The following is a 55324-nucleotide window of genomic DNA, read 5'->3' on the forward strand; positions in this document are numbered from 1 at the left end:
CTTGCCCATGCCGATACGGCCATCGCCATCACCGACCACGGTGAGCGCTGCGAAACCGAGGATCCGTCCGCCCTTCACCACCTTGGTGACGCGATTGACGGAAATCATCTTTTCACGAAGGCCGTCGTCGCGATCTTCTGTGGTTACTTTTGCTTGCATCTTTGCCATGAGGTAACTCCGTTATTCCTGTGTCTGTCGTGGGCGCCGATTAGAACTGCAGGCCGCCTTCACGAGCTGCTTCTGCCAAGGCTTTCACACGGCCGTGATACTTAAAGCCAGAGCGATCGAAAGCTACCGAGGTAATGCCTGCTGCTTTGGCCTTTTCGGCAACTCGCTTGCCCACCATTGCTGCGGCCTCGATGTTGCCGCCCTTGCCCGACAATGCTTTTCTCAACTCGGGCTCGGCCGTCGACGCTGCCACCAGGATCTTCGAGCCCGATGGATCGATGATGCTGGCGTAAATATGTGTGTTGGTGCGATGCACGGACAGACGATTGACCCGCAACTGTGCAATCTTGAGTCGGGTTTGTCTGGCGCGGCGCAGCCTGCTTTGTTTCTTGTCCATGATATTGATCCTGGTCGCTATATTCTTCGCTGATTCGGTCGATTACTTCTTCTTGGTTTCTTTCATGATCACCACTTCGTCCACATAGCGAACGCCTTTGCCTTTGTATGGCTCGGGCGGACGGTATGCGCGAACTTCTGCGGCAACCTGACCAACCTGTTGACGATCGATACCTTTGATCACAATTTCAGTCTGCGAAGGGGTTTCTGCCTTTACGCCCTTGGGCATTTTGTGAATGACCGGGTGCGAAAAGCCGAGCGATAAATTCAATGCGTCGCCCTGTACCTGGGCACGATAGCCCACGCCGACCAAGGACAGCTTGCGCTCAAAGCCCTTGGACACGCCGTGAACCATATTGGCCACAAGAGCACGCACCGTGCCGCTCATTGCTTTGGCGTGACGGGAACTGTCTGCAGCTGCAAACGTGAGTTGTCCGTTGTCGAGCTTGATCGATACATCACCCTTGAGCTCCTGGGTTAACGAGCCCAGAGGACCTTTGACGGTGATCGCACCAGCAGTAATGTTGGCTTCAGTGCCGGCAGGCAACGCAACGGGATATTTGGCAATACGTGACATCTGATTTCCCCTTTACGCGACAATGCCGATGACTTCGCCACCAACACCGGTTGCACGTGCTTTACGGTCCGTCATTAGGCCACGCGGTGTTGACACGATGGCCACGCCGAGTCCGTTCATGACGGTGGGCAATTGATGGCGGTTTTTGTAAATACGCAGGCCGGGACGGCTGACACGCTCAATCTTTTCAATGACCGGACGGCCAGCGTGATACTTCAGGCCGATTTCGAGATCAGCTTTGGCACCCGACTGATGGACATTGAAATGCTCGATGTAGCCTTCGTCTTTTAACAACGTGGCGATAGCGATTTTTAACTTGGACGCCGGCATTGCAACAGAGGGTTTCTCAACCCGCTGTGCGTTGCGAATACGCGTAAACATATCGGCGATGGGATCACTCATGCTCATGGTTTTGTCCCTTCTTACCAGCTGGCCTTGGTCACGCCAGGTACCTCGCCACGGAACGCGATCTCACGGATCTTGGCCCGGGCAAGCCCAAACATACGGAACGTGCCGCGAGGACGGCCCGTCAATTCGCAGCGATTACGCAGACGCGTGGGGCTGGCATTGCGGGGCAATTTCTGCAGTGCCAGACGCGCTTCGTAACGCTCTTCTTCAGTCTTTGACTGGTCTTTAATCACTGCCTGAAGCGCAGCGCGCTTGGCAGCATATTTCTTGACCAGCATTTCGCGTTTCTTTTCGCGATTGATAAGTGACAACTTAGCCATGAGGTTCCTCAGTGCCTGGAATTAGTTACGGAAAGGGAAGCGGAAAGCAGCCAAGAGCGCTTTTGCTTCTTCGTCGTTTTTAGCGGTCGTTGTGATGCTGATATTCAGACCACGAAGCGCATCTACCTTGTCGTACTCGATTTCAGGGAAGATGATCTGTTCTTTAACGCCGATGTTGTAGTTGCCACGGCCATCAAATGCCTTGCCCGAAATACCGCGGAAGTCACGGACACGGGGCAACGCAATGGTGATGAAACGGTCGAGGAACTCGTACATTCTGGCACCACGCAGTGTCACCATACAGCCGATGGGATAGCCCTCGCGGATCTTGAAGCCGGCGATGGCCTTGCGGGCCTTGGTCACAACAGGCTTTTGACCAGCAATCTTGGTCATGTCCCCAACCGCGTGCTCAATAACTTTCTTGTCACTGACGGCTTCAGACAGGCCCATGTTCAGGGTGATTTTTGTCAAACGGGGGACTTCCATCACGCTCTTGTAGCCAAACTTTGCCTTGAGCTCAGGAACAATCTTTTCCCGGTAATGTGCATGCAAACGCGCCATGATGCTTTTCCTTTTGCGTTATGCGAGTGTTGAGTTGGGAACGGGTTCGCCGTTGGACTTGAAGACGCGTGTCTTCTTGCCGTCTTGCTCGACCTTCACGCCAACACGATCAGCCTTCTGCGTGCTTGGGTTGAAGATGGCAACGTTCGACTGGTCGATGGGCATTGTTTTTGACTCAATGCCGCCCGTGGTGTTTTTCATTGGATTGGGGCGAACGTGCTTTTTAGCAACGTTGATGCCTTCGACCAAGAGATGGTCGGGACCCACGCGGCTGGTCACGATGCCACGCTTGCCTTTATCTTTTCCGGTGATGACGATGACCTCGTCACCTTTGCGAATTTTGTTCATTCGGTTGTTCTCCGCCGACTGTTCTGGGCTTAAATAACTTCGGGCGCCAACGACACGATTTTCATGAACTTCTCGGTACGCAATTCACGCGTAACAGGTCCGAAAATACGAGTGCCAATGGGCTCGAGTTTGGCGTTGAGCAGCACAGCTGCATTGCCATCGAACTTAATTAAAGAGCCATCAGGACGACGAACACCCTTAGCGGTACGCACCACTACGGCGTTATAAATTTCGCCTTTTTTGACTCGGCCACGTGGGGCTGCGTCTTTAATACTGACCTTGATAACGTCTCCAACGCCGGCATAGCGACGCTTGGATCCACCAAGAACCTTGATACACATGACTGAACGCGCGCCGGTATTGTCAGCGACGTCCAGACGCGATTGCATCTGAATCATGATTTTCTCTTCCCAACTTAACCGTCAACCTGCCCGCCCAACATGGCGAGCCCACAACGGTCAGTCTTGGTCCCGTATTTCGGGGTGACACACCAGGCTTTTGGGCGCCAACACAAGGCCACCACCCAAAAACCCACCTATTTTGGCCCGCAACCACAGGGCCCCTGCTTGGTTTTCCATTGCGATCAGGGCCAATTGAATTGCCCCCAACCGGCATTAATTCCGGAAAGCCTTCTATTCTAACCGCAAAACTACGATACTGCCAAGCCCTGCGACACGGTCCGCCCGGACAAGAGCCCGGGCAGCCGATATCAAATCACAACTGCTTCGGAAATCCGGCGGGTGACCGCCCAAGCCTTGGTCTTGGAGACCGGACGGGTCTCAGCAATCTCGACCACATCACCAACTTTCAGGCCGTTGTCTTCGACGTGGGCATGATATTTCTTGGAGCGGGCCACGATTTTGCCGTAAAGCGGGTGCTTGACCTTGCGCTCGACCAGCACAGTCACAGTTTTGTTCATTTTGTCGCTCACGACACGGCCCACCAGGGTCCGCTTGAGCGCTTCTTTTTCAGCGGAGGCGTTCATGCGGCCTTCCTTTCACGAATCAGAGTCTTCACCCGGGCGATGTCACGACGAACCTGGCCAAGCTGGGAAGTGTTGGCCAGCTGCTGGGTTGCGTGTTGCATACGCAGGTTGAAATGGGCACGAAGCAGGTCCTCGAGCTCTTTGCTCAGGGCTGCATCATCTTTGGTTCTTAGTTCAGAAGCTTTCATATCAATCTCCAGTGCGGCAGTCCATCAACGGCCAGGCTGGCGCGTGACAAAAGTCACGGCCAAGGGAAGCTTGGCTGCTGCAAGGCGGAAGGCTTCACGGGCCAGCGTTTCGTCCACGCCGTCCATTTCGTAAAGCACCTTGCCGGGTTGGATCTCGGCCACGTAGTACTCGGGGTTACCTTTACCGTTACCCATACGGACTTCGGCAGGCTTAATCGAGATGGGCTTGTCCGGAAAAATACGAATCCAGATACGACCACCCCGTTTGATGTGTCGGGTCATGGCGCGACGAGCTGCCTCGATCTGACGAGCCGTGATACGACCACGGGCCGTTGCCTTCAGGCCAAACTCACCAAAGGAGACAGAGCTTCCGCGTGTAGCCAGGCCAGTATTGCGGCCCTTTTGCTCTTTGCGGTATTTGCGACGTGCGGGTTGCAGCATGCTAGAGCCTCAAAATTAAGATGCAGGCTTCTCAGCTGCTGGAGCCGAGGCCTTGCGAACACGTTTAACAGGTTTTTTTACGTCTGCGGCCGGAGCATCTGCAGCAGGCGCGGCATCAGCACCCTCTTTGGCAGTAGAACGCTTTGCGGGCGCACGACGGGGGCGCCGATCTTCGCGCTCTTTTGCAATTTCTGGCTCAGCGACCACCGGGGCATCACCACGGCCAAGCGTGTCGCCTTTGTAGACCCAGACTTTAATACCAATGATGCCGTAGGTTGTCTTTGCTTCAGAGGTGGCGTAATCGATATCGGCGCGCAGGGTGTGAAGCGGCACACGGCCTTCACGGTACCACTCACGGCGGGCAATCTCAGCGCCATTCAATCGGCCAGAGCTCATGATCTTGATGCCCTGAGCACCAAGACGCATCGCGTTTTGCATGGAACGCTTCATGGCACGACGGAACATGATCCGCTTTTCAAGCTGCTGGGCAATGCCATCAGCGATCAATTGTGCATCGATCTCAGGCTTACGGATTTCTTCAATGTTGACATGAACGGGAACGCCCATCATGCCGGCAAGCTGAGACTTCAGGTTCTCGATGTCTTCGCCTTTTTTGCCGATCACCACACCAGGACGTGCGCTGAAAATTGTGATGCGGGCATTTTTTGCTGGGCGCTCAATCAGGACCCGGCCAACTGCAGCGGACTTCAGGCGGCCACGCAGAAACTCACGGACCTTGATGTCTTCGTTGAGCATGCGGCCATAATCGCGGTGGTTGGCAAACCAGCGGGAAGACCAGTTACGGGAGACCGCAAGACGGAACCCGGTGGGATGTATTTTCTGACCCATAGTTATCCTTGTTTACTCTTTCGTTGCGCGCCGGGTTAATTGCCCACGATGATCGAAATATGGCAGCTCGGCTTTTCAATCCGAACGCCACGACCCTTTGCGCGAGCATCAAAACGACGCAGCTTGGTACCACGCTCAACGGTGATGGTCTTCACCTTGAGTTCGTCGATATCTGCACCGTCGTTGTGCTCTGCGTTTGCAATCGCAGACTCCAACACTTTTTTCACGATCACAGCCGCTTTTTTGGGCGTGAAGGTGAGCGTGTTGAGCGCCTGTTCAACCGATTTGCCGCGAATCATGTCCGCCACCAAACGGCCCTTTTGGGCCGAGAGGCGAACACCGCGAAGAACTGCACGAGTTTCATTAGCCATTTCAGATGCCCCTTACTTCTTGGCTTTCTTGTCGGCTGCGTGACCCTTAAACGTACGGGTCAGCGCAAACTCGCCAAGCTTGTGGCCCACCATGTTGTCGGTCACATAGACCGGCACATGCTGTTTGCCATTGTGAACTGCAATCGTCAGACCCACGAACTCAGGAAGAATCGTGGAGCGACGGGACCAGGTTTTGATGGGCCGCTTGTCATTTGTTGAGGATGATTTCTCGACCTTTTTCAAAAGGTGATCATCAACAAAGGGGCCTTTTTTCGTTGAGCGTGACATATGTTTTCCTTACGCCTTATCTGCCTGCTTTATTTCCGCTTGTGACGGCTAGTCACGATCATGGAGGTGGTGCGCTTATTACGACGGGTCTTGTAGCCCTTGGTCGGAGTACCCCATGGGCTAACGGCAACACGGCCCTCACCGGTACGACCTTCACCACCACCGTGTGGGTGATCGATCGGGTTCATGGCAACACCACGAACGGTCGGGCGGATACCACGCCAACGGACTGCACCGGCCTTGCCGAATTGGCGCAGGTTGTGCTCTTCATTACCCACTTCACCAATCGTTGCACGGCACTCGATATGAACACGGCGAATCTCACCAGAGCGCAGACGAATCTGGGCGTAGGTGCCTTCGCGGGCCAGCAGCTGGGCGGAGCCACCTGCTGAACGGGCCAGCTGGGCGCCTTTGCCGGGCAGCATCTCGATGCAATGAATCGTCGTGCCCACCGGGATGTTACGCAAGGGCAAAGCATTACCAGGACGAATCGATGCTTCTGGACCGCTCATCAGGCTTTGGCCGACCGCAATACCCTTGGGGGCGATGATGTAGCGACGCTCGCCATCGGCATAGCACAGCAGTGCAATATGGGCGCTGCGATTGGGGTCGTATTCAACGCGCTCAACCTTTGCAGCGATACCATCTTTGTTACGACGAAAATCGATCAGACGATAGTGCTGCTTGTGACCACCACCGCGATGACGGGTGGTGATGTGGCCGTTGTTATTACGGCCAGCAGTCTTCGACTGAGGCTCTAACAGGGCGTCGAAAGGACGGCCTTTATAGAGGTCAGGGTTGGTCACGCGAACCACTGCGCGACGGCCTGGTGATGTTGGTTTCAGTTTTACGATCGGCATGATTAGACAGCCTCCCCGCCGAAGTTAATTTCTTGACCCGCGGCCAGGCAAACAAAAGCCTTGCGTACGTTGCGGCGGCGACCCTCGGATCGGCCGAAACGCTTTGCCTTGCCCTTGACGTTCAACACGCTGACCTTGTCAACCTGCACTTTGAACATCAACTCAACAGCAGCCTTGATCTCTGGCTTGGTGGCATCCTGCAGCACGCGGAACGCGATCTGATTGTTCTGCTCGGCTACGGATGTGCTCTTTTCTGAAATGATCGGTGACAACAGCACCTTCATGAGACGCTCTTGGTTCATGACAGCATCTCCTCTACTTTGGCAAGTGCCGCGCGGGTAATCAACACACGGTCGAAATACACCAGGGACACTGGATCACAATATTCGGGCTCAACAATCGCAATGCTCTGCAGATTGCGGGTGGCCAAATGCAGATTCTCATCGAACGAATCGGTAATCAGCAGAAGCGAATCAACACCCATCTGCTTGAGTTTCGAAGCAACCAATTTGGTCTTGGGGGCTTCAACTTCAAACTTTTCAACCACAGCCAGACGGTCTTCACGGGCCAACTGCGACAAAATGGAACGCACACCAGCGCGATACATCTTCTTGTTGACCTTGTGTGAGAAGTTTTCGTCAGGCGAATTTGGGAAAATCTTGCCACCACCACGCCACAAGGGGCTTGAGGCACGGCCAGCACGTGCACGGCCAGTACCCTTTTGGCGCCAAGGCTTCTTGGTCGACTTGTTGATTTCTGCGCGACCCTTTTGCGCACGGTTACCGCTACGTGCGTTGGCCTGGTAGGCCACCACCACCTGATGGATCAGGGGTTCATTAAAGTCACGATTGAAAATGGTGTCGTTGGCCTGCACAGAGCCTGCAGCCTGGCCAGCGTCGTTTAAAAGTTTCAATTCCATCTGTGCGCCCCTTATGCGTTCTTGGCGGCTTTTGCTGCCGCACGTACGGTGGGACGAACCACGACGTTGCCGCCCTTGGAACCAGGCACCGCGCCCTTCACGAGCAAGAGCTGACGATCAGCGTCAACACGGGCGATTTCCAGGTTCTGGACGGTACGCTTCAACACGCCGTCATGGCCTGACATGCGCTTACCGGGGAATACGCGGCCAGGGTCCTGGGCCATACCAATGGAACCAGGCACATTGTGCGAGCGTGAGTTACCGTGGGATGCGCGGCCAGAGTTGAAGTTGTGGCGCTTGATCGTGCCGGTAAAGCCTTTACCCTGGGTGATGCCAGTGACGTCGACTTTCTGGCCGGCCTGGAAAATGCCAGCGTTGATCGTTTCGCCGAGCTTGAGCTCGCCGACCTGATCAGCTGCAACCGAGAATTCTTTAATTGCCGAGGCGGCCTGAGCACCAGCCTTGGCCAAATGGCCAGCAACAGGCTTGGTGATCCGATTGGCACGCTTGGTGCCGAAGGCGACCTGCACTGCGGTATAGCCGTCAGTGTCAGCGGTTTTAATTTGGGCCACGCGGTTGTTCGACACGTCGATTACGGTTACGGGCACGGTATCGCCCTCTTCCGTAAAAATACGGGTCATCCCAACCTTGCGACCGAGCAGTCCAAGGCTCATTTTTTCTCCGATCCCGACTTCGATTGGCCGGGGCTAAAAGGTAACAATTGGCTTTTCCGTGTCAGGGTAACCCCCTGATCGCGGGAAAGCCTTACATTATAAACAACTTCTTAGCCCCCCGACAAGGGGCCAAGGCACAACTTTTTACTGCAGCTTAATTTCGACGTCCACGCCGGCAGGCAGATCGAGCTTCATCAGGGCATCCACGGTCTTGTCGGTGGGGTCCACAATGTCCATCAGGCGCTGATGAGTACGAATCTCGAGCTGGTCACGGGAAGTCTTGTTCACGTGGGGGCTGCGCAGAAGATCAAAACGTTTGATCGCCGTGGGCAGGGGCACTGGGCCACGAACCACTGCGCCGGTACGCTTGGCCGTGTCCACAATTTCCAATGCGGACTGGTCAATCAGCTTGTAATCAAATGCTTTTAGGCGAATACGGATTTTTTGTTGCATGGTTTACTTCTCCAAAGAACGAATAAAGAGCGAACTAAACGACTAGGCGACTAGGTTAGCGGGGGCTTACACCCCCGCTAGAACCCTTCATTACTCGATAATTTTTGCGACGACGCCGGCGCCGACGGTGCGGCCACCCTCACGGATAGCAAAACGCAGGCCCTGCTCCATCGCGATCGGGGCAATCAAGGCCACCGAAATCTTCACGTTGTCGCCAGGCATCACCATCTCGGTGCCAGCAGGCAGCTCCACCGCACCCGTTACGTCCGTCGTACGGAAGTAAAACTGGGGGCGATAGTTGTTAAAGAACGGCGTATGACGGCCACCCTCGTCTTTCGACAGAACATACACCTCGGCTTCAAACTTGGTGTGCGGGGTGATCGAACCGGGCTTGGCCAACACCTGACCACGCTCGACTTCCTCACGCTTGGTACCACGCAACAAAATACCCACGTTGTCACCCGCTTGGCCTTGATCCAAGAGCTTGCGGAACATCTCCACGCCCGTGCAGATGGTCTTGACCGTGGGCTTGATACCAACGATCTCAATCTCTTCACCCACCTTCACAATGCCACGCTCCACACGGCCAGTGACCACAGTACCGCGGCCAGAGATCGAGAACACGTCTTCGATCGGCATCAGGAATGCGCCGTCCACAGCACGCTTTGGCTCAGGAATGTAGGTATCCAGCGCCTCGGCCAGCTTCAAAATCGCGCCTTCGCCGAGCTCGCCCTTATCACCTTCCAAGGCCAGCTTGGCCGAGCCCTTGATGATCGGGGTGTCGTCACCGGGGAAGTCGTACTTCGAGAGCAGCTCACGCACTTCCATCTCAACGAGCTCTAACAACTCAGCATCGTCCACCATGTCGCACTTGTTCAAAAACACAATGATGTAAGGCACACCCACCTGGCGGGCCAACAAAATGTGCTCTCGCGTCTGGGGCATCGGGCCGTCAGCAGCCGAACACACCAAAATCGCACCGTCCATCTGCGCCGCACCCGTGATCATGTTCTTCACATAGTCAGCGTGACCCGGGCAGTCCACGTGTGCATAGTGACGGTTGGCCGTCTCGTACTCCACGTGCGCCGTGTTAATCGTGATACCACGGGCCTTCTCTTCAGGCGCCGCATCAATCTCGTCGTACTTCTTCGCCTCACCACCAAACTTGGCAGACAACACCGTTGCAATAGCAGCCGTCAACGTCGTCTTACCATGGTCCACGTGACCAATCGTCCCAACGTTTACGTGCGGTTTGGTGCGCTCAAACTTACCCTTGGCCATGATTTATTTCCTTCATCAATCAAAATTTAATTATTAACAAAGCAGAGGTTAACCCCTGCGGGCTTCGTTACAACTTATTTGCCTCGGCTGGTCACGACCGCCTCAGCAACGTTCTTAGGTGCTTCACTGTAATGCTTGAATTCCATCGTGTAGGTTGCACGGCCCTGTGTCAGAGAACGCAGCGTCGTGGCGTAACCAAACATCTCGGAGAGCGGCACTTCAGCTTTGATCGCCTTACCACCGCCCACCATATCGTCCATGCCCTGAACCATGCCGCGGCGTGAGGACAGATCGCCCATGACCGTACCAGCGTAGTCTTCCGGCGTTTCCACTTCCACCGACATCATTGGCTCGAGCAGCACGGGATTGGCTTTCCTACATCCGTCTTTAAAGCCCATGGAAGCGGCCAATTCAAAGGCGATCTGCGAGGAGTCCACGTCGTGGTAGGAGCCATCAAACAGCGTGACTTTGACATCCACCACTGGATAGCCGGCCATCACACCGCTATTCATGGTGTCTTTAACGCCTTTATCCACGGACGGAATAAATTCGCGAGGCACCACACCACCTTTGATCGCGTCAACGAACTCGTAACCCTTGCCTTCTGGCTGCGGTTCGATTTTGAGCCAGACGTGGCCGTACTGGCCCTTACCGCCCGACTGCTTGACGTATTTACCTTCGATTTCGACGGGCTTGCGAATCGTTTCACGGTAGGCCACCTGGGGTTTGCCCACTGTGGCTTCCACGCCAAATTCGCGCTTCATGCGATCGACAATGATCTCAAGGTGCAGCTCGCCCATGCCAGAAATAATGGTCTGGCCGGACTCTTCGTCGGTGCGAACACGGAACGATGGATCTTCTTTGGCCAAACGGCCAAGGGCAATACCCATTTTTTCCTGGTCTGCTTTGGTCTTGGGCTCAACAGCCTGAGAGATCACAGGCTCGGGGAAGACCATGCGCTCGAGAATAATTTCAGCATCACCGTCGCAAAGCGTTTCACCCGTGGTCACTTCTTTCAAACCAACGCAGGCAGCGATGTCACCGGCCAACACTTCGGTAATCTCTTCACGGTTATTGGCATGCATCTGCAACACACGGCCAATACGCTCTTTTTTGCCCTTGATGGGGTTGTAAACCGTATCGCCAGATTTCAACACGCCGGAATACACACGGATAAAGGTGAGCTGGCCAACGAAAGGATCCGTCATTAATTTGAATGCCAAGGCCGAGAATTTCTCGCCGTCATCTGCTTTCCGCTCGGCGGGCTGGTCGCGTGTATCCAGACCCTGCACCGGAGGAATATCCACGGGCGAGGGCAAGAAGTCGATCACGGCATCCAGCATACGCTGCACGCCCTTGTTCTTAAATGCGGTGCCGCAAAGCATGGGCTGAACTTCGGTGGCAATGGTTCGCGTGCGAAGACCCTTCTTGATATCGGCTTCATCAAGATCGCCGTTCTCAAGATACTTGTTCATCAATTCTTCACTGGCTTCGGCAGCGGCCTCGACCATCTTTTCGCGCCACTCTTTGGCGGTCTCAACCAAGTCAGCGGGAATCTCTTGGTGTTCGAACTTCATGCCCTGAGATGCCTCGTCCCAAATGATGGCCTTCATCTTGAGCAGATCCACCACACCCTTGAAGTTTTCTTCCGCGCCGATAGGAATCACCACGGGGATTGGGTTGGCTTTTAAGCGGGTGCGCATCTGGTCATAGACCTTGAAGAAGTTGGCACCAGTGCGGTCCATCTTGTTCACAAAGGCCAGGCGGGGCACTTTGTATTTGTTGGCCTGACGCCAGACTGTTTCGGACTGGGGCTGTACACCACCCACCGCGCAGTAGACCATGCAGGCGCCGTCGAGCACACGCATGGAACGCTCAACTTCAATCGTGAAGTCCACGTGACCCGGGGTGTCAATGATGTTGAACCGATGCTCGGGATAGGACATGTCCATGCCCTTCCAGAAGCAGGTCGTGGCCGCCGATGTAATCGTGATGCCACGCTCTTGCTCTTGCTCCATCCAGTCCATGGTGGCGGCACCGTCATGGACCTCACCGATCTTATGGTTCACACCGGTGTAAAACAAAATACGCTCGGTGGTCGTGGTCTTGCCAGCGTCAATGTGGGCGCTAATACCAATATTCCGGTAGCGTTCGATCGGGGTCTTACGGGCCATAAAAAATCCTGAACTATTTAAATAATTAACGACAAAGGTCGAGACAATGGGGTGTGCGGCAGATCATGCAGCGCCCCCATCACATCAGAAGCGGAAATGCGAGAAGGCCTTGTTGGCTTCTGCCATACGGTGAACTTCATCACGCTTTTTCACTGCACCGCCACGGCCTTCAGCGGCTTCGAGCAGCTCACCGGCCAAACGCAGATTCATCGACTTTTCGCCACGTTTCTTTGCAGCTTCGCGCAGCCAACGCATGGCAAGCGCAGAACGACGCGAGGGGCGAACTTCGACCGGCACCTGGTAGTTGGCACCACCCACACGGCGACTTTTGACTTCAACAGCAGGCTTGGCGTTGTTCAATGCCTGGTGGAAGATCTCGATTGGGTTCTTGCTGGCTTTCTTTTCGATGAATTCGAAAGCACCGTAAACGATGCGCTCAGCAACGGCTTTTTTGCCGTGGAGCATCACCACGTTAATGAATTTAGAGACATCTTCGCTGCCAAATTTTGGATCAGCGAGAACAATACGTTTTGGTACTTCGCGACGACGAGGCATTTAATTTTCCTTATTCAGTTGAACCGCAGTTGTCTTTGGTTCTGCCCGGCACGTGCTTCTCATGTCCGGGCCCTTACGTGATGCAACACGCAGTTGCGTGTCACACCGGTTAATGAAGGTTGCTTAGCGCAGGAAACCCTGAATTAAGCAGCCTTCGGACGCTTCGATCCGTACTTGGATCGAGACTGTTTACGATCTTTCACACCCTGCAGGTCAAGCGAGCCGCGAACGATGTGGTAACGCACACCAGGCAAGTCTTTTACACGACCGCCACGGATCAGTACGACCGAGTGCTCTTGCAGGTTGTGGCCTTCACCACCGATGTAGCTAATGACTTCAAAGCCATTGGTCAGGCGAATCTTGGCAACCTTACGGAGTGCGGAGTTCGGCTTTTTCGGCGTGGTGGTGTAGACACGGGTACATACGCCGCGACGCTGAGGGCTCGACTGGAGGGCCGGGCTCTTGCTCTTCACGACTTCAGAGGTTCTGGGTTTGCGAACCAGCTGGTTAATGGTGGGCATTGTTCTTAATCTCTCTAAATTTTCTTGAATTCGGTTTCGCTAAATCGCGAAAAGCCTTCAATTTTCAAGGCTTTTCAATAATGCTGTCAAGCACAAACATCGGCCATCGGGGTGGCGCTGACTTTTTAGAGCAGCACCAACCCCGCCAATCGACATCTTGTCCGGTTAAGTTGCCGAAGCACCCTCTTCCGGATTTCCTGCTGGGGTGTCACCTGGCAAAACTGCTGCCGAGGCACCACCTTCTTGCGACTCAACCTCGTCGTCAGCACTCGAGAACAACGCTTCGGCCTCGATCGCTGCCTGCTGGGCGGCGGTCTGGGCTTCGGCGGCCTCGATGGCCTCGCGCTCTTTTCGGGCCTTGTGATACGCCAGACCAGTTCCGGCAGGAATCAGTCGGCCGACAATCACGTTTTCCTTCAGGCCACGCAACTCGTCGCGCTTGCCCATGATGGCGGCTTCGGTCAAGACACGGGTGGTCTCTTGGAACGATGCTGCCGAAATAAAGGAATCGGTAGAGAGCGATGCCTTGGTAATACCCAAGAGCTTGTTTTCGTACATGGCGGGACGCTTGTTCTCAGCAACAGCGCGGTCGTTCTCGTCCAACAACTCGGAACGCTCCACTTCTTCGCCGTTGATGAAGCGGGTATCGCCTGCATCGGTGACGCGGACACGACGCAACATCTGACGCACGATGACCTCAATATGCTTGTCGTTGATCTTCACGCCCTGGAGTCGATAGACGTCCTGGACTTCGTCAACGATGTAACGGGCAAGTGCTTCGACACCCAAGAGACGCAGAATGTCTTGTGGGTCGGCCGGGCCGTCCACAATCAATTCACCCTTGTTCACAATCTGGCCGTCGTGGACCAGAACGTTTTTCTCTTTCGAGATCAGGGTCTCGTACTGCACGCCGTCCATATCGGTAATGATCAGACGCTGTTTGCCCTTGGTGTCTTTACCAAACGACACCGTACCGGTAACTTCGGCCAACATGCCGGCGTCTTTGGGTGAACGGGCCTCGAACAACTCGGCCACGCGTGGTAGACCACCGGTAATATCACGGGTCTTTTGCGACTCTTGCGGGATACGTGCCAGCACTTCGCCAACCGATACATCTTGACCATCACGCACGGTAATCAGCGCGCCGACCGGGAAGGAGATGTTCACGCTGTGGTCGGTGCCGGCGATCTTGACTTCTTCGCCCTTGGCGTCGATCAGCTTCACCTGAGGACGAACGCCCTTGACCTGTGCACCGCCGCGGCGTTTTGCATCAATCACCACCAGGGTCGACAGACCAGTAATCTCGTCGATCTGTTTGGCAACAGTGACGCCTTCTTCCACGTTTTCAAACTTCACCTGGCCGCCGTACTCCGAAATGATCGGACGTGTGAGCGGATCCCAAGTCGCCAACATGGCGCCGGCCTTAACGGTCTTGCCATCCATGGACAACAAGGTGGCGCCGTAAGGCACCTTGTGACGCTCGCGCTCACGGCCATTGTCGTCAGTGATCAAGACTTCACCAGAACGTGAAATCACGATGGGCTCGCCCTTGGCGTTGGTGACATAGCGCATGGTGGGTGTGAAGCGCACCAAGCCATTGGACTTGGCTTCAACGCCGCTGGCCGCAGCAGTACGCGATGCAGCACCACCGATGTGGAAGGTACGCATGGTCAGCTGAGTACCAGGCTCACCAATCGACTGGGCAGCGATCACACCAACGGCCTCACCAACGTTGACCAAGTGGCCACGGCCAAGATCACGGCCATAGCACTTGGCACACAGACCAAAGCGCGTGCCGCAGGTCAGCGGTGTACGCACACGAACTTCATCAATGCCCAGGCGCTCAATGTCTTCCACTGCGTCTTCATCGAGCAGTTTGCCGGATTCAAAGAGGGTTTCCTGAGTCTCGGGGTTGACGACTTCCGCTGCCGTGACGCGACCAAGAATGCGATCACGCAAGGCTTCGATGACTTCACCGCCCTCGACCAGAGCCTTCATGTTGATGCCGTTGCTGGTGCCGCAATCGTCTTCGATCACGACCAAGTCCTGGGTCACGTCGACCAATCGACGGGTCAGGTAGCCAGAGTTCGCCGTCTTCAACGCCGTGTCGGCCAGACCCTTACGTGCACCGTGGGTCGAGATGAAGTACTGCAACACGTTCAAGCCTTCGCGGAAGTTTGCCGTAATTGGTGTTTCGATGATCGAGCCATCGGGCTTGGCCATCAGGCCACGCATACCAGCAAGCTGTCGAATCTGTGCGGCAGAACCACGGGCACCCGAGTCGGCCATCATGTAAATCGAGTTAAACGATTCCTGGCGTGCATCTTTGCCGTGACGATCTTTCACCGGCTCGCTGGCCAGCTGGGTCATCATGGCCTTGCCAACGTCATCACCAGCACGGCCCCAGATGTCGACCACTTTGTTGTAGCGCTCACCCTGAGTGACCAGGCCGGAGGCATACTGCTGCTCGATCTCTTTGACTTCTTTTTCGGCCTTGGACAGGATGTCTACTTTCTGTGGTGGCACCAACATGTCGTCCACACAGATTGAGATACCGGCACGGGTGGCCAAAGCAAAACCAGACTGCAGCAGTTTGTCCGCAAGAATCACCGTGTCACGCAGGCCGCAACGGCGGAAGGACACGTTAATCAGGCGAGAGATTTCTTTTTTCTTCAACGCCTTGTTCATATGAACAAAGGACAGGCCGGGGGGAAGAATCTTGGACAACAAGGCACGGCCAACCGTGGTCTCGTAACGGGTCATCTTCGGCGTCTTGGCCTTGGTCACTGGATCAATATCGACTTCAGCAATCCGCACTGTGATCTTGGTGCCAAGCTCCACCTGGCCGTTGCCATAGGCACGTTCTACTTCCGCAACATCCGCAAAGAACATGCCCTCGCCCTTGCCGTTAACGCGCTCACGGGTTGTGTAATACAGACCCAGCACGATGTCTTGCGAAGGAACAATCGAAGGCTCGCCGTTCGACGGGAAGAGCACGTTGTTCGACGCCAGCATCAGGGTGCGGGCTTCCATCTGCGCTTCGATAGAAAGCGGCACGTGGACAGCCATCTGGTCACCGTCGAAGTCCGCGTTAAACGCAGCGCAGACCAGTGGGTGCAGCTGAATGGCCTTGCCTTCGATTAGGACGGGCTCAAAGGCCTGAATACCAAGGCGGTGCAGGGTTGGTGCACGGTTGAGCATCACGGGATGCTCACGAATCACTTCTTCCAAAATATCCCAGACTTCAGGAACCTGTTGCTCCACCAGCTTCTTGGCCGCCTTAATTGTGGTGGCCATGCCGCGGAGTTCCAGCTTATTGAAGATGAAAGGCTTGAAGAGTTCCAAGGCCATCAGCTTGGGCAGGCCGCACTGATGCAGTTTCAAGGTCGGGCCCACCACAATGACCGAACGGCCAGAGTAGTCGACACGCTTACCCAACAGGTTCTGACGAAAACGGCCGCCCTTACCTTTGATCATGTCCGCAAGCGACTTCAGGGGACGCTTGTTCGCGCCCGTCATGGCCTTGCCGCGACGACCGTTATCAAGCAATGAGTCAACCGCCTCTTGCAGCATCCGCTTTTCATTGCGCACGATGATGTCAGGGGCCTTGAGCTCCAGCAGGCGGCGCAGACGGTTGTTACGGTTGATCACGCGACGATAGAGATCGTTCAGATCAGACGTCGCGAAACGGCCACCATCCAGCGGAACGAGAGGGCGAAGCTCTGGTGGCAGCACGGGCAGCACTTCCAGAATCATCCACTCGGGCTTCACACCAGACTTATCGAAACCCTCAAGCACTTTCAAACGCTTGGCGATCTTCTTGATCTTGGCTTCCGAAGAGGTCTCAGCAAGTTCGGTACGGAGTTTTTCGATCTCATTTTTGAGATCGATTTCGCGCAGCAATTCGCGGATGCCTTCTGCACCCATCATGGCGACAAAACCGTCGCCATACTGCTCTTGCTTGGCCAGGTAGTCGTCTTCGGTCATGATCTGGCCGCGCTTGAGCGGGGTCACATCGGGGTGAATCACCACAAATGCTTCGAAATACAGCACGCGCTCAATGTCACGCAGCGTCATGTCGAGCACCATGCCCAGACGGGACGGCAGCGACTTCAGAAACCAGATGTGGGCAACCGGGCTGGCCAGGTCAATATGGCCCATGCGCTCACGACGGACCTTGGTCAACGTAACTTCAACGTTACACTTTTCGCAGATCACACCGCGGTGCTTTAAGCGTTTGTACTTGCCACACAAGCACTCGTAGTCTTTCACTGGGCCAAAGATCTTGGCACAGAACAGACCGTCCCGCTCAGGCTTAAAGGTACGGTAGTTGATGGTCTCGGGCTTTTTAACTTCGCCATAAGACCATGAACGGATTTTTTCGGGCGAAGCCAGACCGATCTTGATCTTGTCAAAAACCTGGTCTTGCTGAACCTGCTTAAATAAGTCGAGTAGCGCTTTCATGTGTCTACCTTTTTAAGAATTAACCGCGCTCAAGGTCAATGTCGATACCGAGTGAACGGATCTCTTTGACCAACACGTTGAAGGACTCGGGCATGCCGGCATCGATAGTGTGTTCACCCTTGACTAAGTTCTCGTACACCTTGGTACGGCCACCCACGTCGTCGGATTTCACCGTCAACATTTCCTGCAGCACATACGACGCGCCATACGCCTCGAGTGCCCAGACCTCCATCTCACCGAATCGCTGGCCACCGAACTGGGCCTTACCGCCCAGAGGCTGCTGCGTGACCAGTGAGTAAGGACCGGTAGAACGGGCATGCATCTTGTCATCGACCAGGTGATGCAGTTTGAGCATGTGCATGTAACCAACGGTCACGGTGCGATCAAACGGATCCCCGTTGCGGCCATCAAAGAGCTGCACCTGGGTACGGGTTGGCGTCAGGCCAATCCGGGCAGCAACATCATCTGGGTAAGCCAACTCCAACATCTGACGAATCTCGCGCTCTGCAGCACCGTCAAACACCGGGGTTGCAAACGGCACGCCGTCTTTCAGGTTGTTGGCAAGCTCAATGACTTCTTTGTCGGAGAGATGCTTCAGATCTTCTGGGTGGCCGCTGGTGTTGTAGACCTTGTCCAGATACTTGCGGACGTCGCCAGCAGATGCCTGAGACTGAAGCAGGTCACCGATACGCTCACCAATACCCTTGGCAGCCCAGCCCAGGTGGGTTTCCAGAATCTGACCCACGTTCATACGGGAGGGAACACCCAGCGGGTTCAACACGATATCCACGGGGCGGCCATCGGCCATGTAAGGCATGTCTTCCACAGGAACAATGCGTGAGACCACACCCTTGTTACCGTGACGGCCAGCCATCTTGTCACCCGGCTGCAGACGACGCTTCACCGCCAGATAGACCTTGACCATCTTCAATACGCCCGGCAGCAGTTCATCGCCCTGGGTCAGCTTCTTGTGCTTTTCTTCGTAAGCCAAATCGAACTGATGACGCTTCTGATCGATCGACTCTTTCAGGCTTTCCAACTGCTTGGCAGCGGTTTCATCGGACAGACGAATATCGAACCAGTGATAGCGGTCCAGATCAGCCAGATATGCCGCATCAATTACCGTGCCCTTGGCGATCTTCTTGGGGCCGCCATTGGCAGCCTTGCCGATCAAGAGTTTTTCAATACGCTGGAAGGTATCGGTTTCAACAATACGCAGCTGGTCATTCAAATCAAGCCGGAAGCGACGGAGTTCGTCGTCGATGATCTGCTGTGCACGCTTGTCACGCTGAATGCCTTCACGGGTGAAGACCTGTACGTCGATCACCGTGCCGCTCATGCCAGACGGCACACGCAGCGACGTGTCTTTTACGTCAGAAGCTTTTTCACCGAAGATGGCGCGCAGCAGTTTTTCTTCTGGCGTGAGCTGGGTCTCGCCCTTGGGGGTGACCTTACCCACCAAAACGTCGCCCGCCTGGACTTCGGCACCCACGTAAACAATGCCCGACTCATCGAGACGGCCAAGCTGGCCCTCTGACAGGTTCGAGATGTCACGTGTGATTTCTTCAGGGCCAAGCTTGGTGTCACGGGCCAGAACCGACAGTTCTTCGATGTGAATCGATGTGTAGCGGTCGTCTGAGACCACACGCTCAGAAATCAGGATCGAGTCTTCGAAGTTATAACCGTTCCAAGGCATGAAGGCGACCAGCATGTTTTGGCCAAGCGCCAATTCGCCCAAATCGGTCGAGGCGCCATCCGCGATCACATCGCCACGGCCCACCACATCACCACGCTTCACAATGGGGCGCTGGTTGATGTTGGTGTTCTGGTTAGAACGGGTGTATTTCTGCAGGTTGTAAATATCCACGCCAGATTCGCCTGCTGTAGTCTCGTTATCGTTGACACGAATCACCACGCGACGGGAATCCACATAGTCGACAAAACCGCCACGGCGGGCCTGAACGACCGTGCCCGAGTCCACCGCACAGGTGCGCTCAATGCCGGTACCCACAACAGGCTTTTGCGGACGCAGACATGGCACTGCCTGACGTTGCATGTTCGAACCCATCAAGGCTCGGTTAGCGTCGTCGTGTTCTAGGAACGGAATCAAGGAAGCCGCCACCGACACGATCTGCGACGGAGCAACGTCCATGTATTCAATTTTGTCAGCCGTCGACAGTGTGGTTTCACCATTGACACGGACCGAGATCAGATCACCGATCAATTTGCCTTTGGCGTCCATTTCAGCGTTGGCCTGGGCGATCACATAGCGGCCCTCTTCAATGGCCGACAGATAATCAATCTTGTCAGTGACTTTGCCGTCTTCAACCTTGCGATACGGCGTCTCCAGGAAGCCGTATTCGTTCAGTCGGGCATAAAGCGCCAAAGAATTGATTAGGCCGATGTTCGGACCCTCGGGTGTTTCAATCGGGCAGACACGGCCATAGTGCGTGGGGTGCACGTCACGGACTTCGAAGCCGGCGCGCTCACGGGTCAGACCACCAGGCCCAAGGGCCGATACACGGCGCTTGTGGGTGATCTCCGACAGCGGATTGGTCTGGTCCATAAACTGCGACAGCTGCGAAGAACCAAAGAACTCGCGAATTGCGGCGGTAATGGGCTTGCTATTAATTAAGTCGTAGGGCTGAAGGTTGTCTGCTTCGGCCTGGCCCAAACGCTCGCGCACAGCACGCTCCACGCGCACCAAGCCAGAGCGGAACTGGTTTTCCGCCAACTCACCAACACAACGGACACGCCGGTTACCCAGGTGATCGATGTCGTCGATCTCACCACGGCCATTGCGCAGCGACACCAAGAGCTTGATGGTGTCGAGAATGTCTTCGTTGGTGAGCGTCATGGGGCCGGTGACTTCTTCGCGGCCCAGACGACGGTTGAACTTCATACGGCCAACAGCGGACAGGTCGTAAGAATCGGTATTAAAGAACAGGCGATCAAAGAGCATCTGAACCGCATCTTCAGTGGGCGGCTCACCAGGACGCATCATGCGATAGATGGCAACGCGGGCGGAGATTTGATCAGGTGTCTCGTCGATACGCAGGGTCGACGACATGTAAGGACCATGATCCAAGTCATTGGTATAGAGCGTCTTGATCTCTCGGATCTTGGCGTCGCGCAGTTTGGTCAGCAGCTCTTCAGTGATCTCTTCGTTGGCCTTGGCAACAATTTCACCAGTCTCACCATCGACCACTGCATGGGCCAACACGCGGCCCAAAACATAGTCATCAGGCACGCTAATCCGCTTTAAGCCTGCCTTTTCAATGTCACGGATGTGCTTGGCGTTGATACGCTTGTCTCGGCCAACAATCACGTTGCCGGATTTGTCGACGATGTCAAAGCGGGCCTGCTCACCGCGCAGACGATCGGGCACCAGGTCCATCTGGGCGCCTTCGGGCAGAAGCGCGAAATGATCAAAGGCAAAGAAGTGGGCAAGAATCTGCTCAACGTTAAAGCCAAGCGCTTTTAACAGAATCGTGACCGGCATCTTGCGGCGACGGTCAACGCGGAAATACAGAATGTCTTTGGGATCGAATTCGAAATCCAACCACGAGCCACGGTAAGGAATCACACGGGCCGAGAAGAGCAGCTTGCCAGAGCTGTGGGTCTTGCCGCGATCGTGTTCAAAGAACACACCGGGCGAACGGTGCAACTGGCTAACGATGACACGCTCAGTACCGTTGATCACAAATGAGCCGTTATCCGTCATGAGCGGGATGTTGCCCATGAAGACTTCTTTTTCGCGGATCTCTTTGACAGTGGGCTTGGCGGCCTCTCGGTCGTAGATCTTCAGGCGGACTTGTGCACGGATCGGGGCCTCGAAGGTCTGGCCACGCAGCTGGCACTCACGCACATCAAATGCTGGTGCGCCCAGGGTGTAATACAAGAAGTCGAGCTCTGCCATGCCGTTATGGCTTTTGATGGGGAAGATCGACTGAAATGCGGCTTCTAAGCCCTGGACCTTGCGCTCCGTGGGGACAACGTCTTGCTGCAAAAACGCCCGATACGATGCAAGCTGGGTGGCCAGCAGGTAAGGAATATCAAGGACGGGCTTGCGCTTGGCGAAGCTTTTACGAATACGCTTTTTCTCGGTGAAGTTATATGCCATCACGGCTCCTGTTGAGGAATTCTCAAAAAAAACAATTAGAGTTACTCAAGCCCACTGCACTGCTTACCATTCCGAGCTATGCGATATCGACGCGACTAAAAGCAGCATCGACATGGAATAGCCTGCTGGGAGACGGTGTCTGACACCAACAGGTGTCAGACACCGCTTAATGCATTACTTCAGTTCGACCTTTGCACCAGCTTCTTCGAGTTGCTTCTTCAGCGCCTCGGCGTCGGCCTTGTTAACACCTTCTTTAACGGGCTTCGGTGCGCCGTCGACCAGGTCTTTTGCTTCTTTCAGACCCAGGCCAGTTGCGGCACGAACCACCTTAATGACTTCAACCTTCTTGTCACCAGCGGCAGCCAGAACGACCGTGAAGTCGGTCTTCTCTTCAGCAGCAGCGGCAGCGCCACCAGCTGCAGGAGCAGCGGCAACAGCAACAGTTGCTGCAGCAGCGGATACGCCAAATTTCTCTTCCATGGCCTTGATCAGTTCGGAAAGCTCCAGAACGGACATCGCGCCGATTGCGTCTAACAGTTGATCCTTGTTCATATTGAAAACTCCAAAAAATTTCAGTTCAGTTAAAAATGGTCATGCGGATTGCGATTCGCGTTGCGTCTTCAACGCAGCAACCGTGCGAACAAACTTCGACGGCACTTCGTTGAGGGTGCGAACGAACTTGGCAACCGGGGCCTGCATCGTTCCGAGCAATGTGCTGAGCAACTCGTCACGCGACGGCATAGAGGCAAGGGCCTTCACGCCAGCAGCGTCCATCAAGTAGTTCGGCATTGCGCCCGCTTTGATGACAAAGACTTCGTTGCCTTTAGCAAAGTCATTCATGACTTTTGCAGCGGCAACAGGATCTTTCGAAATACCGTAGATCAGCGGGCCAACCATGTTGTTGGCCAGCATTTCAAACGGTGTTCCGGCAACGGCACGGCGTACCAGGGTGTTTTTCAACACACGCAGGTAAACGCCAGCGCCACGCGCCCTCTTGCGGAGCTCGGTGATGTTGGCCACATCAAGACCACGGTACTCGGCGAGGATGATGGACTGGGCCGTTGCCACTTGGGCAGAGACTTCGTCGATCACCACGGCTTTCGCTTCGCGGTTTAGTGCCACATTTCACTCCTTCTCAATGTTTCGCGTCCAATTGGATTTGAAACGGTTGATACCGGCGAGACCTGAGATTTTTCGATGAACAACTCAATATGACTCGAGCATCGAATTCTTTCGGGACCGCCATCTGCGTTGGGCAGGGCCTAAACAACTGCCTTAATTAAGTACAAAACCCCAACGGTCTTTGACAACCTGCAGGCTTGCCTTTCGACAGGCCTGCAGCCCAAAGTCTTTACGACTGCGCCAAGATCGACGCCTGGTCCACGCGAATACCGGGGCCCATGGTGGTCGAGATGGCAACCTTGCGCAGATACACCCCTTTCGAGGACTGCGGCTTGGCGCGGTTCAACGCATCAATCAGTGCAACGAGATTGCTTTTCAGTGCGTCAATCTCAAACGACGCCTGACCAATGGTGCAATGAACGATACCGGCCTTGTCGGTCCGGTACTGGACCTGACCTGCCTTGGCGTTTTTCACTGCCTGAGCCACATCTGCCGACACCGTGCCCACCTTGGGGTTTGGCATCAGGCCACGGGGACCAAGAATCTGACCCAAGGTGCCGACAATTCGCATGGTGTCCGGCGAGGCGATCAGCACGTCAAAGTCAATCTGGCCACCCTTGATACGCTCGGCCAGGTCTTCCATGCCGACAATGTCAGCGCCGGCTGCTTTGGCGGCTTCGGCTTTTTCGCCCTGCGCAAACACAGCAACGCGGGATGTTTTACCCGTGCCAGCAGGCAGCACGATCGAGCCACGAACCAACTGGTCTGATTTTTTTGCATCGATGCCGAGCTGGACAGCAACGTCAACGGATTCTTTAAATTTTGCGGTTGCGCAGGCCTTGGCCAGCTCGAGAGCTTCCTGGGCGGGATACACCTTGGTGCGGTCGACCTTGGCGCGAACAGCACTGTAACGCTTGGAAAGTTTTGCCATGATCAGATTCCTTCTACCGTGACGCCCATGCTGCGGGCACTGCCGGCGATCGTTTTGACTGCGGCTTCCAAATCAGCTGCAGTGAGATCGGGCATTTTGGTTTTTGCAATTTCTTCAGCCTGAGCACGGGTGATCTTGCCGACCTTATCGGTGTGGGGCTTGGCAGAGCCCTTGTCGAGCTTGGCTGCCTTTTTGATCAACACCGTTGCAGGCGGTGTCTTCATGATGAAGGTGAAGGTCTTGTCGGCAAATGCCGTGATCACGACCGGAATGGGTAAGCCTGGCTCCATGCCCTGTGTCTGGGCGTTGAAGGCCTTGCAGAACTCCATGATGTTCAAACCACGCTGGCCGAGTGCTGGACCAATGGGTGGCGATGGGTTGGCTTTTCCTGCAGGTACCTGCAGCTTGATATAACCGACGATCTTCTTTGCCATAAAGGCTCCTTTACGAGTTCAAGCGCAAACAGTCGAGCTGTTCGCTCCTCAAAAATGTCTGATCAAAGCTTTTCGACTTGACCAAACTCCAACTCCACGGGTGTTGCACGACCAAAAATGGTCACCGACACACGCAGACGATTCTTTTCATAGTTCACTTCTTCAACGTTGCCATTGAAATCGGTGAACGGACCTTCTTTCACACGGACCACCTCGCCCACTTCAAACAAGATCTTGGGCCGTGGTTTTTCCACACCCTCTTGCATCTGGGCCATGATCTTGTCGACCTCGGCCTGTGAGATTGGGGTGGGCTTGCTGCCCGAACCGCCCACAAAGCCTGTGACCTTGTTGGTGTTCTTAATCAGGTGCCATGTCTCGTCGTTCATTTCCATTTCAACAAGCACATAGCCCGGAAAGAAACGACGCTCGGAGATGGCCTTCTGACCGCCACGAATCTCAACCACTTCTTCGACCGGCACCAGGATCTGGCCAAAATACTGCTGCATGTCGGCCCGGTCAATGCGCTCTTGAATTGCCTTAGCAACACTTTTTTCCATGCCGGAAAATGCATGCACGACATACCAACGTTTGGCGGACATTAACGTCTCCATCCCAGAATCAAGTCATACAAGGCCCACTCCAGCACTTTGTCGGCGAGCCACAAAAACAGTGCCATCACCAACACAAAGGCGAAGACGATTAGCGTTGTTTGAATCGTTTCCTTGCGGGTGGGCCAGACGACTTTTCGGGCTTCGTCAACTGAGTGCTGAGAAAACCCGATAAACCGACGGCCCGACTGCGATACCAGAGCGATTGCGGCGGCGACCACGATGCCGCCAACTAGCGCACCAGTCCGAGCCCAGACCGATGCGTCAGCGAGTTGATGAAAACCGATAATTCCTGCGAGCAGCACCAGCACTGCGGCCACAAGCATCAGCTTGTCGACCGCACCACCTGCTGTACCTCCGGATTCAACCTGCGACATAAAGTCCTTGTCTGCTCAAACTGTTTCTAAAACGGCACCACAAAACTTCTTGATTCAACCTGCGGTGGCAGGGGCAGAGGGAATCGAACCCCCAACCTTCGGTTTTGGAGACCGACGCTCTGCCAATTGAGCTATGCCCCTACTGGTTTACTCGATAATTTTTGCGACGACGCCGGCGCCGACGGTGCGGCCACCCTCACGGATAGCAAAACGCAGGCCCTGCTCCATCGCGATCGGGGCAATCAAGGCCACCGAAATCTTCACGTTGTCGCCAGGCATCACCATCTCGGTGCCAGCAGGCAGCTCCACCGCACCCGTTACGTCCGTCGTACGGAAGTAAAACTGGGGGCGATAGTTGTTAAAGAACGGCGTATGACGGCCACCCTCGTCTTTCGACAGAACATACACCTCGGCTTCAAACTTGGTGTGCGGGGTGATCGAACCGGGCTTGGCCAACACCTGACCACGCTCGACTTCCTCACGCTTGGTACCACGCAACAAAATACCCACGTTGTCACCCGCTTGGCCTTGATCCAAGAGCTTGCGGAACATCTCCACGCCCGTGCAGATGGTCTTGACCGTGGGCTTGATACCAACGATCTCAATCTCTTCACCCACCTTCACAATGCCACGCTCCACACGGCCAGTGACCACAGTACCGCGGCCAGAGATCGAGAACACGTCTTCGATCGGCATCAGGAATGCGCCGTCCACAGCACGCTTTGGCTCAGGAATGTAGGTATCCAGCGCCTCGGCCAGCTTCAAAATCGCGCCTTCGCCGAGCTCGCCCTTATCACCTTCCAAGGCCAGCTTGGCCGAGCCCTTGATGATCGGGGTGTCGTCACCGGGGAAGTCGTACTTCGAGAGCAGCTCACGCACTTCCATCTCAACGAGCTCTAACAACTCAGCATCGTCCACCATGTCGCACTTGTTCAAAAACACAATGATGTAAGGCACACCCACCTGGCGGGCCAACAAAATGTGCTCTCGCGTCTGGGGCATCGGGCCGTCAGCAGCCGAACACACCAAAATCGCACCGTCCATCTGCGCCGCACCCGTGATCATGTTCTTCACATAGTCAGCGTGACCCGGGCAGTCCACGTGTGCATAGTGACGGTTGGCCGTCTCGTACTCCACGTGCGCCGTGTTAATCGTGATACCACGGGCCTTCTCTTCAGGCGCCGCATCAATCTCGTCGTACTTCTTCGCCTCACCACCAAACTTGGCAGACAACACCGTTGCAATAGCAGCCGTCAACGTCGTCTTACCATGGTCCACGTGACCAATCGTCCCAACGTTTACGTGCGGTTTGGTGCGCTCAAACTTACCCTTGGCCATGGCCAACTCCTCAACAATGGTTCAAAAAATTCAGCGAACTTGAAAAAGCGAACATCACAACGAACTACAAATTCTTGGTGCCCATGACGCGGATCGAACGCGTGACCTCTCCCTTACCAAGGGAGTGCTCTACCACTGAGCCACATGGGCGACATGCAAAACACTTCAACACCACACGATGCTGTTTTCACAGCACCGAAAAAGCTTGCCCCCACAAAAGGCCTGGAGCGGGTGAAGGGAATCGAACCCTCGTCGTAAGCTTGGAAGGCTTCTGCTCTACCATTGAGCTACACCCGCCGAGTAATGCACGCCTACAAGCAACCACCCCACTCATAAGCAACTGACTTACTGTTAGCTCGACCAACTACTGTCCTGCCCAACATCCTCGGGCCCACCCTGATTTCACCCATGTGTGATGACGATCAATAAGGGCTCTGGTGGAGGAGGTTGGATTCGAACCAACGTAGGCGTAAGCCAACAGATTTACAGTCTGCCCCCTTTAGCCACTCGGGCACCCCTCCGCGAGGAACCCGCAATTATGTGGCGGGGCACGGAAAGCGTCAAGTTAAGGCTGGCGAACGGTGAGAAGGTCTAGGACCTGGCCTCGGGCCTCTTCAAAGCGAATGCGAACCGGCAAAAGTCTATCTGTCCGGTCAAGCCAAATATCGATCTTGCCCTTGAAACGCTCCCCCGCTCGATGGCTCGACAGATGGACTGCGGGAACCAGAACCCCTCCGGGCATGACCACGTCGGCATCGGACTCCACCCAGAAAGTGACCTCTTCCACCTTGTTTCTTCCCGCCATTGGCAGGTCAATGGTTTCGCCAAGGCTAAAGCGCTCCGGGGCTACCTTCATCATCCAGGCCAGCTGAATCATGAAACTTAGACGATCTTGAATACCATTTAGCAGAGGAAGGGGTTCTTTTAGCGAAGAATAAGTAATTTTCTTTTTTTCGTAATCGAATATGGAAACCTCTTCCTTGCCCCGGGGCGAGCGGTGGGTATGGCGCTCGGGCCGCAGGCCGCCAGGGCCAATGGTGCCGACCGTTTCGGCATAGAGGGGTTTGCTGGCGAAAATCGTTGCCCAGCCAACCGCTTCGGTCACCAGCTTGATGTTGTAGCGGCCGTCCGGTGTGAAATTAAGCTGAATACTGCCGCGGCCAATCTGGGTCCCCGATGTGTGGTCTCCCCAAAATGCGGACAGCGCCACGCCGCCAACCTTTGGTAATTCACTATCGGTCGGAATCCGACTCGCCAAGTCCGGCGACTGCCCGGCAGACAAGGGGCTATCGCTCGACTTCTGATCCGGCACCGACTCAGGAGGGGTGGCCGCAGCAAGATCAGACTCGGAAACAATCGCGGGTGGGACAGGGGCCGGGGCGGGTGGCACCACCGGAAACACCGGCATGGTTGGCGGGGGCAGCATCTGCACCGCCATCGGTCCGCTATCGTCTTCCCGAGGGCTGATGAGACCCAGCAAAATCCGATCCAGCCCAAGCAGCACCGCCAAATGCAACACCAACACAAGCGCCGCAATCCAGGGCCAACGGCGGTACAGGGCTGGCAATCGATCGCCAAGGGGGCGCTTTTTAAGTGTCATTCGGCTATTCTAAAAATCAATCTCAATGCAAGTAGCGACCGCCATGTCTAATGAACCGTTTAACCCGTTTGAGTTTTTAACCTCCCCCTGGGGCAAGCTGCCGCTCGGCGGCGCCATTCCTGGTGTTAGCGGCTTTAACGCGGCCGATTTAAAAGATCTAGATAAGCGCATCCAAGAACTCAAAGCAGTCGAACAGTGGTTAGACCTGAACCTTAATTTACTGAAGACAACCATCCAGGGCCTTGAGGTTCAACGGGGCACCGTTGCCGCCATCCAGTCATTTACCGAATCCATGACCAAAGCCGGGGCCGATCCCGTGGCCGCCACGAAGCCCACGACAAGCACAGACCCTCTCCCCGGCCTAGCCAGCAAAGCGGCCACAGAACAGGCCACGTATTGGTGGGAATCCATGCAACAGCAGTTCGGTCAGATGATGCAGGCGGCCCAAGCGGGTGCGCAATCCATGGCAGATCAGGCCACAAAACCGGCCAAAAAATCCGCGACCAAAACCGCTAAATCGACCAAAACCCCAGATAAGGCTTAAACAGCGGCACGCTCATGGCGATGGCGCCAATCGGAAAGGGTGCCAGATAGATCCGTCAATTCGGGAATAACTCGAACATCTGCCGGGGGGCGACGCTGCAAGATGGGGCATTTGCCACCGGCCCATATCTCCACTGAGCGGGGCAGCTTGGCCCGCAGTTCTGTCAGCCCATCCAAAACCTGATTGGGATTCATCACCGGGGAAAAGGACAACGCCACCACATCAATTTGCTGCGCTGTCGAGGCCAACACAATGTCCCAGATCGGGGTCTGCGTGCCCAGGGAAATACAGCGGCAGCCCTCGAGTGCCAGCAGGGCCTCGACCATCAGCAGGCCCATGCCATGCGGTTCCGTTGGAAAGGTGGTCAGCAACACCCTGGGCCGATTGCCTGGCTGAGGGATGGTGCTAATCGCGCTGCGCAATACCACCTGCATCGACTCGGTAAACAAGTGCTCTTCGTAAATTTCAAGCTGGCCACGGGACCATGCATCGCCAATTTTCTGGGTCAGGGGCGCAACTAGCTCGGTAACAAAACGGGCAAGCCCCAAGCGGAGCAGGCGCTGACTCAGCTGGCGGCGCAGCTCTTCGACATCGTGGGCCTTGGTGACTTCAATCAGGTGGGCAATGTCGGGGTGAAGATCAATTTCTTGGTCGGACTGGCGCCCCGCTGCATGATTCGTGGAGGTATCTGCCAAAGCCTGGAGCTCTTCCATCTCCAAGCCAATGATTTTTCCCGGGCGGTGGCCGACATCCATGAGCCGGCGGATCACCCGGAGACGGTCAACCTGCTCTAAGGGGTAAATGCGCTCGCCAAAGGCATCTCTTTCGGGGTTGGGAAAGCCGTACCGGCGCTCCCAGACGCGAAGCGTGTCTTTTGATAGCCCTGTATCACGCTCAACAGCCGAGATGCTGAGGTGCACAGCCGTGGAATCAGGAAGTTCCATTTAACCCTTTTTTGTCATAGACAAATAATTGACGCTACCATTCCTTGCCCATAGTATAGGTCCGTGATCCATCTCTGACCAAGACAAATTCCATGAATCTCAAGGATTCCCCCAAAGCTCGGCCAGTTTTTAATCTTCTTGCCGTCCCTAATATCTGGATGCTTCGCGCGCTCGGGCTGATGAGTCTTATGGTGCTTTTGGTCGCGCCACAGGCCTGGGCAAATCCGGCAGCCTGTCCTGCGCTTTTAAATCACACATTTCCCAGGCTCCAAGACGATGTCCCGCAAAACCTCTGCCAGTATCAGGGCAATGTTATTTTAATCGTGAATACGGCAAGTTTTTGTGGCTTCACTCAGCAATACGAGGGCTTAGAAAAACTCTACTCGCGCTACAAAGACCGTGGCTTGGTGGTGCTTGGGTTCCCGTCAAATGATTTTGGCAATCAAGAGCCAGGGTCGAACAAAGAAATTGCAGAATTTTGCTCCGGCACATTCGGGGTGAAATTCCCAATGGTGGCCAAGACCAGCGTCAAGGGTCCCAAGGCCAATCCGGTCTTTAAGCAGCTGGCACGTCAATCAGAATTCCCCGGCTGGAATTTCCACAAATACATCGTTGGCAAAGACGGAAAACTCATCCGCAGTTTTTCTAGTCAGGTGGCGCCAAGCGACCGACAAATCATCACCGAGATCGAACGCGCTCTGGCTGCACCACGCAGCTGAGCACCACACAGGAGATTTTCTATGAACGCCTCTGACAAGTTGTTTTCCAACGCTGCCTTGCCCGATGTGCAATCTCATGCGGACACCAGACAACTCGCCATCCAGCGGGTCGGCGTGAAATCGCTCGTTCATCCGGTCGTGGTGCAGACCGCCAAAGGCCCCCAGCCTTCAGTCGCAACCATTGACATGACGGTGGCCCTTCCGCCGGAAGTCAAAGGCACGCACATGTCGCGCTTCTTAGAGGTCTTTCAAAATCACCAGGAGCCGCTTGGTTATTACACGCTGCAATCCCTGATGGACAAGATGCTCACGCGCCTTGAATCGGGGCGGGGCTATATCAAAATCGCACTGCCTTACTTTGTAACAAAGGCGGCCCCTGTCTCTGGTGTGGAAAGCCTGATGGATTACCAGGTCACCTGGGAATGCGAAGTGCTACAAACCACCCGAACCACCACCGTCACAGTGGTGGTGCCAGTCACCAGTCTGTGCCCCTGCTCCAAAAAGATCTCGCAATACGGCGCCCATAACCAACGCTCCCATGTCACGATCGCGGCCCAGATCAGCGGCCCTGTGGAAGTTGAGGATCTGATCCGGGTAGCCGAACAGGCCGCATCCTGCGAACTATGGGGTCTGTTAAAGCGGCCCGACGAAAAATACGTGACCGAACGCGCCTATGACAATCCGAAATTTGTCGAGGATCTTGTAAGAGATATTGCCTTGGCCCTTTCTGCGGACCATCGAATTCAAGGGTACAGTGTCGAGTCCGAAAACTTTGAATCGATACACAATCATTCGGCATACGCGAAGATTGATCACCTCTGTCACACATGAATATTGCAGTAATTGGTAGTGGAATTTCCGGTTGTGCTGCTGCCTGGGAATTGTCTTCTTGGGCCAATAAAGTCACCGTATTTGAATCGGGCGAGCGTCTTGGTGGTCATACCCACACCCAAAACGTCTCGATAGACGGCACCCAAGTGTCTGTTGACACCGGCTTTATTGTGTTTAATCACCGCACTTATCCCGGCCTTAAAAAGTGGTTTGAGCTTTTGGGCGTCGACACCGCGCCCAGCGACATGTCGTTTTCCGCCAGCCTGAACCAAGGTCAGATTGAGTGGTGCGGCACCAACCTAAACACGGTGTTTGCCCAGCGAAAAAACCTGCTCTCGCCAAAATTCTGGGCAATGCTCAAAGACATCCTGCGTTTCAATCGCGAGGCACCGCTGGATGCCGCGAAGTTCAGGCTTGCCATCAACGGTGGTCCCTCTTTGGGTGAGTACCTGGACCGGCAGGGCTACGGCAAGTTATTTTTAGATGCCTATCTCTTGCCGATGGCTGGTGCCATCTGGTCTTGCCCCACAGAACAAATGCGGGCCTTTCCCATGGCAACGTTCACGCGGTTCTGTGAAAACCATGGTCTGCTGAGTGTTTCGAATCGCCCCCAGTGGTACACCGTGCGCAACGGTGCCGCAAACTATTTACGTTGTTTACAAAACTGGCTCGCCACCCAGGGCCGGCAGGTGGAATGGAAAACCGCCCACCACGTGACCCAGGTGCTTCCCCAGCTTCAAGATCGCGGTGGCCGCTCAGGTGTTCGGCTCGACATTGAGCGCCATGCATCAGGCCAACAAGACTCTTTTACACAAGACTTTGATGCGGTTGTCATCGCCTGCCATTCCGATCAGGCCCATCAACTCTTACCCAAGGCCCACGCCCTTTCCCAGATTGCTGGCCGGGTCCGCTACCAAGACAATGTGGCGATCCTGCACACCGACACCGCGCTCATGCCCAAACGCAAAACCGCCTGGGCCTCTTGGAACTACATCCATGATGCTGAGAAAAGTGTGTCCACGCCCAGTGTCAGCGTGACTTATTGGATGAATCGACTGCAGCCACTTCCCGTGCAAAAACCAGTGCTGGTTAGCCTGAATCCAGTGCAACAGCCGGCGGCAGATCAGATCATCAACACCATGCACTATGCCCACCCGATATTTGACGGCCCCGCAGTCACCGCACAGCGTGAGCTTGAAAAAGTACAGGGCACCGACTCCATTTGGCTCGCGGGTGCGTGGACACGCTACGGTTTTCATGAAGATGGCTTCCAATCGGGTGTCAATGCAGCACGCGGCGTAAAAGCACAACTGGACTCGGCGAGAAAAGATGGCGCCCCACTCCAACAGGCTGCTTAAACCCAGATTGGTTTTGGGCCGCGTCTGGCATGCGCGACTAAAACCATTTGCCCACGCCTTTCGCTATCGGGCCTTCTATCTTCAACTGCCTTTGAAAAGCCTTGCCCAGACCATGGACTCGAAAGGCCGGGTGGGTGGCTGGGGCTGGGGGATCAATCGCCCTGCGCTGCTTAGCGTCAATGATCGAGACCATGGTGACGGCAGGCCATTACTACAGTGGGCCAAAGCCATGCTCGAACAGGCTGGCGTTCACGATGTGGACGGTGAAATCTGGCTACAGACTTTTCCGCGCATGCTGGGGTATGTCTTTAAGCCGGTTAGCTTTTGGTTCTGTGAACGTGCAGATGGCCAACTGCGGGCCGTCATCGCCGAGGTGAACAACACCTTTGGTGATCGCTATGTCTATGTGCTGAACCCGGCACAGCAGCCCATTCGAAACGGCCAAACACTGACCGCTGAAAAAGCCTTCTACGTCTCCCCTTTTTTCGAAGTCCGTGGCCGCTATCAATTTCGGTTTTTCAAGTCAGGGCTGGGCGGTCATGATCTGGCCCGTATCGAATACCAAGATGAATCAGGGGCATTGCTGCTGACGTCGATGAGCGGAGATTCCCAAGCGCTTTGCACCCGCTCTGCCATCTTGGCCTGGCTGCGTTATCCGGTCTTCTCGATCGGGGTGATCACCCGAATTCACTGGCAGGCTCTATTGCTCTGGCTAAAGGGGGCAAAGTTTATTTCTAAGGCTGACTCCCAGCACCCGTCTCCCTTAAACTAACGGCCCCAGGGTTAAGAGACGCGATCTCATCGGACGCCAACGTTTTTTCATGAACGATACCCGCTCAAACACAACCCAGGTCGCACCTGACCAGACCGTATTCGACGGCATTGGCATTCGGGCCAAGATAGCCCTTCGGCTACTCCATGCCTTGAAAGTGGGCGAGTTAGAGGTTGTTTTCCCCGATGGCAGCACGCGCTTTTACCGTGGGTCAGACACCTGCTTGGCCCCTGCCCAGCCGGAACACCGGGCCCACCTGTTAATCCACGACTTTGCTGCCCTGTCTCTCGCGGTATCACGTGGTGATATTGGTTTCGGCGAGGGCTATATGCGCGGCCTGTGGAGCAGTTCTAACTTGACCGCACTTTTGCGGCTAATGGTTGCGAACCGTGACGCCATGAGTTCTGTAATCTACGGCCGATGGTGGTCCACCTGGATCGATCAGCTGCGCCACTTGTTGCGATCAAACCGCAAGACACAGGCCAAGAAAAATATCTCTGCCCATTACGACTTAGGGAATGATTTTTATGCGCTGTGGCTAGATCCCACCATGACTTATTCCAGCGCAATTTTCGACACGGCGGGTGCGGCCCATCAGGCGGTCGATCTGCAGGCGGGGCAAGAACGCAAAATCGACCGTGCTATCTCCCAACTTAATCCGGGCCGGTTTGATGGGCGATCCAAAGTTTTAGAAATTGGCTGTGGTTGGGGCGGCTTTGCAAATCGTTTGCTGCAGACCACCGACTGCCACTATAAGGGCCTGACACTCTCTTCAGAACAGCAAAACTGGGCAAAGCAGGTGCTGTCTCGCCATGAAGACCGGCGATTTGAAGTGGCACTACAAGACTACCGTGACGAGCATCATCGGTATGACGGGATCGTGTCTATCGAAATGTTTGAAGCAGTGGGGGAGCGTTACTGGAATGCGTATTTCAGCACGCTGGCCCGCTGCCTAAAAGACGATGGCCGTGCAGTCATTCAAACCATCACCATCGATGAAAGTCTCTTTCAACGCTATCGCTCAGGAACCGACTTCATTCAACAATACATTTTCCCGGGCGGCATGCTGCCCTCGAAAACGGTATTTACTCAGCTGGCGCAACGGCATGGTTTGGCCGTGGAAGATGCGTTTTGCTTTGGCCAAGACTATGCCAGAACGCTTGCCGAGTGGGCCAAGACCTTTGATGCGAAACGGGCCGAGATCGAACGGATGGGCTTTGATGCGCAATTCCAGCGGATGTGGCGTTTTTATCTTTCTTACTGTGAGGCCGGTTTTGCCGAAGGCAATATCGATGTGGTGCAGTACACACTGCGCCTAAGTGATTCGCGTTAATGGGTTTTCTTTGCGCCAAAGGGAACAGCATGAATCTGAAACGACTCTTCTGTGCGGTTTGCGTGGTGCTGGGCAGTTTCCACTATGCCCACGCCAACACTGATGACATGCGGCTTCACGGCCAGGGCACGTTGCGCTGGCTTGGTCTGAAAATTTACGATGCCCAGCTTTTTGCACCCAGCCAATTTTCGGCAAGCACCCGCTTTGAGCGTCCTTTTGCGCTTGAATTGACCTATGCCCGAAATTTTTCGAGCCAGAGTATTGCAGAACGCAGCCTGGGTGAAATAAAAAGACTGGGGATTGGCTCCGCTGCCCAACATGCCCGTTGGCTAGCGCAAATGCAGGCAATCTTTCCCGATGTTCAGATGGGCGATCGGCTGCGTGGTGTGCACCAGCCCGGCCAGGGTGTGTCGTTTTATAAAAACGGACAACGCATCGGCAATATCCAAGATCCAGAGTTTTCTCGCGCCTTTTTTGCTATCTGGTTTGACCCGAAAACCGCTGAACCGGCACTCAGAAATCGTCTACTCGGCCTGGCCGCATCGGATCAGCCCTGATGCCCAACGCTTCAGAGGCGCTGCGCTATGGGCTGCCTGGGTTCGTGCTGGCCTTCGCGGCTCTTCCCCTGTATTTGCTAACACCCGCCCTGTATGCCGAACAATTCGGGATGAGTCTTGCGGCCATCGGCCTGGTGCTCATGCTCACGCGCCTGACCGATGCATTTGCTGACCCCATCATTGGTCGGTGGATGGACAAAAGCCGCGCAGGCTTGTGGCGCTGGATGGCTGTTGGGCTCTCCATCATGGCACTCAGTTTGGCACTGCTGGTGAATCCCCCTGTCGAATGGCTCAGTCAGTTCGGCGCGTCCGGCGCGTTGGCGCTTCTTTGGCTTGGCCTGACAACACTTGCCGTGTCATTGGGCAACAGCATGGCAACGCTTGCCCACCAGAGTTGGGCCGTGGCCTGGACCAACAATGCTGCATCACAAACTCGCCTAGTGGCCGCCCGAGAGGCCTTGGCCCTTTTTGGTGTGATTGTTGCAGCGATGATTGCGGCGCAACGCTCTGGCCTATCAATGGCCATTGTCGTGTTGGCGGCGGGCGCTCTTGCCGTTTTACTCACCATGGGCCTGCGTCGATACGGGGCAGCCGCACGTCCGGCCACAACGCAAGCCAATGTGGCCTGGAGACAGATATTGGCGCAACGCGCTTTTGCGCGTCTGCTCGCGGCCTTTGGAATCAATGCGCTGGCCAACGCTGTGCCTGCCACCCTTGTCTTATTTTTCTTGGCCGATTTGCTCGGAGCCAGCAGCGATCAGTCCAGTGTCTTGCTTGCCGCTTATTTTGCTTGTGCCGCCGCTAGCGTTGCCTTTTGGTCCTGGGCCAGCCGGCGCCTTGGCGCCATGATGGCGTGGCGAATTGCCATGCTGATCGCGGTAATCGCGTTTGTCTGGACGCTATCGCTTGATCGGGGTGACATTGTGGCTTTTACAGTCATTTGTCTTGCCACCGGATTCGCCCTTGGCGCAGAACTCGTGTGCCCGCCGGTGCTGTTGGGCCGACTCATTGACCAAGGCGGCCACCGTGGCCAGCTGGAGTCAAGCTACTTTGGCATTTGGAATCTGATCATCAAACTGGCGCTTGCCCTAGCCGCTGGGCTTGCATTGCCAGCGCTTGCCCTGCTGAGCTATAGCCCCGGCCAGCCTGCGCTTGAGGGCAACAATCTTGATGCACTACAGTGGGCTTATGCCGGCGTGCCATGTATTTTGAAATGCATCGCCATTGTGGCCCTTGGCCGCGTCGAACCCAAACCAAATTTATCCAGGAGCACGATATGAATCTTCTTAAACAACTTAACGCGATACGCTCACGGCTCGCACTCCTGCTGGCAGCAGCCATTGCCGGTGTCATGGTGATGGGCTGTGCAGGGCCGGATCCATCGGTTTATCTCAAAGAAAAACCTGCACTGGATCTGAAGCAATATTTCAATGGCGAGATCAAAGGCTGGGGCATGGTTCAGAATCGCAGCGGCCAAGTAGACCGTCGTTTTGTGGTCACCATTCAGGCCTCTTGGGTCGGCGATGAAGGAACACTTGATGAACACTTTGAGTGGTCAGACGGTGAGAAACAACGCCGCATCTGGAAACTGAAGGCCGCAGGCCCCAATCGTTATATCGGCACTGCCGACGATGTCGATGGCCAGGCAATTGGCGAGATTTATGGCAATACCCTGCGCTGGCGATACACGCTGAATGTGCCATTTCGCGGAAGCACAATTGGCCTGGACTTCGATGACTGGATGCTGCTGATCGACAATCAGGTCATGTTGAATCGTGCCGTTTTTAGTAAATGGGGCATTCGCATGGGCGAGGTCACCCTGTCGTTTCGCAAATAATTCCCAGCACTAAACGAATGCAAAGATTTCCATGCTGAGCCTAAACCCGCCCATTCGTGATTGGCACAACAAGACCGTATGGATTGTTGGTGCATCGTCAGGCATTGGCCTGGCGCTCACCCATCTTCTGGTCGCGCGCGGTGCGCGTGTTGTGGCGAGTGCGCGCCGACAAGCGGTTCTTGATGAAATCCAGCCGGCACCGTTTCTCAATGTTGCTTGTGATGTGGCCCAGGCCGATTCGATTACCGCAGCCCTTGCCACCATGGAAAAGGCCAACGCTATTCCAGATGTGGTGATCTGGCTCGCTGGTGTCTATTGCCCTATGCCCGCACATCAACTGGACATGGCTGGTGTTCGTGAGACTTTCGATATCAATTTGATCTCGGCCTATCAAGCGCAGGCCGCGCTCGTCAGTCTCTGGCGCGCTGATCCACAACGGCAACGCCACTGGGTTTTGGTGTCGAGCGTTGCGGGCTATAGCGGCCTGCCACAGGCCGCTGCCTATGGCGCAAGCAAGGCAGCCATGACCTATCTGGCCGAGACCAGCTATGTCGAGCTTCGGCCTTTGCATATTGCCGTGTCGGTGGTCCACCCCGGTTTTGTAGAGACCCGGCTTACGCAAAAAAATAATTTCAAAATGCCCGCCATCATTACGCCCGAGGCAGCGGCACAAGCAACGCTTGACGGGCTGGCCCAGGGTCGATTTGAAATCCACTACCCAAAACGGTTCACGCTGTGGCTCAAATTCTTGCGCATCCTTCCGTATGCCATTGCACTGCGCCTGATACGGATGGCAGTGCCCAAAGCATGAGCTCAAGATCTTGCGCCGGCCAATCGTCCAACATGGGGTGCCAGCGATGATGAACTATGACCGTTTTATTACAGCGGCAGAACAACTCAGCCAAGACACGGTGGATCAGCTTGCCGATTTTTATGCGCCCGATTGCGAATTCACCGACCCGTTTCAAAAAGTCCGGGGCAGGGATCGTGTGCGGGACATCTATCTAGAGATGTTTAATCAACTAGACCGCCCACGCTTTACCAATGTCCGCCTGCTGGGGTCCCCAAATCCATCTGGCTCTGAAGTCATGATTGGCTGGACCTTTGAATTCGCACTTGGCCCGAACAAACCGCGCCAAAGCATTGCCGGCGCAAGCCTGCTTGTTATTGATGCCCAGGGCCTGATTCAGTCCCATCATGACTATTGGGACGCATCCCGCCTGATGGAGTCTCTTCCCCTGATTGGCCGAATAATCCATTGGATTCGGCAGAAAATTGGTCGCCCCAGCAAGTCTTGACCTTACAATGGGGGCGATTTTTTTGAGACCACAACATGCGCGCACCCCAAGCCCCTGAAATGCTGTACCCCGAACTCTTTCGAGACTTTGAACGTGTCCGCTGGGACCTGGAAAAAGATATCGATTGGCAGGCTTTTGATCCTGCCCTGCTATCCGATGAGCAGGCCATGACCATCAAGATGAATGCCATCACTGAATGGGCAGCCTTGCCAGCAACAGAAATGTTTCTGCGTGACAACCGCAATGACAGTGACTTCTCGGCCTTCATGTCCATCTGGTTTTATGAAGAGCAAAAACATTCGCTCGTCCTTATGGAATATCTGCGCCGTTTTCGGCCCGAGCTGGTGCCGACCGAAGCAGAGCTTCACGCCGTTCGTTTTGAGTTTGATCCCGCGCCAGCACTTGAAACCCTGATGCTGCATTTCTGTGGAGAGATTCGACTGAATCACTGGTACCGCTGTGCGGCGCAGTGGCACACCGAACCAGTGATTCGCCAGATCTATGAAACGATCGCCAAAGACGAGGCCCGCCATGGGGGCGCCTATCTGCGTTACATGAAAAAAGCATTGATCACGACAGGCGAAGCCGCCAAAACTGCCTTTGCAAAAATTGGTGTCTTAATGGCCTCTGCGCGCCGCACATCTCAGGCCCTGCACCCCACCAATCTGCATGTCAACCAGGCCCTCTTTCCTAACGACACCGTGCAAAGCAGAACCCCCGAGCCGGGCTGGTTAGAGCATTGGTTAGACCAGCAGATTCAATTCAATAGCGACTGGGAGTCAAAGGTTGCCGAGCGCATTTTGCATAATCTGTCTTTGCTCTTTGATCAGTCTTTTCAGTCTGTGCAAGAGTTAAATCGTTTTCGAAAATCCTTGGCTGCTTAACAAAGCGCTGACATCACTTGTTTCCCGCACCGTCGTTCGAATCCAAAATCACGCCGCCCGATTCACTTGGGTCAAGGCTGTCTGGCTTGGCACGGCCAATTGTGTTTACCAATGGTGTCTTTGATCTGCTGCACCGTGGCCATGTGACCTATCTTGCTCAGGCACGGGCCCATGGGGCGAGCCTGATTGTGGCGCTTAACGATGATGCTTCTACCCGCCGGCTTGGCAAAGGGGAAGATCGGCCCATCAATCTGCTCGAAGATCGTTTGGCTGTGGTGGCAGCACTTGAGAGTGTTTCTCTGGTCACTTGGTTTTCCGATGACACGCCATTGGCCCTGATTCAGGCCGTTAGCCCACAGGTGCTGGTCAAAGGCGGGGACTGGCCGGTGGAAAAAATCGTGGGGGCCGATTGGGTCCAGGCACGTGGCGGCCAAGTACTGTCAATTCCTTTTGAGCACGAACGCTCAACCACCCGAATGCTGGAAAAAATTCGGGGCTAGTCTTTAAACGGTCTGCCCATCGGCCAGGGCTAAAGCCAGTAAGCCTGCAAATATCAGATTGGGTTGGGTTCGAACCTTGCTGGCCACCTGAGCATCACGATCAGCAAGCGCCAAAGCCTCTTGCCAATAGCCGGAAGCGCCGCCATGAATCCAAATCTGACAAACATCAAAGCGACTGATTAAAGGCGCCACCAAAGCGGTTTGTGCCAGCCCAATGCCCTGCGCAATGGCAACCCGCGTGTCCTTTGGAATATCCGAAGCAGACACGCAAGGGGAATCAATGGTGAGTTGTAAATCTCGGGTGCCCCTGCGCAATGAAGCGTTCATCAGTCCAACGCCTGGGAAAATCCATCCGCCTAAAAATTCATAGGCGCCCTGTTGTGTCTTCGATGCCCGCACGAGATCAATGGTTGTGGCCGTACCCGCACTAACAATCATGTGGGTCTGCCCGGGAAGAATCGGACTCGATGCCACTAGGCCCACTGCAGAAACCCAACGATCCGCACCCAGCTGTGCCGGGTTGGTATAGCGATTCAACACGAGCTTGCCCAGCGCAGGCAGCGGAAGTTCTTGCACTGGCCTGTGGGCCGATGGTGCTGCTGCATGACTGATCGCACGAAAGGCAGCGCTCACAGAATTCATCACGTCTTCAGGGCCGACAGCACTCCACGACAGTTGCCACTGGCCTGATGCCATCTCTGCTTGCGCGCCAAGCGCGAGGGCAGCTTGTTGCCATGCGTCGCGCAGACCATTGGTCGTCACTAAATCATTGTCTAAACGCACAACTGGGGCGCTCATCACCTGCTGCAGGGCCTTGCTGATCGATCGTGACGGCATCGAGGTGACAGGCTCGGCTAGGCGATGGCATTGAAATTTCAAGGCGGAATTGCCAGCGTCGACCAAAAGAAGAGTTCGCGGGCTCATGTGCTAACCGCCGCCACATCTGGTGCAAAACGTAAGGACAACTCTCCGATCGCTACGGTCTGCTGTTGGCCATCGACTTGAAGCATCAGCTCGCCCCTGGTGTTAATGCCTTGATTGAATCCCGTCATGAGTGTTGCACCGGTAACCGGGTGCACCACCGATACGATCGCATCGGCGGCGACATCACGGCGGCGATATTCAGATTGATAAACATCAGCGGTGGCGATAGTCTGCGCAACGCTCAAATCATCAGTCGCCGCCTGGGCAATGGCCATCACGATCTGCTCTGGGTCGGGATTGGCCACACCCAGCCGACGCAAATCCGTGACTGGCCGGCCAATCTCGGGCAATACGCTCCAGGCTAAATTAATACCCACGCCCGCAACACACCACCATTGGCCGCCCACCAGATGACGCGACACCAAGATGCCAGCAAGCTTGGCCTGTTGGGCCATTACATCGTTTGGCCACTTCACACCCAGCACACTGCGTAACTCCGGATAGCTTGTCTCGAGTGCTGAAATCACCAGCAAACTCCAGCGTATCGGCCAGGCCATGTCACTGGCCTGCGCCTGCTGCTCAGGCCAGGCAATCGATAGGGCCAGGCCCCCATCGGGGCTGTCTTGCCAACGGCGACCATGGCTTGCGATGCCCTGGGTCTGCCGCGTTGTCCAAAGGCCAAATGGCCGTGCCAGACCCAATTCAGGCTGGGGCGGCTTGTCACGGTGGTCCGATGCGCCAACGCCCGATAGCCGACGCAGCACTTCTCGCTGGGTGGAATCGGTAGTATCGAGACGGTCACAAATCAACATTCTTGGCATCATAGCCGTATGAACAAGGCTTTCCCATGCCCCTAAGCCGCTCCACCTCCATGCTGGTGGCAGGCCTGCTCTATGCCTGCGGCATTGTGGTGATTTCGCTCACACCATTACAGGACTGGGTCTTTATTCCAGAGCCACCCTGGGGCTTTTTGTTTTTGCCGTGGCCCCGCTATTGGACTGGCTTTGATGTGTTGGTCAATGTGTTGGCCTATATTCCTTTGGGGCTATTACTTGGGCGCGGGCTCAGCCTGAAACTTCGCTCGGCGCAACAGCGTGCGCTTAAGGCTGTGCTCTTTTCTCTGTTATTGGGGGTGTTGCTTTCTTTGGTAATGGAAGGGCTACAGACCTATCTGCCGAGTCGGCGTCCGCAGTTGTTGGATGTCTTGGCCAATGGTTCGGGCACCTTGATCGGTGGTTTTTTTGCAGGGGCGTATGGCCGCAACAGGATTAGTTTTCATTTCAACGAAACTCGGCCAATTGAAATCGGTGGCGCAATGCTTTTGGCGGTTTGGCTTTTGGCTCAAGCCGCACCCCAGCAAATCTGGCTCGCCTTGGGGGATATTGGCCTGCAAGTCGATTGGAGTCGTCAGATTCCGAGTGAGGTGGACTCTTTTGCAGCACAGCGCACACTTGCCGAGGCCCTGTGTGTTGCCTCTGCCATGCTGAGCTGTGCACTCATTTGTCACCTGACGCTGCTCGAATCATCCCGTTGGTTCCCAAGTTATCAGCCACGCCATTGGGCCATAACACTGATTACTGTGGTGGTCCTCACGCTTGGCATACGGGCCTGGTGGATCTGGGCCCTGTCGACACCAGGGGCACTTGAAGCTTGGTTTAATGCAGGCGCGCAGGCGGGGCTGGTGTTGGCTATTTTGAGTGGCTATGGCCTGGCTGGTGCCAGGCCCACTCAACAACGCATCGTTGCAATTGCTGGGCTTGCCGTCACCCTCATGCTGGCCAATAGCCTGCCCGAAAACGGCTATGCCGCAGAGACCTTTGCCGCATGGTCCAGGGGGCGGTGGTTCAACCTGCAGGCGCTGGCGAATCTGGCAGCCGCTTTGTGGCCTTTCGCGGCGATGACATGGCTGGTATTTGTGCTCACCAGAAAATCTGCCAGAAGCCTTGATCGCCGCCTGGGCAAACCCGGGATGCCAGGCCTATCACGATAAAATCCGGCCATGAGTTACTTTGAAAAACATGTCTTCTTTTGTGTCAACGAACGGGAACCGGGCGCTGAGTGCTGCAGCGCCTGCGGTGCCAACGAGATGCAGGCCTATGCAAAAGAGCGCATTAAAACCTTGAAAAAAAACGGTCCTGGCAAGATTCGAATCAATCGTGCGGGCTGCCTTGACCGCTGCTCAGAAGGCCCTGTCATGGTGGTCTACCCAGACGCCGTCTGGTATCGCTATGTGGACCAGGCAGACATTGATGAAATCATTGACGAGCATTTACTAAATAACCGGCCTGTCGAACGGTTAAAAATTTGAACTCTGCAACCCAACGTTTTTTAATTCCCGGGCCAGCGGGCGCTCTTGAGGCCGCTCTGGATTTGCCCGCCAAAGATGTGGCTATTCAGGGGCTATCGGTTGTTGCACACCCGCACCCATTGTTTGGCGGCACACTCGATAACAAGGTGGCTCAGACCATTGCCCGAGCATTCGTCAATCAAGGCATGATTTGTTTGCGGCCAAACTTTCGCGGTGTTGGCAAGAGTGAATCCATTCATGATCACGGCCAAGGCGAAGTGGAAGATCTCTGGGCCGCATGGGATTGGCTGCTCTCGCACTATCCCGATGTTGGTGGCAAACGCTGGATGGGCGGGTTTTCTTTTGGCGCGGTCATGACCACCCACATTGCCCACGAATGGCCCCAGCACCCGATCACACAAGATCAACCTGAACTCAGTCGTGTCATCTTGGTGGGCCTTGGCATTGCCGATGAGCGTCGCGCACCCGCACCGCTCACGGCCGCAGCCCGCCTGATTCATGGAGAAGAAGACGAGGTGGTTAGTCTTAAAAAAGTTCTGGATTGGGTCGCGCCACAACAGCACCCTGTGTTGGTCATGCCGGCAGCCAGTCATTTTTTCCATGCAAAGCTGCCTTTTTTGCGGGACTGCATTACACGATGCCTGCTGGCCTAAGCATGCGATTGATCAACGCTGCATTTCACGCTGTCCGCCACAGTCTGTCTGCGCTGGTGCTGATCGTAGCTTGCGCATCAACCGCCCTGGCACAGAGCCAAGTGCCCGCCCAGGGCTGGCCAAGTCCACCCAAAATTGCGGCCAGCAGTTGGATGTTGATTGACGCCACAACCGGCCAGACCCTTGCCAGCAGCAATGCAGAGCAGCCGATTGCGCCTGCCTCACTGACAAAACTCATGACGGCCTATCTCACGTTTACGGCCCTTCGTGAGAGAAAAATTCGGCTGGATCAAAACGTAGCTGCGCCGCCTGAATCGGAAGTGCCCCAGGGGGCACGCATGTTTTTGCAACCAGGTAAAAACGTATCGGTCGGCGAGCTGGTGCAGGGTTTAATCACATTGAATGCGCACGATGCGGCCCTTGCTCTGGCGAAAACCATTTCGGGTTCTGAGTCCGCTTTTGTCGAGACCATGAATAAAACTGCCGAGCGCTTTGGCATGCAGCAGACCCGATTTGTGAATGCCACTGGCGCCGGTCACCCGGATCACAAGAGCACTGTGTCGGATTTGATCAAACTGTCGATCAATCTCATCCAGGAGTTTCCCGAGCAGATCCGGGAATTTAGTCGTCGGGAGATGACCTATAACGGCATTCGGCAGGTCAACCGTAACCGGCTTTTATGGCTGGACAATTCGGTCGACGGGCTCATGACCGGAAGAAGCGAAGAGGAAGGATTTGCCATTGCGATTAGCGCCCACCGGCCCCAGCCGCTGGGCACAAAAGAGCGCATTCAGCGGCGGCTCATTGCGATTATTGTCGGGGCCAAGACTGAAGAGGTTCGGGCCCAAGAAGGGTTAAAACTTCTCAACTTCGGCTTCCAACAATTCGATGTCCTGCGCTTATTTAGGGCAGACGAGGCCAGCGAAGCGATCCCCGTCTACAAAGGGGTTGCGGGCAAGGCCAGGCTTCATTTCCAGCGAGATGTGCTGGTAGCGCTCCCCCGGGGCCGGGCCGAAAATATTCGCACCCAGCTCGATCGGCCCCAGGCCCTGCTGGCCCCAGTCACTATTGGCCAGCAGGTTGGCCAACTTCGTATCTGGCTGGGGGACCAAGAGATCCACCAGGTGGCGGTCACCGCTGCCGAAAGTGTTCGACAGGGGGGTCTGCTGGGCCGAGCCATCGATACCCTGCGACTTTGGTGGCATACCCTCAGCGTAAACCCCTAGGATCGGCGACAATCCTTTCTTTCCCGCCCAAGGGCGGCAGGCTTTTTTCAATTTTCCGGACAGATCATGATTCAAGGCATTCAAGGCAACCCAACGGTCTACCTCAACGGCGAGTGGCTTCCATTGGCCGAGGCAAAGGTCTCGGTTCTGGACCGAGGCTTTGTGTTTGGCGATGGCATCTATGAGGTTGTGCCCTCGTATAGCCGCAAGCCCTTTCGCCTGGAGTCCCATCTTCGCCGCCTGCAACGCAGTCTTGCTGCAGTCCGCATCAAATCACCCTTTGACCATGACCAATGGGCAGCCTTCTTTCAAGATGTCATCGCCCATAACGACGGCGAAGATCAGTTTGTGTATGTGCAGGTGACTCGCGGCGTGGCCAAACGTGACCACCTGTTTCCATCGCCCGAAGTTAGCCCGACTGTCTTTGCCATGTCGACTCCGTTTACCCGGCCAGGGCCGGATCTGCGAGAAAAAGGCCTCTCGGTCGTGAGCTTGCCTGACGAACGTTGGCTTCACTGCGACATCAAGGCGGTGGCTTTACTGGGCAACGTTTTGGCCCGCCAGGCAGCCGCTGATCGCGGTGCCGATGAGGCCGTGATGTTTCGAGATGGTTTTCTGACCGAAGGTGCGGCCTGCAACATTTGGATTGTGAAAGATGGTGTGCTCTGTGCGCCATTAAAAAATCATCTGGTGCTAGAGGGTGTGCGTTACGGGCTGATGGAAGAAGTCGCAGAGCGGCTGGGTATTCCCGTTCAAATCCGGCGCATCCGCCATGCTGAAGTCACGCATGCCGATGAAATGCTGATCACATCAGCCACCAAAGAAGTCTTGCCAGTAGTGCGCATGGATCAGCGCCCGGTTGGCCATCCATCACACGCTGGCCAGCCCGGCCCAATCTATCGAAAAATTCGTCAGGCTTACGACGAAGCGATTGATGCCGTACGTCTTGCTTAAGTTGTTAGTCGAAAAGACATGACGGCCCCAAGAGAATCATTAATTCAATTTCCTTGTGCGTTTCCAATCAAGGTGATGGGCGCACAGGTGCAGGGGTTTGCCGAAGCCATCAGTGCATTGGTTCAGTCTCACGACCCAAACTTTGATCCGGCCAGCATTGAAATGCGGCCCAGCCGTAATGGCAACTATCTTGGCTTGACGGTGACGGTGAATGTTGAGTCGCAATCCCAGCTCGACACGATTTATCTCAGCCTGACCCAACACCCCATGGTTAAAGTGGTGTTGTAATGCAATGGCCCATACCGCCCAACGTAAAACAATTCGCCCGGCCGACTATTTAGCAACGCTGAATGCCATGCGGGACTTCACCGAGTCCCGCACCGATCAAACGCCAGACGAACTCTGGCAGGTGGAACACCCCGCGGTCTTCACACTCGGACAGGCCGGTCAAGATCGGCACGTACTGCAACCTGGCAACATTCCAATTGTCCGCACCGAACGCGGCGGGCAGGTGACCTATCATGGTCCTGGTCAGGTGGTGATCTACACGCTGTTGGATATTCGGCGCAGGGGACTGTTTGTCAGAGATACAGTCTGCCGGCTAGAGCAGGCCATCATCGACACCTTGACCCACTTTGGCATTGCTCATGCGCAACGCAAGCCGAATGCCCCAGGGGTTTATGTCCCCAATTCCGCCGCAACTCATGACAACGACCGCCTGTGGAAAATTGCAGCGCTTGGCCTGAAAGTAAGCCGTGGCCGAACCTATCATGGCGTGGCACTCAATGTGGCCATGGACCTTGAACCGTTTTCACGCATCAACCCCTGTGGCTATCCGGGTCTAAGAACCGTTGACATGGCTACAATGGGTGTTGATGCCAAGTGGCAAGATGTTGCTGATCAACTGTGCGATCAGATTGATCGACACTGTCAGACATAAGGTCTTTTATACCGTGTACGACCCAAGCAAAAAACAAAAAGGCGCAGAAAAAACTTCCCGCATTCCAATCAAGGTAGTGCCTGCAGAAATTCTGCCCAAACCCGAATGGATCCGCGTCAAAGCGGCCGCAACGTCTTCGCGATTTATCGAAATCAAACAGATTCTTCGGGAACACAAGCTTCACACGGTTTGCGAAGAGGCCACCTGCCCCAATATCGGCGAATGCTTTGGCAAAGGCACCGCCACTTTTATGATCATGGGCGACAAATGCACCCGTCGCTGTCCGTTTTGTGATGTTGGCCATGGCCGCCCAGACCCGCTGGACCCAAACGAACCCATCAATCTTGCCAAAACAATTGCTGCACTCAAACTCAAATATGTGGTGATCACCAGCGTGGATCGGGATGACCTGCGTGACGGTGGCGCCCAACATTTTGTGGACTGCATTTTGGCAGTGCGTGAACAATCGCCGCAAACCCAGATTGAAGTCTTGGTCCCCGATTTTCGTGGCCGCCTCGACCGTGCGCTTGCCATTTTGAAAGCGGCCCCGCCAGATGTCTTGAACCACAACTTGGAAACCGTGCCACGTTTATATAAAGAGGCGCGGCCTGGGTCGGACTATCACCACTCACTCAAGCTGCTGCAAGAATTTAAAGCAGTGGTCCCTGGCGTTCCCACCAAAAGTGGCCTCATGGTTGGGCTTGGCGAAACCGACGACGAGATTTTGGAAGTGATGCAAGACATGCGTGACCACGGTATTGATATGCTGACGATCGGTCAGTATTTGGCGCCATCGAATAGCCATCTTCCAGTGCGCCGGTATGTGCACCCCGACACATTCAAAATGTTCGAGGCCAAAGCAGCCGAGATGGGCTTTAGTCATGCGGCTGTTGGTGCCATGGTGCGGTCGTCTTACCATGCCGACCAGCAGGCACATCAGGCTGGGGTGCTGAACCCGGCCTGATTTGGGTTTTTGATGCGCAGGGCTTTCAATGCGCCCAGCGCGTGGATGTCGTGACCTAGCTGAGTTCGCGGGCCAGAATTTTTCTAAGCTCGCTAAAGTTGGGTTCGCCAACGTAACGCTTAATAATTTTTCCATTGCCGTCCACCACAAAGGTGGTGGGTGTCACGGCCACATCACCATAAGCCCGTGTCCAGGTATTGTCTTTGTCGTGAATCACTTGAAAAGGCAGGCCGCGGTCTTTCACAAAAGTCTCAATGTATTCAGGCCGGTCATAGCTCATGGCCACCGCAACCGTTTGAAACCCCTTGGCGGCAAACTCTTGGTGAATGGCCACCAGGTCTGGCATTTCTTTGACACAGGTGACACAGCTGGTTGCCCAGAAATTCACCAGATAAGGTTTGCCCTTTAGCGACGCCGGGGTTACCGCCTCGCCGCGGATGGTTTGGCCCGACACCAAGGGTGCCGGCTGGGCCCGCAGCATCCAGGCCGAGCCCGCCGCAATCACCGCGACAATTAAGAGCAAGACCAATAAAGGAAGCTTGGACCGCGATTTATTTTGAGTGTTTGAATTCATAAATGGCATTATAAGAACATGAACTCCATTGACCTTCATATCGAAGGCATGACCTGCGCGGCCTGCTCTAGCCGCATTGAAAAAGTACTGAACAAAATTCCCGGCGCCCATGCCGAGGTGAGCCTGCTCGAACATCGGGCCCGCGTGACTGGCCTGACCACGGACGAGGCCATTGCCGCTATTCGGCGTGCCGGCTACGACGCCTGGCCCGCCCGGGCACCGGGCCAACCGTCTGTCTCTAACGGCCAAGGTGTGTCTGATCTGACCTTGAGCCGCACTGAACAGTTCCGGCTCTGGCTGTCGATGTTGGCCCTTGTTCCCATGCTCATTGAGATGGGAGGCATGCTCTTGGGTCACCCCCATTTAATTCCCTTAGATCTGCAATGGGCATTGGCCACCGTGATGCAGACCTTCGTGGCCTGGCCCTTTTATGTCAAAGCGTGGCGTGCGCTTCGTGTGGGCAGCGCCACCATGGAAACGCTGATCACCCTTGGGACTGTCTCCGCTTATCTGTGGTCTTTATTCGGCTGGCTGTCTTTGGATCGCAGCGCTGGTCATAACGCATCGGGTGGGGTGTTTTATTTTGAAACCTCGATTGTGGTGTTGGCCATGGTTCGGATTGGCCGACATCTGGAACAAAAGGCCCGGCAGCAGGCATTAGATGCTTTGGCAAAACTTGCGCACCTTGATGCTGCCCCTGTTGAGCAATGGGTCCATGGTCAATGGGTGGCCACGCCCCCCAACGAGATTGCGGTTGGTGAACGAATCCGCTTTCATCCGAACCAGGCGATCCATCTTGATGCGCTGATCGTAGAGGGGCAGACCGAAATTGATGAGAGCAGCTTAAGTGGCGAGAGTCGGCCCGCGGTGAAGGGGCCGGGGGAGATGATTTTCGCTGGCTGCACGAATCTTTCGGGACAAATCATTGCCACGGTTAGCCAGCCGTTTGATCAATCCCGTCGGGCCAAAATTGGCCAACGAATTCTCTCGGCGCTTTCGTCTCGCGCCCCCATCGCCGCAATGGCGGACCGTGTGGCAGGTGTTTTTGTGCCAATAGTGATGGTGATTGCGGTGATCACTTTTTTTGGCCACTGGGTTAGTCAGGCCGAGAGCAGTGTTGCGCTGGCCAATGCGGTTGCTGTCTTGGTGGTGGCCTGTCCTTGTGCCTTGGGTCTTGCCACACCTGCAGCGATTGCCACTGGGCTGGCCCGGGCCGCGCAATATGGCTGGCTTTTTCGCAGTGCAGATGCGCTACAGCGTGCCGCCGAGGTTGACCATGTGGTGTTTGATAAAACTGGAACCTTGACATCAGGCCGCGCAAAACTCATTGGGCTTGCAGAGCGCCAGGCTCAAGCCAATGACTTAGCACCAGCCGGTGATAAGGCGTTGTTTCGCACGGTTGCGCTTGACACCCACCAAGGCGAATCGCCGTGGCCAGAGTGGCTTTCCGATGCGGCGGGTGCTGAGCGCGGTATTGAACATCCTTTGGCTGGTGCCCTGCTCTCTTACGCTGCAGGCCGCCCGATTACAGCATGCCAACTGATTCACAACACTCCCGGACAAGGCGTTTATGCACGCAGCACTACAACGCCACCCCGTGACATTCATGTGGGTAAGCCAGGATGGATCGCACCCCCACCCGAATCGCTTGCACAGCACCACCCCGCTGCAAGCGCGATTGATGTCTGTATCAATCAGCAATGGGTTGGCCGGCTATGGGTCGCCGATAGTCTTCGCCCGGATGCCGCACCCGCCATTGCGCTGCTGCAAGCCGATGGCCTGCACACCAGCATCTTGAGCGGTGATCGAGAGTCTGCGGTAGCACGCATTGCGGGTTTACTGCGCGGTGTTTCGTTTGTTGGCGGGCAGAGCCCAGAAGCCAAAGCAGAATTGTTAGACCAATGGCGGTCAGAAAAGAAAAGGGTGGCCATGGTGGGCGATGGCCTCAACGATGCAGCAGCGATGGCCCATGCTCACCTGGGCATTGCCATGGCATCGGGCGCGAGTCTGACACTAGAAACGGCTGATCTCACCATTTCGCACACTTCCCCCCTGCTGGCGAGCGCTCAAAGCCTTGGCTTGGCACGCGCAGTGCTGCGCCGGGTAAAAGAAAACCTAGTATTTGCATTCGGGTTTAATGCGCTTGCCATACCGCTGGCGGCATTTGGCGCCTTAACACCTGCGGTTGCTGGCGCTGCCATGGCGCTCAGTTCTGCTGCCGTCATGCTCAACGCAACACGGCTTCTTACCTGGACACCACGTGCGCACGCATAAAATGTTTTTTAGAACAGCACGATCATTTGAAACGGAATAGCTCTTATGACACCAACTCAAAGCACATTTCACATTGATGGCATGACCTGTGGCGGCTGTGAAAAATCAGTCAGCCGAACGATCTTGTCGTTCGATACCGTTGCCGATGTCAGCGTGGACCGAAGCCAACATCAGGCGGTTGTTTCTTGGAAAGCGGGGTTATCGGATCAGGCCATGCAGGCCGCAAGCCAGCAGATCTGCCAAGCAGTTGAGGCGGCCGGCTTTGACTGCCGGCCGATTTAAACCGAATTAACGAATTGGCGTGACCACCGTGCCGGCGTCATTCGTTGGGGCGACCGCCGCCTGATTGCCTGCCGGCGGGGTTGATGACGTTGGCGCAGTCTTGGCGGGTGCTGCTGGTGCTGGCGCTGCTGGGGCCGATGGCGCAGCAGTGTTGTTGCCCCCCGTCTGCAGCTGCATTCTTGATAATTCCGCCTCGGTAATAATTTCAAACGCCCGCACGACTCGGCGCACACCCGACACGCGAGAAGCGATATCTGCTGCACGGGCAGCCTCGCGCTCAGTCACAATGCCCATTAAGAAAACGGTGTTGGACTCGGTAATGACTTTGATGACATTGGCCTGCACATCTTTGGCTTCCAGCAACGAGGCCTTCACACGAGTGGTCAATACCGTGTCCGTGCCGTAAGTGCGGATGGACGGTACTGGCCCAACAATGACTTCGTTAAGCACAGAGCGCACGTTATCAATGCTGCTCACGATTTTTGCGGCCTCTGCTTTGACATTGGCATTGGGAACGTAGCCCGTAATCAAGGCGGTTCGATTAAAGCTGACCACGCTGAGGGAAATGTTGTCTGCTTTGAACTGTTCACGGAAACGATTGAATGCTTTTAATTCAATCGACTGATCTTCTGCCTGCGCACCCGTTGTTCGCCGATCCGAAACCGACAAGGCCCCCACGACCACACCTGTGGCCACCACCGGAAAGCAGCCCGTTAATGTGACTGCCGAAGCACCAAGCACACAGGCGATTAGGCCGATACGGCAGCTGGTTGTGAAGCGAGACACCGAAGAAGAAAAGTTTTGCATGCCAGTTCCTTTTATGGGATGCGGGGATTATAGGGCGGCCTATGCTGAAAATGCATTGGCAATCCACCGTAGTTGTTCACCGTCAATCGTGACAAGATCCAATCGGCAGGCTGGTTCCCGGGCAAAGTGCTGGGCCTGAAGCCATAAGGCAGCGGCCCGCCGAATTCTGGTCTGTTTGGCCAAGCCCACCGAATCGGCCGCGGTTCCGAAGGCGGATGGTGCACGGTATCGGACCTCGATAAAGGCAATGATTTCTCCGTGCCGCATGACCAAATCCAGCTCACCCACCCGATAGCGCACATTGCGGGCCAGTAGCACCAGGCCCTGTGCCTGCAGATAGGCCAAAGCCCGGGACTCCATTGCCGCCCCCTGACGCTGGGCATAAGTTCGGCGAGAATGGCGGGATGTCAACGCGTTCATTTCCGCCGGGATTGTATGTAGCCGCAACGCCGCTCGGCCATTTGGGCGATATTAGCCAACGCGTGCGAGATGGCCTGAGTGACTGTGATGTGATCTACGCCGAGGACACACGTCGGGCACAGATGCTTTTATCTGCGCTTGGTATTGGCCGGGCCAAGGGCAGTATTCGGGCCCTGCATGATCACAATGAGGCACTGGTTAAAGATCAGGTGATCACCGATATCCAGGCTGGCCAATCGGTTCTTTTGATTTCAGATGCGGGTACCCCAGCGGTCTCTGACCCGGGTTATTTGGTGGTTGATGCCGCATGGCAAGCTCAGGTGCCCGTGTCTCCGCTGCCAGGGCCCAGCGCTGTGATTGCGGCCCTGAGTATCTGTGGATTTGCGAGATGGCCCATGAGCTTTTGGGGCTTTGCCCCAGTGAAATCAGCAGCACGCCAAGCCTGGCTAGAAACCATTCGTAACGCAGGCGGGCTCGCTGTGATTTTTGAAGCACCCCATCGGGCGGTCGATGCCCTGGAAGACTGTGCAAAAGTGTTTGGGCCAGATACCCCCATGCTGTTTGGGCGTGAACTCACCAAGCAACACGAAACTCTGCTTCGGGGTTCGATTCAAGACGTGCAGCTGAAAATCAACGCCATGCGTGAGCAAGACCCAGGATCGGCCAAGGGCGAAATGGTCTGGGTTTTTGATTTGGGCGAAAAACCAGTCACAAGCGCTACACAAGAAACACTCGAAGCCTGGGCGGCCACACTGGCCAGTGAAATGCCAGCATCCAGCGCTGCCAAGTGTTTGGTGAAAATGCTGGGGGTATCGCGAGATGCTGCTTATCAGGCTGTGCTAAAGGCAGGCCCAAAAAAATAAAACGTGGCACAACGCCTGCTGGCCACGTTTTAGTTCGCTGTTGTTTTACAGATTACTTCGTTTTTCTCTCGCGGGCAATTAGATAATCCACCACCTGCAAGGCACGGGCATGGCTGCCCCCCACCATGGCTGGTGAAGTGACATAACGGCCATTGATGCCAAACATGGGCACACCATCCACCTTGTAGCCCGCTGTTAGCGCATTGGCCCGTTTTTGCTGTGTCTGAACACCAAAGGAATTCCAGGTAGATTCAAACTTAGCCACATCAATGCCCTGCTTTTTAGCCCACTCTGAAACTTCCATCAGCATGCCCATGGCATTGCCACGCTGATGGATCTCATCAAACACTCGCGGGCCGAGTCGGTCGACCTGCCCCAGGGCCTCTAGGGTGTAAAAAATCTTTTGGTGGGTGTCGCCACGAAATGCCACGTGGACTTTCTTAAACGCCACATCTGAACCAAGGCTGGCCTTCCACTTCGCGAGATGCGGCTCTAAGTGATAACAATGCGGACAGGCGTACCAAAAGAATTCGAGCACTTCGATCTTGCCAGCACTTGAAGTTGGCACAGGCTCGCGAAGCAGCCGGTAATCAATGCCTTCATCAGGCTGCTGCGCCTGCGCAAACACAGATTCCATTCCCACCAGGGGCGATACTGAAGCTGCCGCAAGGGCCAAAGAAAAACGACGTCGATTCATGGCAATAAAGTTTTTAATTTGGGGCGGCGTTAACCCGCACGACTGTGGAGTCAATACCGTTTTCTGACACACGGGCTTTGCTTTTGTTCAAATCTTCGATCGAACCGTATGGGCCAAGCCGCACACGAAAAATAGTGCCGCCGTCGCGCTCGGCCTGCGTTACCCGGGCCTCAAAGCCAAGAATGGCCATACGGGCGCGCATCTGCTCGGCGTCTTCTGCCGAACGGAATGCGCCCACCTGCAATAAATAAGTCATGCCGGTGGGGGATAAGCCCTTGGTCTCAAGGCCTGCCTCGGTGGGGTTTTCGGTCTGGCCAGCGTCTTTTGATAACAAGCCCTTGTTGGGATCAACGGGCTCTTCTGCCTCGACCATGCCCTTGGGCACCTTGGTCTTGTCTACCGCTGGCCGTGTTCCAACCCGATCGACGAAAGGCAAAGGAGACTGGGTGATGTAGAGCGCAAGCGCTGCGGCAAGCAAAAGGCCGAGTGCCAAGCCCGCCATAAACGGGTTGGCTTTTAACCAGGCCGCCTTAGATGGCTTGGCCCTGGGGTTTGGAATGGCGCTAGGACGCATGGCTTGTGGCATCAAAAGAATGGGAAAACTCTACCACTACATCCGGTTTGGCGCTGAGACTCCCAAAAGGCCCAGGCCCTGACGCAAGACCGCACCACTGGCCGCCAACAAGAGCAATCGGGCCTGACGCAAATTGGCGTCATCGACCAAGACCCGCTCACTGTTGTAAAAGGCATGGAAGTCCGCAGCCAAATCGCGCAGATAAAACGCCATCAGATGCGGTGAGAGTTCGGAAGCAGCAGCACTAATCACATCTGGAAATTCTGACAGGCGATTTAAAAGTTGCTGCTCACGCGGTGCAACCAGCAGCTGCTTCCAGCTAGGCTGAGTTTTGCCCGCGGCTGCCAACACGGCGGCTGCATCGGTTCCCGCCTGGGCCAAGACACTACAGATTCTGGCGTGGGCGTATTGCACGTAATACACCGGGTTGTCTTCACTTCGCGACAAGGCCAGATCCACATCAAACACAAACTCGCTATCGGCCTTGCGTGAGACCAAAAAGAAACGCACTGCATCGCGGCCACGCTGCTCGTCAACCGCAACCATTGCACCGCCTGCATCGTCAATCTCTCCTGACCAGGTGATGAGATCACGAAGTGTCACGTAACTGCCCGCCCGCTTAGAAATTTTGACTTCCTGGCCACCACGCATCACGGTCACCATCTTGTGCAAGACGTAATCGGGAAAGCCTTTGGGAATACCGATATCAAGGGCCTGCAGGCCGGCCCGCACACGGGCCATGGTGCCGTGGTGGTCCGACCCCTGGATGTTGATGGCCTTTTGAAACCCACGCTCCCACTTAGTCACGTGATAAGCCACATCGGGCACAAAATAGGTATACGCACCATCTGATTTGCGCATGACACGGTCTTTGTCGTCACCGAAGTCGGTTGTTCGCAGCCACAGGGCGCCGTCTTGCTCATAGGTGTGGCCACTCTTGATTAAATCCTGAA

Annotated in this window: 66 protein-coding genes and 4 tRNA genes (2 of these 70 only partly in view); 24 read left to right on the forward strand and 46 right to left on the reverse strand. The window is 55.3% G+C overall.

Annotated features, from left to right (window positions below):
• From rpsE to AOB54_09770, 37 genes are all read right to left on the reverse strand, one after another.
• A protein-coding gene (rpsE, locus tag AOB54_09590) for a 30S ribosomal protein S5 (protein WVN41708.1) crosses the window boundary here: on the reverse strand, positions 1 to 168 show its 5' end (the start). 351 nt of this gene lie to the left of the window's left edge; only the first 168 of its 519 coding nucleotides appear in the window; it begins with the start codon at positions 166 to 168; its stop codon lies off the left edge, out of view.
• Between the two features lie 40 nt (positions 169 to 208).
• The gene (gene rplR / locus AOB54_09595; protein WVN41709.1) at positions 209 to 565 is read right to left on the reverse strand and encodes a 50S ribosomal protein L18; all 357 of its coding nucleotides are present in this window, start codon (positions 563 to 565) and stop codon (positions 209 to 211) included.
• Positions 566 to 607: 42 nt separating this feature from the next.
• Complete coding sequence (rplF, locus tag AOB54_09600) at positions 608 to 1141, reverse strand: 50S ribosomal protein L6 (GenBank protein WVN41710.1); 534 nt, start codon at positions 1139 to 1141, stop codon at positions 608 to 610.
• 12 nt (positions 1142 to 1153) lie between these two features.
• Positions 1154 to 1549 (reverse strand): 30S ribosomal protein S8, encoded by a 396-nt coding sequence (gene rpsH, locus AOB54_09605; protein ID WVN41711.1) that lies wholly within the window; start codon positions 1547 to 1549, stop codon positions 1154 to 1156.
• A gap of 14 nt (positions 1550 to 1563) precedes the next feature.
• On the reverse strand, positions 1564 to 1869 hold the full coding sequence (gene rpsN / locus AOB54_09610) for a 30S ribosomal protein S14 (GenBank protein ID WVN41712.1): 306 nt from the start codon (positions 1867 to 1869) through the stop codon (positions 1564 to 1566).
• Between the two features lie 21 nt (positions 1870 to 1890).
• Positions 1891 to 2430, reverse strand: coding sequence for a 50S ribosomal protein L5 (rplE, locus tag AOB54_09615; GenBank protein ID WVN41713.1), 540 nt, complete (start codon positions 2428 to 2430; stop codon positions 1891 to 1893).
• A gap of 18 nt (positions 2431 to 2448) precedes the next feature.
• Complete coding sequence (gene rplX, locus AOB54_09620) at positions 2449 to 2778, reverse strand: 50S ribosomal protein L24 (protein WVN41714.1); 330 nt, start codon at positions 2776 to 2778, stop codon at positions 2449 to 2451.
• 29 nt (positions 2779 to 2807) lie between these two features.
• Complete coding sequence (gene rplN / locus AOB54_09625) at positions 2808 to 3176, reverse strand: 50S ribosomal protein L14 (protein WVN41715.1); 369 nt, start codon at positions 3174 to 3176, stop codon at positions 2808 to 2810.
• 311 nt (positions 3177 to 3487) lie between these two features.
• Positions 3488 to 3763 (reverse strand): 30S ribosomal protein S17, encoded by a 276-nt coding sequence (rpsQ, locus tag AOB54_09630; GenBank protein ID WVN41716.1) that lies wholly within the window; start codon positions 3761 to 3763, stop codon positions 3488 to 3490.
• A complete protein-coding gene (gene rpmC, locus AOB54_09635) occupies positions 3760 to 3951 on the reverse strand; it encodes a 50S ribosomal protein L29 (protein WVN41717.1) in 192 nt (63 codons plus the stop codon). The genes rpsQ and rpmC overlap by 4 nt, the downstream gene beginning before the upstream one ends.
• 24 nt (positions 3952 to 3975) lie before the next feature.
• Positions 3976 to 4392: a 50S ribosomal protein L16 gene (rplP, locus tag AOB54_09640; protein WVN41718.1), complete on the reverse strand. Its 417-nt coding sequence runs from the start codon at positions 4390 to 4392 to the stop codon at positions 3976 to 3978.
• A gap of 15 nt (positions 4393 to 4407) precedes the next feature.
• Positions 4408 to 5241 carry a 30S ribosomal protein S3 gene (rpsC, locus tag AOB54_09645; GenBank protein ID WVN41719.1) on the reverse strand — a complete coding sequence of 278 codons (834 nt, stop codon included), beginning with the start codon at positions 5239 to 5241 and terminating at the stop codon, positions 4408 to 4410.
• Positions 5242 to 5276: 35 nt separating this feature from the next.
• A complete protein-coding gene (gene rplV, locus AOB54_09650) occupies positions 5277 to 5612 on the reverse strand; it encodes a 50S ribosomal protein L22 (protein WVN41720.1) in 336 nt (111 codons plus the stop codon).
• A gap of 12 nt (positions 5613 to 5624) precedes the next feature.
• Positions 5625 to 5900, reverse strand: a complete 276-nt coding sequence (rpsS, locus tag AOB54_09655) for a 30S ribosomal protein S19 (protein ID WVN41721.1) — start codon at positions 5898 to 5900, stop codon at positions 5625 to 5627.
• A 29-nt stretch (positions 5901 to 5929) separates the two neighbouring features.
• A complete protein-coding gene (rplB, locus tag AOB54_09660; protein ID WVN41722.1) occupies positions 5930 to 6760 on the reverse strand; it encodes a 50S ribosomal protein L2 in 831 nt (276 codons plus the stop codon).
• A 2-nt stretch (positions 6761 to 6762) separates the two neighbouring features.
• Positions 6763 to 7062: a 50S ribosomal protein L23 gene (gene rplW, locus AOB54_09665; protein ID WVN41723.1), complete on the reverse strand. Its 300-nt coding sequence runs from the start codon at positions 7060 to 7062 to the stop codon at positions 6763 to 6765.
• Complete coding sequence (gene rplD, locus AOB54_09670) at positions 7059 to 7679, reverse strand: 50S ribosomal protein L4 (protein WVN41724.1); 621 nt, start codon at positions 7677 to 7679, stop codon at positions 7059 to 7061. Before rplD ends, rplW begins: the two co-directional genes overlap by 4 nt.
• Positions 7680 to 7690: 11 nt before the next feature.
• Complete coding sequence (gene rplC, locus AOB54_09675) at positions 7691 to 8353, reverse strand: 50S ribosomal protein L3 (protein ID WVN41725.1); 663 nt, start codon at positions 8351 to 8353, stop codon at positions 7691 to 7693.
• Between the two features lie 144 nt (positions 8354 to 8497).
• A complete protein-coding gene (gene rpsJ / locus AOB54_09680; protein WVN41726.1) occupies positions 8498 to 8806 on the reverse strand; it encodes a 30S ribosomal protein S10 in 309 nt (102 codons plus the stop codon).
• A gap of 90 nt (positions 8807 to 8896) precedes the next feature.
• Positions 8897 to 10087, reverse strand: a complete 1191-nt coding sequence (gene tuf, locus AOB54_09685) for an elongation factor Tu (protein ID WVN41727.1) — start codon at positions 10085 to 10087, stop codon at positions 8897 to 8899.
• A gap of 74 nt (positions 10088 to 10161) precedes the next feature.
• A complete protein-coding gene (fusA, locus tag AOB54_09690) occupies positions 10162 to 12261 on the reverse strand; it encodes an elongation factor G (protein ID WVN41728.1) in 2100 nt (699 codons plus the stop codon).
• Between the two features lie 84 nt (positions 12262 to 12345).
• On the reverse strand, positions 12346 to 12816 hold the full coding sequence (rpsG, locus tag AOB54_09695) for a 30S ribosomal protein S7 (GenBank protein WVN41729.1): 471 nt from the start codon (positions 12814 to 12816) through the stop codon (positions 12346 to 12348).
• A gap of 143 nt (positions 12817 to 12959) precedes the next feature.
• On the reverse strand, positions 12960 to 13337 hold the full coding sequence (rpsL, locus tag AOB54_09700; protein ID WVN41730.1) for a 30S ribosomal protein S12: 378 nt from the start codon (positions 13335 to 13337) through the stop codon (positions 12960 to 12962).
• 165 nt (positions 13338 to 13502) lie between these two features.
• A complete protein-coding gene (rpoC, locus tag AOB54_09705; GenBank protein ID WVN41731.1) occupies positions 13503 to 17801 on the reverse strand; it encodes a DNA-directed RNA polymerase subunit beta' in 4299 nt (1432 codons plus the stop codon).
• A gap of 19 nt (positions 17802 to 17820) precedes the next feature.
• Positions 17821 to 21924, reverse strand: a complete 4104-nt coding sequence (gene rpoB / locus AOB54_09710) for a DNA-directed RNA polymerase subunit beta (GenBank protein WVN41732.1) — start codon at positions 21922 to 21924, stop codon at positions 17821 to 17823.
• Positions 21925 to 22098: 174 nt separating this feature from the next.
• Entirely contained in the window at positions 22099 to 22476 is a 378-nt protein-coding gene (rplL, locus tag AOB54_09715) for a 50S ribosomal protein L7/L12 (GenBank protein ID WVN41733.1), read from the reverse strand.
• 39 nt (positions 22477 to 22515) lie between these two features.
• A complete protein-coding gene (gene rplJ / locus AOB54_09720; GenBank protein ID WVN41734.1) occupies positions 22516 to 23046 on the reverse strand; it encodes a 50S ribosomal protein L10 in 531 nt (176 codons plus the stop codon).
• A 229-nt stretch (positions 23047 to 23275) separates the two neighbouring features.
• Positions 23276 to 23977, reverse strand: a complete 702-nt coding sequence (gene rplA, locus AOB54_09725; GenBank protein WVN41735.1) for a 50S ribosomal protein L1 — start codon at positions 23975 to 23977, stop codon at positions 23276 to 23278.
• 2 nt (positions 23978 to 23979) lie between these two features.
• Positions 23980 to 24411 carry a 50S ribosomal protein L11 gene (gene rplK, locus AOB54_09730; protein ID WVN41736.1) on the reverse strand — a complete coding sequence of 144 codons (432 nt, stop codon included), beginning with the start codon at positions 24409 to 24411 and terminating at the stop codon, positions 23980 to 23982.
• A 62-nt stretch (positions 24412 to 24473) separates the two neighbouring features.
• On the reverse strand, positions 24474 to 25010 hold the full coding sequence (gene nusG, locus AOB54_09735; GenBank protein ID WVN41737.1) for a transcription termination/antitermination protein NusG: 537 nt from the start codon (positions 25008 to 25010) through the stop codon (positions 24474 to 24476).
• Complete coding sequence (secE, locus tag AOB54_09740) at positions 25010 to 25396, reverse strand: preprotein translocase subunit SecE (protein WVN41738.1); 387 nt, start codon at positions 25394 to 25396, stop codon at positions 25010 to 25012. Before secE ends, nusG begins: the two co-directional genes overlap by 1 nt.
• Before the next feature lie 65 nt (positions 25397 to 25461).
• Positions 25462 to 25537, reverse strand: a tRNA-Trp gene (locus tag AOB54_09745).
• A gap of 6 nt (positions 25538 to 25543) precedes the next feature.
• Positions 25544 to 26734: an elongation factor Tu gene (tuf, locus tag AOB54_09750; GenBank protein ID WVN41739.1), complete on the reverse strand. Its 1191-nt coding sequence runs from the start codon at positions 26732 to 26734 to the stop codon at positions 25544 to 25546.
• Between the two features lie 75 nt (positions 26735 to 26809).
• Positions 26810 to 26884: transfer RNA gene (locus AOB54_09755), tRNA-Thr, on the reverse strand.
• 73 nt (positions 26885 to 26957) lie between these two features.
• Positions 26958 to 27031, reverse strand: a tRNA-Gly gene (locus AOB54_09760).
• Between the two features lie 138 nt (positions 27032 to 27169).
• Positions 27170 to 27255: transfer RNA gene (locus AOB54_09765), tRNA-Tyr, on the reverse strand.
• Positions 27256 to 27299: 44 nt separating this feature from the next.
• A complete protein-coding gene (locus AOB54_09770; protein WVN41740.1) occupies positions 27300 to 28334 on the reverse strand; it encodes a DUF3108 domain-containing protein in 1035 nt (344 codons plus the stop codon).
• Positions 28335 to 28359: 25 nt separating this feature from the next.
• Between AOB54_09770 and AOB54_09775 the strand changes: the two genes are divergently transcribed.
• Positions 28360 to 28878 (forward strand): PhaM family polyhydroxyalkanoate granule multifunctional regulatory protein, encoded by a 519-nt coding sequence (locus AOB54_09775; GenBank protein ID WVN41741.1) that lies wholly within the window; start codon positions 28360 to 28362, stop codon positions 28876 to 28878.
• Here AOB54_09775 and AOB54_09780 read toward each other — a convergent pair.
• Positions 28875 to 29822, reverse strand: a complete 948-nt coding sequence (locus tag AOB54_09780) for a MerR family transcriptional regulator (GenBank protein ID WVN41742.1) — start codon at positions 29820 to 29822, stop codon at positions 28875 to 28877. The two genes, AOB54_09775 and AOB54_09780, sit on opposite strands and share 4 nt — an antisense overlap.
• Before the next feature lie 179 nt (positions 29823 to 30001).
• Here AOB54_09780 and AOB54_09785 point away from each other — a divergent pair, with 179 nt between their 5' ends.
• The 12 genes from AOB54_09785 to AOB54_09840 are packed head-to-tail and all read left to right on the forward strand — an operon-like array spanning position 30002 to position 39911.
• Positions 30002 to 30541, forward strand: coding sequence for a glutathione peroxidase (locus tag AOB54_09785; GenBank protein WVN42828.1), 540 nt, complete (start codon positions 30002 to 30004; stop codon positions 30539 to 30541).
• 21 nt (positions 30542 to 30562) lie between these two features.
• On the forward strand, positions 30563 to 31372 hold the full coding sequence (gene folE2 / locus AOB54_09790; GenBank protein ID WVN41743.1) for a GTP cyclohydrolase FolE2: 810 nt from the start codon (positions 30563 to 30565) through the stop codon (positions 31370 to 31372).
• Positions 31369 to 32730, forward strand: a complete 1362-nt coding sequence (locus AOB54_09795) for an FAD-dependent oxidoreductase (protein ID WVN41744.1) — start codon at positions 31369 to 31371, stop codon at positions 32728 to 32730. Before folE2 ends, AOB54_09795 begins: the two co-directional genes overlap by 4 nt.
• A gap of 13 nt (positions 32731 to 32743) precedes the next feature.
• Positions 32744 to 33502: a DUF1365 domain-containing protein gene (locus AOB54_09800; protein WVN41745.1), complete on the forward strand. Its 759-nt coding sequence runs from the start codon at positions 32744 to 32746 to the stop codon at positions 33500 to 33502.
• 49 nt (positions 33503 to 33551) lie between these two features.
• Entirely contained in the window at positions 33552 to 34835 is a 1284-nt protein-coding gene (locus tag AOB54_09805) for a cyclopropane-fatty-acyl-phospholipid synthase family protein (GenBank protein ID WVN41746.1), read from the forward strand.
• Between the two features lie 29 nt (positions 34836 to 34864).
• Positions 34865 to 35392: a chalcone isomerase family protein gene (locus AOB54_09810; GenBank protein ID WVN41747.1), complete on the forward strand. Its 528-nt coding sequence runs from the start codon at positions 34865 to 34867 to the stop codon at positions 35390 to 35392.
• Positions 35392 to 36672 carry an MFS transporter gene (locus AOB54_09815; GenBank protein ID WVN41748.1) on the forward strand — a complete coding sequence of 427 codons (1281 nt, stop codon included), beginning with the start codon at positions 35392 to 35394 and terminating at the stop codon, positions 36670 to 36672. Before AOB54_09810 ends, AOB54_09815 begins: the two co-directional genes overlap by 1 nt.
• Positions 36669 to 37229: a DUF3833 domain-containing protein gene (locus tag AOB54_09820; protein ID WVN41749.1), complete on the forward strand. Its 561-nt coding sequence runs from the start codon at positions 36669 to 36671 to the stop codon at positions 37227 to 37229. Before AOB54_09815 ends, AOB54_09820 begins: the two co-directional genes overlap by 4 nt.
• 31 nt (positions 37230 to 37260) lie before the next feature.
• Complete coding sequence (locus AOB54_09825) at positions 37261 to 38040, forward strand: SDR family NAD(P)-dependent oxidoreductase (GenBank protein WVN41750.1); 780 nt, start codon at positions 37261 to 37263, stop codon at positions 38038 to 38040.
• Positions 38041 to 38086: 46 nt separating this feature from the next.
• Positions 38087 to 38527, forward strand: a complete 441-nt coding sequence (locus AOB54_09830) for a nuclear transport factor 2 family protein (protein WVN41751.1) — start codon at positions 38087 to 38089, stop codon at positions 38525 to 38527.
• Positions 38528 to 38586: 59 nt separating this feature from the next.
• Positions 38587 to 39411 (forward strand): ferritin-like domain-containing protein, encoded by an 825-nt coding sequence (locus AOB54_09835; GenBank protein ID WVN42829.1) that lies wholly within the window; start codon positions 38587 to 38589, stop codon positions 39409 to 39411.
• 17 nt (positions 39412 to 39428) lie between these two features.
• Positions 39429 to 39911 (forward strand): adenylyltransferase/cytidyltransferase family protein, encoded by a 483-nt coding sequence (locus AOB54_09840; protein ID WVN41752.1) that lies wholly within the window; start codon positions 39429 to 39431, stop codon positions 39909 to 39911.
• Between the two features lie 3 nt (positions 39912 to 39914).
• Here AOB54_09840 and AOB54_09845 read toward each other — a convergent pair whose 3' ends face one another.
• Together AOB54_09845 and AOB54_09850 are read right to left on the reverse strand one after the other, a co-directional pair.
• On the reverse strand, positions 39915 to 40835 hold the full coding sequence (locus AOB54_09845) for a type III pantothenate kinase (protein ID WVN41753.1): 921 nt from the start codon (positions 40833 to 40835) through the stop codon (positions 39915 to 39917).
• Positions 40832 to 41647 carry a hypothetical protein gene (locus AOB54_09850; GenBank protein ID WVN41754.1) on the reverse strand — a complete coding sequence of 272 codons (816 nt, stop codon included), beginning with the start codon at positions 41645 to 41647 and terminating at the stop codon, positions 40832 to 40834. Before AOB54_09850 ends, AOB54_09845 begins: the two co-directional genes overlap by 4 nt.
• Before the next feature lie 35 nt (positions 41648 to 41682).
• Here AOB54_09850 and AOB54_09855 point away from each other — a divergent pair, with 35 nt between their 5' ends.
• From AOB54_09855 to lipA, 8 genes are all read left to right on the forward strand, one after another.
• The gene (locus tag AOB54_09855; GenBank protein WVN41755.1) at positions 41683 to 42825 is read left to right on the forward strand and encodes a VanZ family protein; all 1143 of its coding nucleotides are present in this window, start codon (positions 41683 to 41685) and stop codon (positions 42823 to 42825) included.
• 9 nt (positions 42826 to 42834) lie between these two features.
• Positions 42835 to 43143 carry an NAD(P)H-dependent oxidoreductase subunit E gene (locus AOB54_09860; GenBank protein WVN41756.1) on the forward strand — a complete coding sequence of 103 codons (309 nt, stop codon included), beginning with the start codon at positions 42835 to 42837 and terminating at the stop codon, positions 43141 to 43143.
• A complete protein-coding gene (locus AOB54_09865; GenBank protein ID WVN41757.1) occupies positions 43140 to 43796 on the forward strand; it encodes a CocE/NonD family hydrolase in 657 nt (218 codons plus the stop codon). The genes AOB54_09860 and AOB54_09865 overlap by 4 nt, the downstream gene beginning before the upstream one ends.
• The gene (locus AOB54_09870) at positions 43781 to 45022 is read left to right on the forward strand and encodes a D-alanyl-D-alanine carboxypeptidase family protein (protein ID WVN41758.1); all 1242 of its coding nucleotides are present in this window, start codon (positions 43781 to 43783) and stop codon (positions 45020 to 45022) included. The genes AOB54_09865 and AOB54_09870 overlap by 16 nt, the downstream gene beginning before the upstream one ends.
• A 66-nt stretch (positions 45023 to 45088) precedes the next feature.
• A complete protein-coding gene (locus AOB54_09875) occupies positions 45089 to 45976 on the forward strand; it encodes a D-amino acid aminotransferase (protein ID WVN41759.1) in 888 nt (295 codons plus the stop codon).
• A gap of 18 nt (positions 45977 to 45994) precedes the next feature.
• A complete protein-coding gene (locus tag AOB54_09880) occupies positions 45995 to 46264 on the forward strand; it encodes a DUF493 family protein (protein ID WVN41760.1) in 270 nt (89 codons plus the stop codon).
• Between the two features lie 4 nt (positions 46265 to 46268).
• Positions 46269 to 46916: a lipoyl(octanoyl) transferase LipB gene (lipB, locus tag AOB54_09885; GenBank protein WVN41761.1), complete on the forward strand. Its 648-nt coding sequence runs from the start codon at positions 46269 to 46271 to the stop codon at positions 46914 to 46916.
• Between the two features lie 13 nt (positions 46917 to 46929).
• Complete coding sequence (gene lipA, locus AOB54_09890; protein ID WVN41762.1) at positions 46930 to 47880, forward strand: lipoyl synthase; 951 nt, start codon at positions 46930 to 46932, stop codon at positions 47878 to 47880.
• Between the two features lie 55 nt (positions 47881 to 47935).
• Here lipA and AOB54_09895 read toward each other — a convergent pair whose 3' ends face one another.
• Complete coding sequence (locus AOB54_09895) at positions 47936 to 48454, reverse strand: TlpA disulfide reductase family protein (GenBank protein ID WVN41763.1); 519 nt, start codon at positions 48452 to 48454, stop codon at positions 47936 to 47938.
• Between the two features lie 18 nt (positions 48455 to 48472).
• Between AOB54_09895 and AOB54_09900 the strand changes: the two genes are divergently transcribed.
• Both AOB54_09900 and AOB54_09905 read left to right on the forward strand, forming a co-directional pair.
• The gene (locus AOB54_09900; protein WVN41764.1) at positions 48473 to 50728 is read left to right on the forward strand and encodes a cation-translocating P-type ATPase; all 2256 of its coding nucleotides are present in this window, start codon (positions 48473 to 48475) and stop codon (positions 50726 to 50728) included.
• A gap of 45 nt (positions 50729 to 50773) precedes the next feature.
• Positions 50774 to 51010, forward strand: a complete 237-nt coding sequence (locus AOB54_09905; GenBank protein ID WVN41765.1) for a heavy metal-associated domain-containing protein — start codon at positions 50774 to 50776, stop codon at positions 51008 to 51010.
• 6 nt (positions 51011 to 51016) lie between these two features.
• Here AOB54_09905 and AOB54_09910 read toward each other — a convergent pair whose 3' ends face one another.
• Together AOB54_09910 and AOB54_09915 are read right to left on the reverse strand one after the other, a co-directional pair.
• A complete protein-coding gene (locus tag AOB54_09910) occupies positions 51017 to 51817 on the reverse strand; it encodes a BON domain-containing protein (GenBank protein WVN41766.1) in 801 nt (266 codons plus the stop codon).
• A gap of 39 nt (positions 51818 to 51856) precedes the next feature.
• Positions 51857 to 52237: a YraN family protein gene (locus tag AOB54_09915; GenBank protein WVN41767.1), complete on the reverse strand. Its 381-nt coding sequence runs from the start codon at positions 52235 to 52237 to the stop codon at positions 51857 to 51859.
• Here AOB54_09915 and rsmI point away from each other — a divergent pair.
• On the forward strand, positions 52222 to 53100 hold the full coding sequence (rsmI, locus tag AOB54_09920) for a 16S rRNA (cytidine(1402)-2'-O)-methyltransferase (GenBank protein ID WVN41768.1): 879 nt from the start codon (positions 52222 to 52224) through the stop codon (positions 53098 to 53100). The two genes, AOB54_09915 and rsmI, sit on opposite strands and share 16 nt — an antisense overlap.
• A 52-nt stretch (positions 53101 to 53152) precedes the next feature.
• Here rsmI and AOB54_09925 read toward each other — a convergent pair whose 3' ends face one another.
• The 3 genes in view from AOB54_09925 to argS are tightly spaced (at most 36 nt apart) and all read right to left on the reverse strand, a layout consistent with a single transcriptional unit that may run on beyond the window.
• Positions 53153 to 53797 (reverse strand): thiol:disulfide interchange protein DsbA/DsbL, encoded by a 645-nt coding sequence (locus AOB54_09925; protein WVN41769.1) that lies wholly within the window; start codon positions 53795 to 53797, stop codon positions 53153 to 53155.
• Positions 53798 to 53810: 13 nt separating this feature from the next.
• Positions 53811 to 54371: an SPOR domain-containing protein gene (locus AOB54_09930; GenBank protein WVN41770.1), complete on the reverse strand. Its 561-nt coding sequence runs from the start codon at positions 54369 to 54371 to the stop codon at positions 53811 to 53813.
• Between the two features lie 36 nt (positions 54372 to 54407).
• Positions 54408 to 55324, reverse strand: partial view of an arginine--tRNA ligase gene (gene argS, locus AOB54_09935; protein ID WVN41771.1) — the 3' portion only. 871 nt of this gene lie beyond the right edge of the window; the window shows 917 of its 1788 coding nt (coding positions 872–1788); the start codon falls outside the window, past its right edge — the gene reads right to left on this strand; the stop codon is at positions 54408 to 54410.

This window comes from beta proteobacterium MWH-UniP1 (assembly GCA_036362785.1).
Lineage (GTDB): Bacteria > Pseudomonadota > Gammaproteobacteria > Burkholderiales > Burkholderiaceae_A > Lacustribacter.

Coding starts and splice junctions, on each gene's coding strand:
- AOB54_09915 (WVN41767.1), bottom strand. CDS start 52,237: ATGAACGCGTTGACATCCCGCCATTCTCGCCGAACTTATGCCCAGCGT.
- AOB54_09895 (WVN41763.1), bottom strand. CDS start 48,454: ATGAATTCAAACACTCAAAATAAATCGCGGTCCAAGCTTCCTTTATTG.
- AOB54_09815 (WVN41748.1), top strand. CDS start 35,392: ATGCCCAACGCTTCAGAGGCGCTGCGCTATGGGCTGCCTGGGTTCGTG.
- AOB54_09880 (WVN41760.1), top strand. CDS start 45,995: ATGACGGCCCCAAGAGAATCATTAATTCAATTTCCTTGTGCGTTTCCA.
- rplV (WVN41720.1), bottom strand. CDS start 5,612: ATGGCTAATGAAACTCGTGCAGTTCTTCGCGGTGTTCGCCTCTCGGCC.
- rpoB (WVN41732.1), bottom strand. CDS start 21,924: ATGGCATATAACTTCACCGAGAAAAAGCGTATTCGTAAAAGCTTCGCC.
- AOB54_09820 (WVN41749.1), top strand. CDS start 36,669: ATGAATCTTCTTAAACAACTTAACGCGATACGCTCACGGCTCGCACTC.
- rplD (WVN41724.1), bottom strand. CDS start 7,679: ATGGAATTGAAACTTTTAAACGACGCTGGCCAGGCTGCAGGCTCTGTG.
- rplK (WVN41736.1), bottom strand. CDS start 24,411: ATGGCAAAGAAGATCGTCGGTTATATCAAGCTGCAGGTACCTGCAGGA.
- rplN (WVN41715.1), bottom strand. CDS start 3,176: ATGATTCAGATGCAATCGCGTCTGGACGTCGCTGACAATACCGGCGCG.
- rplW (WVN41723.1), bottom strand. CDS start 7,062: ATGAACCAAGAGCGTCTCATGAAGGTGCTGTTGTCACCGATCATTTCA.
- rplC (WVN41725.1), bottom strand. CDS start 8,353: ATGAGCCTTGGACTGCTCGGTCGCAAGGTTGGGATGACCCGTATTTTT.
- rpsS (WVN41721.1), bottom strand. CDS start 5,900: ATGTCACGCTCAACGAAAAAAGGCCCCTTTGTTGATGATCACCTTTTG.
- tuf (WVN41727.1), bottom strand. CDS start 10,087: ATGGCCAAGGGTAAGTTTGAGCGCACCAAACCGCACGTAAACGTTGGG.
- rpsC (WVN41719.1), bottom strand. CDS start 5,241: ATGGGTCAGAAAATACATCCCACCGGGTTCCGTCTTGCGGTCTCCCGT.
- rplE (WVN41713.1), bottom strand. CDS start 2,430: ATGGCGCGTTTGCATGCACATTACCGGGAAAAGATTGTTCCTGAGCTC.
- AOB54_09810 (WVN41747.1), top strand. CDS start 34,865: ATGAATCTGAAACGACTCTTCTGTGCGGTTTGCGTGGTGCTGGGCAGT.
- AOB54_09780 (WVN41742.1), bottom strand. CDS start 29,822: ATGGAACTTCCTGATTCCACGGCTGTGCACCTCAGCATCTCGGCTGTT.
- AOB54_09830 (WVN41751.1), top strand. CDS start 38,087: ATGATGAACTATGACCGTTTTATTACAGCGGCAGAACAACTCAGCCAA.
- AOB54_09770 (WVN41740.1), bottom strand. CDS start 28,334: ATGACACTTAAAAAGCGCCCCCTTGGCGATCGATTGCCAGCCCTGTAC.
- AOB54_09805 (WVN41746.1), top strand. CDS start 33,552: ATGAACGATACCCGCTCAAACACAACCCAGGTCGCACCTGACCAGACC.
- nusG (WVN41737.1), bottom strand. CDS start 25,010: ATGTCCGCCAAACGTTGGTATGTCGTGCATGCATTTTCCGGCATGGAA.
- rpsQ (WVN41716.1), bottom strand. CDS start 3,763: ATGAACGCCTCCGCTGAAAAAGAAGCGCTCAAGCGGACCCTGGTGGGC.
- rpsN (WVN41712.1), bottom strand. CDS start 1,869: ATGGCTAAGTTGTCACTTATCAATCGCGAAAAGAAACGCGAAATGCTG.
- AOB54_09900 (WVN41764.1), top strand. CDS start 48,473: ATGAACTCCATTGACCTTCATATCGAAGGCATGACCTGCGCGGCCTGC.
- rplX (WVN41714.1), bottom strand. CDS start 2,778: ATGAACAAAATTCGCAAAGGTGACGAGGTCATCGTCATCACCGGAAAA.
- AOB54_09775 (WVN41741.1), top strand. CDS start 28,360: ATGCAAGTAGCGACCGCCATGTCTAATGAACCGTTTAACCCGTTTGAG.
- rpsL (WVN41730.1), bottom strand. CDS start 13,337: ATGCCCACCATTAACCAGCTGGTTCGCAAACCCAGAACCTCTGAAGTC.
- AOB54_09860 (WVN41756.1), top strand. CDS start 42,835: ATGAGTTACTTTGAAAAACATGTCTTCTTTTGTGTCAACGAACGGGAA.
- rpsJ (WVN41726.1), bottom strand. CDS start 8,806: ATGCAACAAAAAATCCGTATTCGCCTAAAAGCATTTGATTACAAGCTG.
- rpsH (WVN41711.1), bottom strand. CDS start 1,549: ATGAGCATGAGTGATCCCATCGCCGATATGTTTACGCGTATTCGCAAC.
- rsmI (WVN41768.1), top strand. CDS start 52,222: ATGTCAACGCGTTCATTTCCGCCGGGATTGTATGTAGCCGCAACGCCG.
- AOB54_09870 (WVN41758.1), top strand. CDS start 43,781: ATGCCTGCTGGCCTAAGCATGCGATTGATCAACGCTGCATTTCACGCT.
- AOB54_09825 (WVN41750.1), top strand. CDS start 37,261: ATGCTGAGCCTAAACCCGCCCATTCGTGATTGGCACAACAAGACCGTA.
- tuf (WVN41739.1), bottom strand. CDS start 26,734: ATGGCCAAGGGTAAGTTTGAGCGCACCAAACCGCACGTAAACGTTGGG.
- AOB54_09905 (WVN41765.1), top strand. CDS start 50,774: ATGACACCAACTCAAAGCACATTTCACATTGATGGCATGACCTGTGGC.
- rplB (WVN41722.1), bottom strand. CDS start 6,760: ATGCCGATCGTAAAACTGAAACCAACATCACCAGGCCGTCGCGCAGTG.
- secE (WVN41738.1), bottom strand. CDS start 25,396: ATGTCGCAGGTTGAATCCGGAGGTACAGCAGGTGGTGCGGTCGACAAG.
- rplR (WVN41709.1), bottom strand. CDS start 565: ATGGACAAGAAACAAAGCAGGCTGCGCCGCGCCAGACAAACCCGACTC.
- rplA (WVN41735.1), bottom strand. CDS start 23,977: ATGGCAAAACTTTCCAAGCGTTACAGTGCTGTTCGCGCCAAGGTCGAC.
- rpsG (WVN41729.1), bottom strand. CDS start 12,816: ATGCCTCGTCGTCGCGAAGTACCAAAACGTATTGTTCTCGCTGATCCA.
- AOB54_09785 (WVN42828.1), top strand. CDS start 30,002: ATGAGTCTTATGGTGCTTTTGGTCGCGCCACAGGCCTGGGCAAATCCG.
- fusA (WVN41728.1), bottom strand. CDS start 12,261: ATGGCCCGTAAGACCCCGATCGAACGCTACCGGAATATTGGTATTAGC.
- AOB54_09850 (WVN41754.1), bottom strand. CDS start 41,647: ATGTTGATTTGTGACCGTCTCGATACTACCGATTCCACCCAGCGAGAA.
- rplL (WVN41733.1), bottom strand. CDS start 22,476: ATGAACAAGGATCAACTGTTAGACGCAATCGGCGCGATGTCCGTTCTG.
- rpoC (WVN41731.1), bottom strand. CDS start 17,801: ATGAAAGCGCTACTCGACTTATTTAAGCAGGTTCAGCAAGACCAGGTT.
- AOB54_09910 (WVN41766.1), bottom strand. CDS start 51,817: ATGCAAAACTTTTCTTCTTCGGTGTCTCGCTTCACAACCAGCTGCCGT.
- rplF (WVN41710.1), bottom strand. CDS start 1,141: ATGTCACGTATTGCCAAATATCCCGTTGCGTTGCCTGCCGGCACTGAA.
- rplP (WVN41718.1), bottom strand. CDS start 4,392: ATGCTGCAACCCGCACGTCGCAAATACCGCAAAGAGCAAAAGGGCCGC.
- AOB54_09795 (WVN41744.1), top strand. CDS start 31,369: ATGAATATTGCAGTAATTGGTAGTGGAATTTCCGGTTGTGCTGCTGCC.
- AOB54_09835 (WVN42829.1), top strand. CDS start 38,587: ATGCTGTACCCCGAACTCTTTCGAGACTTTGAACGTGTCCGCTGGGAC.
- AOB54_09930 (WVN41770.1), bottom strand. CDS start 54,371: ATGCGTCCTAGCGCCATTCCAAACCCCAGGGCCAAGCCATCTAAGGCG.
- AOB54_09845 (WVN41753.1), bottom strand. CDS start 40,835: ATGAGCCCGCGAACTCTTCTTTTGGTCGACGCTGGCAATTCCGCCTTG.
- AOB54_09925 (WVN41769.1), bottom strand. CDS start 53,797: ATGAATCGACGTCGTTTTTCTTTGGCCCTTGCGGCAGCTTCAGTATCG.
- lipB (WVN41761.1), top strand. CDS start 46,269: ATGGCCCATACCGCCCAACGTAAAACAATTCGCCCGGCCGACTATTTA.
- AOB54_09875 (WVN41759.1), top strand. CDS start 45,089: ATGATTCAAGGCATTCAAGGCAACCCAACGGTCTACCTCAACGGCGAG.
- AOB54_09855 (WVN41755.1), top strand. CDS start 41,683: ATGCCCCTAAGCCGCTCCACCTCCATGCTGGTGGCAGGCCTGCTCTAT.
- rpmC (WVN41717.1), bottom strand. CDS start 3,951: ATGAAAGCTTCTGAACTAAGAACCAAAGATGATGCAGCCCTGAGCAAA.
- folE2 (WVN41743.1), top strand. CDS start 30,563: ATGAACGCCTCTGACAAGTTGTTTTCCAACGCTGCCTTGCCCGATGTG.